Here is a 54,132-nt window from a genome sequence, read left to right as displayed (position 1 = left end):
CAAAACACAATCACATTGCCTCAAGGCCACGCATGCCGCACGCAGATGCGGCACCTTGGCTCAGGCGACGGGCGTCCAGACATCCCCGGTGCGGCAGGCCGATCCGACCTGCTGCGTGGTCCGCCCGCTGCGCGTGACCGTATGGGTGAAGCCACGGCAGTCCTGCGACCCCACGCGATAGAGCTGCGTAGGTACGACCTGCCCGGCATAGCCGCCGCTGCGCCATTCGATCGGCTGCCCGACGGCACCGAACTGCAGCGCCTGATACTCGGCGCGTGCGGCCTCGCCCTGCGCGTCGCCCGTCAGGCCGAGCGCCGACAATTCGCTGCCAAGGCTGCCGTCCGGCACGGCCGGCGCCTGCCTTGAAGCCCCACTCGTGACGCAGCCGCTGAGGACGGCGGTCAGGATGAGAAGGCTGGCAGGACGCAGGACAATCGGCATCGGGTACCTCGACGAGGGACATCTGTTACATGCGGCGGGGCAGGACGTGCCCCGTGACGCTCAAGACATCGTGCCCTCAACGGCCCGTGGCAAGATCATTTCGGCGCGAAGCCCTCCCAAAGGGGCACGTTGCAACAAAAAATCCCCGCGGTATTGCAAAATCGTATCGGCGACGATGGACAGGCCGAGGCCGCTGCCCGGCTTGGCTTCGTCCAGCCGTCGCCCGCGCTTCGTCGCCTCGAGCATCTCCTCGGCCGTCAGGCCCGGGCCATCATCGTCGATCGTCACTCGGATGCGATCGGGACCAGCGTCGGACAGGGTCACGAGGACGCGGCTGCGCGCCCATTTGCCGGCGTTCTCCATCAGATTGCCGAGCATCTCCTCCAGGTCCTCGCGCTCACCGGCAAAGACAGGGTCGTAATCGGACGGGGTCCGCTCCACGGTGACGGACAGATCCGGGTTCAGCCGCGCAATGACCTTGACGATCCGCTCGACCGAGGGTTGCAGCCGGGCCCGAACGATCGTTCCCTCGATGGACGCCGCGCGCCGCGCCCGGTCCAGGTAATGCTGCACCTGGATGCGCATGCGCTCGCTCTGCTCGGCCACGATACGCCCCTGCTCGCCCCCGATAGCGCCGGCCTCGTTGGTCAGGACGGCGATGGGCGTCTTCAGGGAGTGGGCGAGATTGCCGACCTGCGTGCGTGCGCGCTCGACGATGCGGCGGTTGTTGTCGATCAGCGCGTTCAACTCCACGGCCAGGGGCCGGACCTCCCGCGGGAGGCGCTCGTCCAGGCGCTCGCTGCGCCCTGCGCGCACCGCTCCCAGGGCACGGCGGACACGGCCGAGCGGCGACAGGCCGATCAGAATGGCAAGCGCGTTGATCAGGATCGACCCCGCGCCGAAGGCGCCGAGATAGAGCGAGAGCCTGCGGTTGAAGCGGGCGACGTCTGCCCGGACCACGTCGGCATTGCCCATGACGCGAAAGCGGGCGGCATGGTTGTCGGCATCCAGCACCACTTCGGCCTCCTCGACATAGACGGTTTCGCCGTCCAGGCCCGGGGCCTCGTAAGAGCGGCGATACTGCCCGTCGAACGGCACCTCGCCCGTCGACGGCGCCGCGATGCGGCCGGGCCCGAGCGAGAAGGAGGCGAGCCGGCCGGAGGTGTTGTCGCTGGCCGGCAGCACTTCCCAGTACCAGCCCGACAGGGGCTGCGAATAGCTGAGGTCGCCGAGGTCCGGCGAGCCCGAGAGCACGCCGCCGTCCCGCACGGCCACCGTGTTGATGAGGTTGAAAAGCTGCGCGCGCACGACGGCCTGGAATCCAGCCTCGGCCGTATCTTTGTATAGGCTGGAGATCAGGCTGCCGATGACGACGAAGGCCGCGACCGCCCAGAGACTGGACAGGAGGATGACCCGAAGGGTCAGGCTGTCGGTCAGGCGACGCCGGATCCGGCCGATCATCGGGCGGCGCCTATGGCGTCGGCGGCGACAGGCGATAGCCGAGGCCGCGGACGGTTTCGATCATATCGCTGCCGATCTTGCGACGCAGACGGCCGATGAAGACTTCGATCGTATTGGAATCCCGGTCGAAATCCTGGTCGTACATATGCTCGGTCAGGACGGCCCGCGACACGACCTCCCCCTGATGGTGCATCAGGTAGGACAGGAGCCGGTACTCGTGCGAGGTGAGCTTGAGGGGCGTACCGTCGAGCGACGCCCTGGAGGCGCGGGTGTCCAGCCGCAAGGGGCCGCAATGGATATCGGAGGATGCATGCCCCGCCGCCCGGCGGATCAGCGCGCGCACCCGGGCCAGCACCTCTTCCACGTGGAAGGGCTTGGCCACGTAATCATCGGCGCCGGCATCAATCCCCGCGACCTTGTCGCTCCACCGGTCCCGCGCCGTCAGGATGAGCACCGGCATGGTCCGCCCATCACGCCGCCAACGCTCCAACACGCTGATGCCATCCATCCGGGGCAGCCCGACATCCAGGATCACCGCGTCGTAGGGCTCGGTATCGCCCAGGAAATGCCCTTCCTCCCCGTCAGCGGCGCGATCCACCACATAGCCGGCCTGGATGAGCGCTTCAGCTAATTGACGGTTGAGGTCCCGATCGTCCTCGACGACTAGAATGCGCATGCTCGCCGTTCCTACTGCGGTATCGAAACCGTCACGCGCCGCGGCCGATCACCATCGCGACCGGGCACGAGAACGGTGACGACGCAGATCGTACGGCCGCCCTGTTGCGTTACGGAAACGGAAAGAACCTGGCCGCCGGACTGTGCCGCGGCCTGCGAGGCCGCCGCCGAGCAGCTCCCCTGCGCGACAAGCGTTGCACGCTCACGCGCGTGGTGCTCCTGCCGGCCTTCGGGCCCGGCCCCTGTCCACGACATTGCGGCGGCCGGACTGTGCGCGTCCAGCGCCAGGCCCAGAAGGGCAGCAACCAGCATGGCTCTGGTGGTTTTCGGCATTCCCGCTCCGGCGACGGACCTCATTGATCCCGCTTCTAGCCCATGGAGCTTGAACGGGCCATGAACGCCCTGTCAGGCGAGCGGCTGCCGCGTTGCAGAAAAGCGGAGTATGCCGTGATAATCGGTTGCGTCCGGCTCCTGGCGCGCCTTGGCGAATTGCAGCTTCAGCCGCAGGAGGTTGCCATTGTCGAAGGGCAGCAACGCATCGTCCAGAAGGGCCGAAACGCGGTCCATGACCTCGAAGGTCGCTGCCTTGCTGCCGCCGGCACCGTGCACATGCAATGTCAGGACATGTTCCGAACCGTCGGCGCTGCCGCGCGCCCAATCCACCACCTGGGTGTGGCCCAGCGTCAGCCGCGGTGCATCGCCGGGCACACGGTCACGCGCGAAGCGCCGCCCATTGACGAGCAGAGCGGCCCGGGCATCCGCGGATAGGGCGGAGGCAATTGCCGTTTCGAAGTTGCCGCGGTCTTCTGCCATGACTGCACCTCGGTCATCACGCATATTCATATGCCTTAATGTGCCGTGACTTGCGTCGTATGTCTACCATTCCTGTTAAGTCTTTGTTCACCATGCCGAGAGCGGAATGCCGCGCGGTATCGGCATGGTTCACCCCAGAAAAGGCCAGTTGGCGGGATCGGATGGATCACCGCCGGAGAAGCGCCGTCCTGCGGCCATGCTGCCGGGTTGCGGCAGGGCGGTGATGGCGCCGCAATCGCCCATGGCATCGGCGATCGTCCTGTCATCGAGCTGGCAGCGTGGCACGGCCTCGGCACGCGCTTCGTCCGCGCGCAGGAACACGAACCAGGGCGTCTGCAGGAACCACGGCACGCCGGCCGCCCGGGCGGGAACGAAGCGCCCGAGCCCGTCCGGACGCTCGCGCCGGGCGCTGCCGCCCGGCTCGCCGTCATCGCATCGCTCGACCTCATCCCCGATGGTTACGCTCATAACTCACCCTCATCCCAACACGACGACTCTGCGACCAAACATCTATAATATCAATGATGTTTTTTGATACTTTTAAGCGTCAGCGTGCTGCGCTGCGGAACCAGGCCAGGATCTTCATCAGCGCCTCGCCCAGCATGACGCCGCCGAGCACCGCCCCCACAAGGCTGATGATCAACCATCGGGAGAAGCGGCCGATCGTCATGGCCGAGCGGACAAGGTCGATCCCCGCTTGCAGAAGAATGACGTCCTCGCGCCGCAGCCGCATCAGGAAGGCCTGGGTCTCGGGATCGAGCTCGGCAAGCTCGACGCCCGGGCGGGCATCCTCGCTCATGCTCATCGCCCGATCGGGCGCTGGGCGCGCCAGCGTCCATACAGGGTCAGCCCTGCGCCGATGGCAGCGCCCGCCGAGGCGAGCGCCGTCGCGCCGAGTTCGGCGTCGAGCCACCCCGCCCCGAGCCCGAGCAGCGGCGCCAGGCCGGAAATGATCGCCCCCCATGTCACGCGGGACGCATACCAAGGCTCCTTGTTCGCAAGGTGCTGGACGCCGGGCAGAAGACTGTCGGCGACGGCATCAATGAGGCGGGGGACGTCACGCTCGGCCAGGGAATGGTTCGGATCGGCTCCGGCCTGGCTCAAAACGCTCGCTACCGCCTGCCGCATGGGATGGTTCTGCATGTCGTATTTCCTTGTTCTCAGGCTGTCTCGTCAGTGGCCGATGCGGGCGAGGATGGGGCGCAGGTCGCAAAGGCGGCCGCGGCCCCAATCGACCGCGCCGGCTGCATTCGCGGTATAGACGCGCGCCGATCCGCCATGGCCGTAGATGCCCTGCGCAAACAGCCGTTTTTCCAGCCTTCGCCGGGGCAGAATGGCCGGCGGTCGCCGCCAGGCGAGAAACAGTGCCGCGGCACGTTCGAACTGGCCCTTGTTGATGGCGTGCGTCAGCCCGGCCCGGGCGATGGCCCCGGTATTGAAGTGGAAGCTGACCAATGCGTCGAACTGGGTCTGGCTCACCCGCCGCTTCAAGGCGGCCGTCACCTCGGCTTCGTAGCGCGCGATGTCGCGGTGGAACAGCGCGACGAGGTCGTCCAGCGGAACGGGCGCGGACAGGTGCTCCGGGTCCGGCGGCCCCGCCGCCGCCGTATGGCCGATGCCGATCGTCCAGACACCGACGCAGTCTCTGTAGCGGGATGTGACGATTCCCTCGTGACCGGCAATATCCGCCAGTCCTTCAAGGCTGGTTCTCAAGCTTGTATCCCTCCATTCCGATACGTCAGGACGATTGTGGGGAACTCCCGCGACAGCGCCCTCAATGCGCGCCCACCGCATTGAGGTAGCCGCCCAAAGCTGCGTTCATCGCCAGTTCCTGCGCATCGCTCAGAGCGGCCCCGAAATAGGCCGCCGCCATCCGCACCGTGGAATAGGCCGAGCCGGCGGCGGGCTGGCCGGCGAGAAGCCGCGTCGGCGGACGCCGCGAGGACTGGACCATCTGGGGCACGGTCACGCGGGGTAGACCGCGCTGTCGCAGCGTGAAGCTTGCCGCGGCCGCACGGCACGCATGCGTCATTCCCGTGCCGTCCACGCCGGCCACCTCGATGTAGCCGCTGGTGCCAGTGTTGTTGACGCGCGCAGCGAGCGCCGGCGTGGAGGCGGACGCGTTCACGATGAGGTATGTCCGGCTGTCGGTCCGCCCCATCTTCCCGCAGGAAGCGTTCCACCTGTGGCGGGATCGGCCGGCCGCTCATGATCGACAAGGTGCGCACGGAAAAATGCGATGCCATGATCTCCGCCGCGATCCGGATCGTCTCGCGGATCGCGGCATCCAGTGCCCGCCGCCGCTCGTCGATCCGCAGCGTCCCGAAATTGCCCTTGATCCGCTGCGCCGTGGCCGTCTCCGCGCCGGACGAAGCGCCGCGCAGAACGTCCGATATGCCGGTCATCCGGTCCAGCATTTGCGTGACCTTGGTCAAGGCATCGACCTGGTCGTCATATCGCCCTCGGGGGAACGCCAGGAGCTCGGAGACGAGGTCCGCGAGCCAGGGGGCGCCGGCCCGAAAGAAGACCCGGCCGGAGGCCATCTGTCCCTGCAACGACCGGGCCCTTGCCACCTTGTCCGTCGTCGATGCTTCCTGCACCCGGTTGAAGAAGATGCGCCGCTCCGCCATCCGGCGGCGCAGGAACGGGCCGATGCTGCGATGGATCTGGCCGGACTCCTCGGCCCAGGCGCTGGGATCGTACTCAGCGACCAGATCGAGCAGCGGCTCGATCCAGCCATCGGCCTCGCCCTGGCCCCGCCAGAGATCGTGGATGAAGAGCTGCCCCTCCCGGTCCATCGCCACGACGGCATGGACGGTGAAGTCGCCCCCGTCCGAGACGGCATAGTCCGAACCGCCATAGAAGCGGCAGCCTTGCGGCAGGGTCTCGTAGGTGCGGATCCACGGCCGCCGGAAGATATCGCCTTCGTCCGGTGCGGGGCGCTGCTGGAACAGGCTGGCCCAGCTCCGCGGGTTGCGCTCGAACTGCGCCCAATGATCGGGTCCGAACCATTCGGGCCACAGATACGCGCCCCGGCTCCGGCCGAGCGGATCATCGTCCCGCTCCGCCTTGGCCTGCAGGCAGATGACCTGCCACGTCTGTCCGTCGCGGCAGGCAATCGCCCCGCTCTCTCCGGCATAGCCTTGCGGCAGGATGGCGCCGGCCAGGTCGTCCTCGTGCCAGCGGGTCTGGACCAGGATCACCGAACCGCCGGGAAGCAGGCGGGTCATCAGGTCGTCCTGGTAGGCATCCAGCGTCTTGCGGCGGATAACCGGGCTTTCGGCCGCCTCGCGGCCCTTGACCGGATCGTCGATGATCACGAGGTCCGCCCGGTTCCCCGTGATCCCGGACAGGATTCCGCCGGACATGTATTCCGCGCCATTGGACAGGGCCCATTCGTCGGCCGCCGAACTTTCCGCGGAAAGACGCGCACCGAAGATCGGGCCGTAGCCCTTCTGCTTGACGATGGAGCGGCAGCGCCGCCCCAGCTTGCGCGCCAGCTCGCTGGCATAGCTGGCGCAGATGACGCGAAAGCCCGGCTGGCGCCCCATGGCCCAGGCCGGTGTCAGCACGCTGGCATAGGTGCTCTTGGCACTGCCGGGCGGCATGAAGACCATCAGCCGGCCGCCCGGCCGATCGATGCAGGCCTGAAGCTCGGCCATCAGCAGCCGATGATGCTGCGCGATGCCTGTTTCGACCGCAACGAACCGCTCGCAATCGGCACCGTCCTCCACCGGGCGGCCGGGAATGTCGACCGCCTGAGAAAAGCCCAGGAGCCCCTTGCGCGCGGCGCGCCGGCGCAGGAGTTCCATCGCCGCGGTGCCGAGCGGCAACGACGCCGCGCTCATGCGGCCGCATCGTCGTCCGGCACGCCAGCCCGTGCGATGCGCTGCAACTCGGCATCGCTCAGATCGAGGGGCGCCGCTTGGACCTCTCCGGACCGCGCCTCGTCCGGTGTGGCCGTGGATGGCTTGCCGTAGGCCCGGTCCAGAATGGCATTGGCAGCCGATATGCGGGCCGCTTCGCTGCCGCCTTCGCGGGCGATCTCGACCAACGCCGCCAGCGCATCCTGCGCGTGGTCGCGCGCCAGTTCCGCCAACGGCCCCGTCTGTACAGAGTAGGTCGTCCGCGCGCGGCTCCGCCGTGCGCCGGTTCCCTTCAGTCGCGCCATGCCCGCTCCAGATCGTGGTTGAGATAGTGGGATGCGCAAACGAAAAAGGGCCGCCACCGCAGGTGCCAGCCCATCGCATCCATCGTCAGAAACCGGGGTTCAAACCCTCACAGAAATCCGACCGTAGCCAATACCTAACCTTTGACCGCAGCGCTGTCAACAGTCATTTCAACGATGACGTCTTTTCTTTCATAGGATTTTCGCCCGGCCAGGATGCGAGATGGTCTTCATAATCATCCAGCTCGACGCCGATTTCGCTGACCACGCGGCCACGCACCGAGATTCCGGCAGCGTGGACAGTGTCTCGGTCACCGGACAGGAGGTGATGCCACCAGTACAGATCCTGCCCTTCCGCCACGAGCCGGTAGGCGCATGTCGGCGGCAGCCAGCCGATGCTGCGCACGCTTTCGGGCGTCAGCGGCAGGCAGTCCGGAACGGTGGCGAGCCGGTTGGGATAGTCGGAGCAGCCGCATGTATCGCAATCCAGGAGCCGGCAGGCGACATCCGTCCATGCGATCTCGCCGGTGTCCCAATCTTCCAGCTTGTTCAGGCAGCAGCGACCGCATCCGTCGCAGAGCGACTCCCATTCGGCATGGGTAAAATCCTCCAGCGCCCGGCCGCGCCAGAAGCCGCTGTTGCCGAAATCACGCAGCGGCGGATTCAATGCGGAATCTTGCCGGCGCGGCTTGTTGTTTACCGTCAATTTGCTCACCTAGAGTTATAAAGGGCGCCGTGACCGGGTGACGGCTCCGCTCCGTACGCCCCTTTGTAATGTGGTGGTGAGAAGCGTGCAGGAACAGATCCCACCCAAACGCCGCAAGCGGCGTGGGCCAACGCCACTCATCGAGCTGGATGCCTGGCTGGATAGCAGCTTGTGGCGCGTTTTTCACGGCTTTTCCGCGTTTTGGGAAAGCCTGACCATCCTTTCGCGCCGCTTCCGGGCGCGGGGCTTCAACCGCGTCATGGTGGAACTGTCCTGCGAAGGGCTCACGCTTGGCCTGGCGGGCCTGGTGGTGCTTCTGGCCCTGGCGCAGCCTGCCATGCGGCTGACGGCCGGCGGCCTTCCGGTGGAGGCCGAATATTCGGTGGCCTTCCTGGACCGGCACGGCAACGAGATCGGCCGGCGCGGGCAGTTGCGGGCCGATGCGGTGCCGATCGATCAGATGCCGGACCATTTCCTCAAAGCCGTCCTGGCCACGGAGGATCGTCGCTTCTTCGAGCATTGGGGCATCGACTTCGTCGGCCTTGCCCGCGCCATGAGCGAGAATGCGCGCGCCGGCGGCGTCGTCCAGGGCGGATCGACGCTCACGCAGCAGCTTGCCAAGAACATCTTCCTGACCAACGAGCGGTCGATCGACCGCAAGATCAACGAAGCCTTCATCGCGCTTTGGCTGGAAACGCACTTCTCCAAGAACGAGATCCTGTCCATGTATCTCGACCGCGCCTATATGGGCGGCGGCAGCTTCGGGGCCGCGGCGGCGGCGCAGTTCTATTTCGGCAAGGACATACGTGACGTGAGCCTGCCGGAGGCGGCCATGCTGGCCGGCCTGTTCAAGGCACCGGCCGCCTACGCACCGCACATCAACCTTCCGGCGGCGCGGGCCCGCGCCAATGTCGTCCTGTCCGCCATGGTGGATTCGGGCTTCATGTCGGAAGGTCAGGTCGTGGCCGCGCGGCGGCGCCCGGCCACGGCCGTGGACCGGTCCACCACCGTCGCGCCGGACTACTTCCTGGATTTCGCCTATGACGAGGTCCGCAGGATCGCCGGAGCGTTGAAGGTGCGCAACCTCACGGCCCGGGCCACGATCGACATGGGGCTGCAGAAGCTGGCGGATGAATCCATCGACTACCATCTGCGCCAGTTCGGCAAGACCTACGGCGTGGAAGAAAGCGCGATGGTCGTCCTGGACGATGAAGGCGGCATCCGCGCTCTGGTCGGCGGGTGCGATTACGGCGTGTCGCAGTTCAATCGCGCCACGCGGGCGCTGCGCCAGCCGGGCTCCTCCTTCAAGCCCTATATTTACGCCGCGGCCATGGAAGACGGCATGACGCCCAAGGACATGGTCGTCGATGGCCCGGTGCGCGTTGGCAATTGGTCGCCGCAAAATTACGGCAACAGCTTCTCCGGCCGCATGAGCGTGGAAACGGCCCTGGCGCGGTCCATCAACACCGTGGCAGTGAAGCTCAGCCAGCGGGTCGGATCGGGCAATGTCGCCAGGCTGGCGGCGCAGATGGGGGTGGCAACGCCCCTGCGCGGTGACAAGACCATCGCTCTCGGCACCAATGAGGTGACCGTCCTCGACCAGGCGACAGGCTACGCCGTCTTCCCGGCCGGCGGCATGGACTCGCACCGCCATGCGATTCTCGAACTGATCGACGGCAACGGCAAGGTCGTCTGGAACGCCGAGCGGGACCTGCCGCCCCGCAAACGCATCCTGTCGGAGGATGCGGCCCGCAGCATGAACGAGATGCTCGTCCAGATTCCGGAGCGCGGCACCGCGCGCCGGGCCGCGCTGTCCATGACGCGCGCCGCCGGCAAGACAGGAACGACGCAGGGCTACCGCGATGCCTGGTTCGTCGGCTACACGGGCAACTTCACGGCGGCCGTCTGGTATGGCAACGACAGCTTCAAGCCGACCGACAAGCTGACCGGCGGATCGCTCCCGGCCATGACCTGGCAGCGTTTCATGGAAGCGGCGCATCAGGGCATCGATCTGCGGCCGATCCCCTTCATAGAGGATCCCCTGCCCGCACCGGGAAGCGTCCCCGTGGCGGCAAACGGCCCGGATGGCGCGCCGGCGATCAGCCGCCCACCCACCATCAATGCGCAAACCCAGCGTCTCCTCGCGCGGCTGGCGCGCATGATGCGCGATGCCGCACCCCTGTCGCCTGACCGTCTCGCCGCGGCGCAGGACGCGACCGCCCCCACGGCCGAAACGCGCTGACGGCATGGCAGGTCCAAAGCTCGTGGCATTGATGCTTCTTGCGCTCGCAATCGCCTTCGGCGGGGGCGCCTGGTCGGTCGACCACCTCCTGTCCCGCTTCGAGGGGTCCGGATTCCTGACCTCCGGCCCCTGGCACGCCGACCGCCTGGCCGGCTCGCCCACCGCCGATCCCTATTCGCGCGCCCGCACCGCGCGCGAAGGCAACCTCATCCTCGGCCTCGGCGAAGGCGTCGCCTTCCGGGCCGGGACCGATTCCGCCTATCGCCCGCTGCGGGCCGATTGCACCTATCGGATCGAGGGGCAGCTTCCCATCGCACGCCTCTACACGCTGACGACCTTCCGCCCGGACGGCCGCCCCGCCTTTGCCGCAGGCTCCGACCGGCCGGGCACCCTCATCTCGTCGCGGCTCATGCGGGACGATGCCAACGCCGCGCCGATCATCGCGAGCGCCGGCGCGCAACCCGGCAACTGGCTGGCCCTCCCGGCCGAGGGCAGCTTCGTCCTGTCGCTGACGCTCTACGATACGCCGGCCAGCAGTTCGGCGGGCGTCGGCGGGCTGACGCTTCCGTCCATCGAAAGAGTGTCCTGCCGTGGGTAAGCTCATCCTGGCCCTGGCGACCGGGCTGATCGGCGCGGCCATCGTCCATATCGCGGTGATCTTCCTGATGCCGGCCGTGGCGCAGGACAGCGCCTGGAACAAGCTTGCCCGCCTGTCACCACCCGAGGTCACCGTCACAATCGACACCGGGCCGCAGAGCGCCTTCGCGCTGATGGATCCGGCATTTCGTGTCAGCGCCTGCCGGTTCGACCTGACGGACGGCCCCATCCGGGTGGAGGCCGCCGCGCAGCCGGCCTTCTGGTCCGCTTCCGTCTTCAGCCGCGCGGGCGACAACCTCTACAGCATCAACCAGCGCGCCGCGCTGGACGACCGCCTGGACCTCGTCATCGGCACACAGGCGCAGTTCGAGGCGCTGCGGATCGGCGGAGAGTTCGAGGAAGGAGCCTCCATCTTCGTGCCCTTCGATGCGTCCGAAGGCTATGCGCTGCTGCGCGGCCTCGTTGAATCGCCGAGCCTCGCGCCGCTGATGGACAGTTTCGTGCAAACCCTGCGCTGCACCGCCATCCCGCTTCCCGACCCGCAATGACATGGTTAATGCTAGGTTAAGGAATCGCCTCTAATATCGCGTTAGACCTATCCAATCCCGCGCGGGAGATTCCTTCCCAATGGAAGCCGCACCGACCCTGTTCCGCTCGTTGGAAAGACCCGGCGCCGCGCTGTCGATGGAGACCGCCGTCCTGGCCGCGGTCGCAGCCTATACGGCGCTGGCCCGCCCTGCCGGCCAGCAGACGGCCGAGCTGTCCAGCCTGATCCTGTCCACCTGGCCGCAGCTTTCGGGCGCGGCGAAAAAGGATATCGTTCAAGCGCTGCGATCGCATCCGAACCTGCCCCAGGCGGTGATGGAGCTTCTCGCCGACACAACCACCGTGCCCGGCGGCAACGATACGCCGTCGCCCATGCTGGGCCGGGTCCGCAAGACGCTTCTGAGCCTTGCCCCTTCCGCAGACACCACCGGCCTGTCGGACAATCCGCTCCTTGCCGGAGTTGCCGCAGCGGCGCTGCGCGGCGACGTGCCGGCAGCGGAAGCGGCCATCGCCAAGGCCTACGGTCTTTCGGCGGAACGGCGCGCGGCGCTTGCCGCCGATGCCGCGGGGACACTCCTGGCACAGGCCCTCAAGGGGCTCCACGCCACCCCCGGGGATGCGCTCGGCATTCTCATGGCGCTGCGGCCCGATCTTGCCCGCGACATGCCGGCGCTCGACCGCATGGGACGTTACTACCGGGCCCTCGACGAACAGGCCTGCCGCAAGGCTTTAGCCTCCGGCCCTGCCGGGTTCGGGCAGTTGCGCGAGCCTTCGGCCGATGCCACCACGCGCACGCATTTCGGCCGGCGCACGGTCAAGCCGCCCTATCGCGTCAGCTTTCCCTGACGATGTCGAGGTAACGGCCGGGATCGTCGGTTTCCAGTTCCACGATCCAGAAATCGGGGTCGAACCGCGCCTCCCGCTCAAAGCGCCGCGCCAGCGCTGCCTCCTCGAGCGGCGGTTCTTCCATGAAGCGGCGGTCGCCGCCCTCTCCGGCCAGCATCTGGGCAGCCGGAGCGTAGAGCCGGACGGTACCGTCACGCATGCGCACCGTCAGGAAGATCGCCCCCGCAGATTCGGCCCCATGCCGAACCACGGCTGCAAAGCCGCCATCGGCAAAGACACGGCGCAGGATCTGCGCGACGAAGAGCGTGCTGGTCAGCCGCATCGCGCTACCGGACGGCGCCGAGTTCCGTCAGCTTCTTCAGGACTTCGGGTTCGGCTTCGCCGGTCACCGCAAGTCCCTGCTGCGTCTGGAAGGTCCGGATGGCGGCCCGCGTCTGCGCGCCCATGATGCCGTCGGCCTTCAGCTCCGCCACCCGCGCATTGGCAAGACCGGCCTGGATCTGCCGGACGAGTTCACGGTCGGCCTGCTGGGCATTCAGTTCGGCCACGCGCTCCTCCAGGCTGCGATCGTCGCCGCCCGGGGTGGGATTCACCGCGCCGTACTGGCGCACCTGTGCCAGGAGCAGCGGCGTGATGACGCCGTCGATCTGCAAGCCCTGCTTTTCCTGGAAGGCACGGACGGCCAGGTCCGTCGCCTGGCCGGGCCGGCCGTCGATCTCTCCCAGGTAGAAACCGTGCGTCTTGAGCACCTGCTGAACTTCCCGCACCAGCGGCACGGACATGATGCGCGGGTCGTTGACCGGGGTCCACGGCTCCACCACGGCCGGCGCGGGCGCCGCCTGGACCGGCGCCGATGCGGACAGGACCGTTGAGGTCACGTGGGTCCGGGTGGCCATGATGGGATTGACGGCCAGCGGATCCTGGCGGAGCGCATTGGCGCCCACGACCGAGCTCAGGACCACGAAGGCTGCCGTGCCGCCATAGAGAACCGGACGGCGGGCCACCAGCCGGATGGTCGTCACCAGGCCGGCAGCGGCGAGAGCGCCGGTTGCGCGCAAGGCCATGCCGATCCGGCTAGGCGGTGCGGCGGTCCGGCGCTTGCGGGTCGTCGACGGGATGGTTCGGGCTTTTCTTGCGGGCATTGTCCAGGCTTACGATGTTTTCCTTGAGGGTGAAGCATCCGGCGTCTGCGCGCTCTGCGCAATCCACCGGTATGAAGATGTCGACGACCGTCCCGACGCCCGGCTGGCTGGACATGTCCATCCGGCCGAAATGCTGTGTCGACAGGGCGCGCGCAAGCTGCAGCGCGCACGGGGTGACTGTCTGGCCCGACGCATCGGCGACGAGCCCGTCGCTCGTGTCGGACATATGAATGGACAGGCCGTCCGGCCCGGCATCCACGACAAGGTCCACCCCGCCATGCCGCGTCGCATGGACGGCAAAGACCGTCAGGACGGCGATCAGATGGCGCAGCGCCTCGCCATCCGCCAGGACGGCCCCCCGGGCACGAATGTCCGGCGCGAAGGCAAGGCCACGCCGTTGCGCCTCTGCCAGCGCCGGGCCGGCCGCCTTAGTGACGAGCGGTTCCAGCTCCACCGGTTCGGGCCGCAGGGTAAGCGAACCGGCTTCCAGTGCCACCAGATGACAGAGCGCACCGGCCAGGACCGGCGTTGGCAGGCCCGCCGTGCCGGACTGCGCCGTTGCCAGCTCCTGGCCGATAGACGCCAGAAGATTGCGCTTGGCGGCGCATTCGCGCTCATAGGCACGCAACGCACCCTGCACGTGGAGTGGCGCAGCGGCGCCCCCCGTTGGATCGAGGATCGCGAGCACGCCATGCCGCGATCCCGGGCGCGGCATGGCGACCAGCCGCAGCCGTGCCGCAACCGGACCCGTCAGTTCCGCCCCGGCACGCAGGATGAGTTCGCTGCGGCGAGCACCCCGGCGCAGGCTCGTCAAGGCCGACAGGAGCGCCACGCGGTCACGCAGATGCACCGCTTCGGTAATCGACCGTCCCGCTGCGACCGCGCAGCCGGCCTCGCCCGGCCGCACGACGTTCAGGATCACACCCGTATCGTCCAGAAGCAGGACATGATCGCCGGCGGCCTCGGCCAGGATGGCGCGCATGGCATCCGCCGCCGGGCCGGAGCGCGGCAGATTGGCCGAGCGCCACAGGACCGCCAGGCCGCCGGCCGCCACAAAACCCGCCACGAGCAAACCGATGGGCAGAACCGACCAGGACAGGGCAAGGCAGACCGTCGTCGCGCCGGCCAGAAGCAGAAGAAGGGCACCGAGGTATGGGAGCCGCGTCGCAGTGCCCACGGTCAGGACGGCGGCCGCCATGCTGACCGATGCCTGGAACAGGAACTCATGGGCGACCATGCCCCGCGTCCCCTCCACCACGGATGCGACCGCAGCGGTCAGGCCAGCCACCAGAAGGGCACCCAAGGCGCCGCGGCGGAAGCTTCTGTCGGCGCCTTCAATGCCGAGGGGAAGCAGCCCGTCCAGGCCTTCGCGCAGCCAGGACGCAGGCGTGGACCAGGCGGCGCGCATGCGCCGTGCCTCGTTCCTGTCGCGTCCTTTAGCCGTGTGTTCGATCATTCCGGTCGGTGTCTGCCATCATATGTCTGGTTCGCCGATCGTGCCGCCCAACCATTTAAGGAAGCCATAAATCTGATCCGCCGCAGCGGCCGCAATGGGGCGGCAAAGGCCCGGGGCGGGGATTGGCGGGGCAGGATCGTGCCGTATGGTTAACACCCGCCTTCCAAAGAAAAGCCCGAAATAACAGGCAATTGGCTGTGTGGCTTCAGGCGTCGCCACGGCCCGTCCGGGCCGCCATGCGCAATGTGCAAGGGTCCGGAAACCCATTTGCCTGTATGGGTGGCATCCAGCGAAGGAAAAGGCGGTCGCATTTGGTCCGTTTCATTCTCAGAGCGGCGTTCCTGCTCGGACTCATTGCCTTCTTCCTGCCGGGCGGCAGGAACGAGGATGGGCCTTCGCTCAACTATTTCCAGGCTTTTGCCGGCCTGCAGGAGGCCATGTCCGACCTCGGCGGCTTCTGCGACCGGGCGCCGACGGCCTGCAACTCGGCCGGGCAGGTCGCCGGCTTCGTCGCCAACCGGATCGGCGATGGGCTCGAATTCGGGTATCAGGCGCTCACCGGCGCCCGCGGCGCACCGCAACTCCCCGCCGGCCCGCCCGCCACCGTCGACCCGACGCCCGGCGCGCCGTCGGCGGGGCACGCCCCGGCGCCCGCCTCGGCAGCAGCCATGCCCATCGGCGTCCCCTACATCCCGCTGGCCGAGCGGCATACCGCTGCCACGACCGCCGGCAGCGGCGCTGCCGTCCCCGCCCCCTCGCCGCGCCCACCCTCCACACAGGCACTACCGCCATCATCGCCGCACTGATGGCCGGCCGCGGCCTTTTAAAGGGCGGCGTGGGCACCTTATATGCGCCGGACGGAGTCAGTGCCCGTCGACGGGCATTGGCGCCCGGCACACGAGGAACGGTTTTCATGCGCAGCATCGACGACATCATCGCCGACTTCGACCTTCTGGACGACTGGGAAGACCGGTACCGTTACGTGATCGAACTCGGCCGTGAGCTGCCGCCCATGCCGGCCGAAGACATGACCGAGGCGAACAAGGTGCGCGGCTGCGTCAGCCAGGTCTGGCTGACGGCGCGGGTCGAGCCGGGCGCCCCGCCCATCCTGCATTATACGGGTGAGTCCGATGCACATATCGTGCGTGGCCTGGTGGCGATCGCACTGGCGCTCTATTCCGGCAAAACGCCGGGCGATATCCTGGCGACCGACGCCGAAACGCTCTTTGCCCGGCTCGGTCTGCAGGAACATCTGACGCCGCAGCGCTCGAACGGGCTACGATCCATGGTGGCACGCATCAAGGACGATGCCCGTCAGGCGGCGGAACCGGCCTGATCGAGGGCCGGGCATCCGGGCCCATCCAGCCGCGCATCGCGCCGGCCCTGTCGCGGCCTTCGGCGCGCTCATCATAGCCGTAATGGCGCGCCAGCGCCGCCAGGGCAACGCGCAGCAGGAACTTGGCCGATCGTGCCGGCCAGCCATGGTTGCGCTCGACAATTTCCAGACCCAGTTCAAGGCAACACAGATCCACGAGCGGACCAGCCAGTTCGGACCCGACGGCATCCAGCGCAGCATGGACCCTGCGCCGGGCATCCATGGCCATATCGCCGGCGTCTTGCGCGCCGCCGCGGTCCTGCCGTCCGCCCGGCATCGCGTCCAGGCGCATGGTGACGCGTGGCTGCAGTGCCGCCCGCTCGAAATCCCGGCCGAGCCGTTCGCCGGCCTGGATCTGCGCCGGAGTCAGGAAGGCCCCCGCCCCGCCCGATGCCCTGCCGAGGCGCGTCAGCGGCGTGTCGGTCCGCCGGCTCATCGCGCGCCATCCGGGATCAGCGCACGGCAATGTTTGGCCACATGCTCCATGCGCGTGACAAGGGCATCGAAGGCGGGGTCGTCCCTACGGTCCTCGACCCGGCTCAGGGCGTGGGCGATCGTCGTCCGGTCACGCTGGAAGGCTTCCGCAATCACGCGGCGCGGTCTCTGGAAAACGACATGCGCAAGATAAATGGCGATATGGCGTGCATCGCTGGTGGCGGCCCGGCAGCGTGCGCGGCAGGCGATCTCGTCTTCCGGTTGCTCGCAAAAGGCAGAGCTTATGGCCACCGCAAGCGCGCAGGCCGTATCGTCCATCGACCAGCCATCCTTGCCTGCTGTCACCAGGCCGGCGGCTTCGGCCGGCCCCGCATTCATTCGCATCAACATGTCCCCCGACGGTTTGAAAGGCCGGATTCAACAACCGTGCCGGACCATGGGAATACATTCTTATGATATCCTTCGGTTGTTTTTCCCTTTTGCCAATCACTTCAGGGTTTGCGCACCTTCCAGGACCGTCATCCTGGCCGGAATTTGTCCCCACCCGGCTCCGCCCCCTGCACCCTGCACCGCAGCATCGACGTTTGCGGAACGAGGGCAATGAACGAATCGACGACACTGGAAGCCGCGCTTGCGCGGGCGGCACGGCGCTATGTGGAGGCCGCCCGCAAGGCACGCGATGAGGCCGCGGCCGATGCCGAATGCCTCCGTGTTCTATTCCATCTGGGATTTTCCCGTGCGGAACTGACGCCGCTGGTCGGTGGGACGGGTCCGCTCGCGCCCCCGCTCGCCGAACTGGCGGTGGCCAGCCTCCGGCGCGCGATCAGGCGCATGGGCAGGCTGGCACGGTGCGGGAACCCGCGCTACGACATCAATCTGCACATTGCTTACAGCCGCACGCTCCGCAGGCTGGCCGGCCCATCCAGGACGCCCGACATCGAACGCCAGTGTGGCCGGGACTCAAGGCGTCGTCGCCCGAACCTGCATAGAGTTGAAGAGACTGTCCATGGTCAGCCGGCCGATCCGGCCGAGGTCGAAGCCGCATTCATCCTTGAGCCATTCCCCGAACAGGCCGATTAGGATGCAGATATAGGCGTTCGTCGCCGCCTCTGCCGTCCAGCCCTGCCCGAGCGTGCCGTTGCGCACGGCGCGCTCGAAAATGGCTTCGACATTGCGGCGCATCGTCATGCGGTCTTCCCGATGAACGCAAAGCGCCTCCTCCATCTCTCCCACATATTCGCACCGCAGGAGGATGATGGTGAAGACACGGCGTGCCCGCTGGTCGCCCATGAAACGGTCGAAGGTCGCAATGGTGAAGTCACGCAGCGCGCCGATCGGGTCCTCGCTATCCAGAAGCGCACTCGCCTTGAAGAACTCTTCCTGCGGCAGGTGTGCCCGGTCGCACATGGCACGGAACAGGTCGGACTTGTTGCTGAAATGCCAGTAGATCGCGCCGCGGGTCACCCCGGCCGCCGCCGCGATCTGGTTCAGACTCGTCTGGCTGACCCCGCGCTCGAAGAACACCGTCTCCGCTGCGTCGAGGATCGCTTCCCGCGTTTCAGCCGCTTCCTGTTTCGTACGCCGCATATGCCCGCCTATGTTACATTCATATATGAATGTAAAAATGCTGCAATGCAAGGACTTCGGAAGGGTGCGCCGCTGCTTCCACGCCAAGCCCCGCATGGCTGCCATGCAGCAGGCTGGATTGCTCCGATTCGGAGTGGCTCCTACACTTCAGACAACGATAAGGAGCAAAAACATGGTCAATCTCAAGGGCAGCCTTCGACGCCTGATCGCAACCGGTAGCCGCGCTCGTGCGGAAGCCGACTATCTCGACACGGCAACCTCGCTCGTCGACCTGGAACTGCGCCAGCGCGAGATCGCACGCGGCCGTTTCCGTCGCTGACGACCGGTCACTTCAGTTTATAACGATTAAAAACTACGGCTGACCGGCTTGTGTAATGCCATCTTGTCACACATGGCTTGACGTCCGCTGATTTTCGCCAATCCTACTACCCTGAAATCGACTCCGAGCAGTCGAGGGGCGAGGGTTGAATGCTGACTTTTCTTGGTTCCGTCCAGCGTGACGGCAATGCCGCATCCACGGGGTGGGCAGCCGACCAGGCACGGGCGGCCGCCGTGCATGGTACACGCGTCCAGATCCTGTCGCCTGATCTTCCCGCCCTGGGTGAAGGGCAGGCCGAGCCTGACCCGGCGGAAGGCGTCGAGTATCGGCACACGGCAGGTGACGCCGCTGTCGACGATGCCGTCTCCAAAGCCTCGACCACCCTCGTCCTGATCCCCGATATCGATTATGCGCTTCTGATGAAGGCTGCGGGCGCGGCGCGGTCCTCCGGCCAGACTGTCGTGCTCGTCCTGCCGGACATGCCGCAATGGCTCGACATGCCCAAGCTGCACGCCCTGCTCGGGCGGACCGACATCCTCGTCCTGCGACAGGCGGAGCTGGAGCGGGCCGTCGACCTGCTCGGGCGCGACATGCTGGGCGAATCCTCCACCACCATGGAGATGGTCGCCTCCCTCGCCTATTGGGCATCGTTCGGCGTGATCGCAACGGACGGGCGCGAGGGCGCCGTCTATGCGGAGGGCGAGAATGCCCCGACGCGGTATCTGTCGCCCGATGGGCACAGCTTGGCCGACAGCCGGGTCTTCAACATGTTTGCCGGAGCGCTCGCCGCTTCCCTGCCCGAACACGGGTTGCCGGATGCGATCCGGTATGCGCTCGATGCCGTTGGCCAGCGCCTCAGGGCCGACGGTACACCGTCGGCTCCTAAGGCGGCGGACATTGTCCTTCGGAGCTGATCCCTAACGGGGCCCATGGCCGGCCGGCAGGCCGGCCAGGACCTTGTCCAGCGTCATCGGATAGTCCCGCACCCGCACCCCGCAGGCATTGTAGATGGCGTTGGTGATCGCTGCGCCGACACCGCTGATCGCCAGTTCGCCAATGCCCTTGGATGCCAGCGGGCTGGCATAGGGATCCAGCTCCGGCAGGAAGACCACCTCCAGCTGGGGCACGTCGGCATTCACCGGCACATGATATTCGGCAAGGTCGTGGTTGACGATCAGCCCGTTGCGCGCGTCGACAACCAGCTCCTCCGTCAGGGCGGTGCCGATGCCGAAGATCTGGCCCCCGAAGCACTGGGAACGCGCGGTCTTCTCGTTCAGGATGCGGCCTGCCGCCGCCACGGTCAGGAGCCGGCGAACCCGTGTCTCTCCCGTCACCTCGTTCACCCCGACCTCGCAGAAATGCGCGCCATAACTTGCCTGGTGCGTCGACTTGAAGGCCTTACCTGGCTCGAACGTCGCCTCGATGACGAGGTCCTCGCCCTTCAGGAGAGAGGCCAGCGTGACCTGCCGGTTGCCGGCAATGACATTGCCATTTGCCAGGCCGAGCTCGGATCGGTCCGCACCCATGCGTTTGGCAAGCGCCGTGATCGCCTGCTCGCAGGCGGTATAGACAGCCGATCCACTGGAACTGGCGCCCCAGGAACCGCCGGAACCGGGGCCCTGCGGCAAGCGGGAATCGCCCAGCACGACCTCGATGTCTTCGGGCGCCAGCCCCAGCATATCCGCCGCGATCTGGTTGAGGATCGTATAGGTGCCGGTGCCGATGTCGGTCATGTCCGTTTCGATCCGCGCCCCCTTCTCTGCCAGGAGCGTCAGCCGCACGCTGGCCGGCTGGAGCATGTTCTTGCGCGACGCCGCAGCCATGCCGTAGCCGATCAACCATTCGCCATCGCGCAGGTCCCCGGGTCGTTTGGGGCGGCGTTCCCAGCCGAAGCGGCGCGCGCCTTCGTCCATGCAATCCACCAGTCGGCGCGATGAAAAGGGCAGATCGTCCTGGGGATCGCGCTCCGGCTCGTTCCGGCGGCGGAACTCGATGGGATCGATCTTCAGCTTCTCGGCCATTTCGTCCATGGCATTTTCAAGCGCCAGCATACCGACCGCTTCGCCCGGCGCGCGCATGGACGACGCCATGAGAATGTTGGCGTCGGTGCGGCGGTGGGTGATACGTCGGTTTTCGCCGGAATACAGGAACATGGTGGAAATTCCGGCCGGCTCGAAGAACTGGTCCCCCACGCAATTGCTGGTGATGGTCTCGTGGCCGATCGCGGTGATCCTGCCGTCCCGCGTCGCGCCGAGCCGGATCCGCTGCTGCGTCTCCCCGCGGCGGGATGTCATCTGGAAGACCTGCTGTCGCGTGAGGGCGATCTTGACCGGCCGCCCGGTCTCGCGCGCCGCGAGCGCGGCGAAGACGGCCTCCGCGCCGATGCCGAGTTTGCCACCGAAACCGCCGCCGATATAGGGCGCGCGAATGGTGATGCGCTCCTTGGGCATGCCCAGCGCGGCAGCCAGCTGGCCGACATTGGTGGAGATAAGCTGGTAGCAGCCGTCGAGGATCAGATCCTCGCCGTCCCATTCGGCCACGGCGGCATGCGGCTCCATCGCGGCATGGCTCTGGCTCGGCGTCGTATAGATGGCGTCGAACGTCACCTCGGCAGCGGCGAAGCCGGCGCCGAAGTCTCCCTTTGTCACCGTCGACGGCACGGCGCCATCGCCCGGATCGTAGGCCGTGTCCGTCAGCTCCTTCGGATCATAGTCGCCGTCCAGAGGTTCGTAATCCACCTGGACAAGCCTTGCCGCCGCCCGGGCCACTTCGAAGCTGTCGGCCACCACCAGGGTCACCGCCTGCCCGTAATGGACGACCTCATCCTCGATCAAGGCGGGCTTGTTGTCGCTGGGGTCGGCCGAGCCGCGCACGGCGCGTGCATCGCGCACCACATGCCGGACGCCGGGCATGGCCTCCGCGGCGCGGCTGTCCAGGCGAATGATCCGCGCCTTGCCGCGTGTGGACAGGACGAAGTAACCGTACAGCGCATCCTTGCGGTTGCGCGCTGTCTCGTAAGCATAGGCCGCCTGTCCGGTGACCTTGAGCGGCCCCTCGTACCGATCCTGCGGCTTGCCGATGACGGAGTTCATGCTCCGGTCGATCCGCGTTTCCCGGGCGGGGGCGTCCATGCGGTAATGTGCCTTCAGCGTGCTCATGCACCGTCTCCCCGTGTCGCTTCCTGAAGGACAGCCGGCAGGGTCCTCCGGACAAGATCGAATTTGAAGTCGTTGTCGCCATAGCCATGCGCATCGGCGAGCAGGAGATCGCTCGCCTTCGAGAAGAGCGCCGCATCCGGCCGCTGCCCCTTCAGGTGACGCTCCAGCTCGGCCGAGCGCCAGGGAACCGTACCTATCCCGCCGAAGGCCAGACGCACGTCGGCCATGCGCCCGTCTTCCATGTCGACCACGGCGGCGATGGACAGAAGCGCGAAGGCATAGGACGCCCTGTCCCGGACCTTGCGATAGATATGCCTGCCCGCAAGCGGCTTTGGCAGAGTCACGGCCGTGATCAGCTCGTCCGGGCGAAGCGATGATTCGATATGCGGCGTATCCCCCGGCTGGCGGTGGAACTCGGCAATCGGAATGCGCCGTTCCTGCCCTTTCGCATCGACGGTTTCGATCACGGCATCGAGCAGCCGCATCGCCACCGCCATGTCGGACGGGTGTGTGGCGATGCAATGCTGCGACGTTCCCAGTATGGCGAGGATGCGGTTGAAGCCCTTCATCCCATCGCAGCCGGCGCCGGGCTCCCGCTTGTTGCAGGCCGATGCCGGCTCGTAGAAATAGCCGCAGCGCGTACGCTGCAGAAGGTTGCCCGCCGTCGTGGCCTTGTTGCGCAACTGGCCCGACGCCCCGGCCAGGAGGGCCCGGGACAGGACGGCATAGTCGCGGCGGATGCGTGGATCGGCCGCAAGGTCGCTGTTGGGCACCAGGGCGCCGATGCGCAAAGCCCCATCGCCCGTCTCCGCAATGTCGCGGAGCGGCAGCCGGCTGATATCCACCAGCCGCTCCGGCGTTTCCACCTGCAGCTTCATGAGGTCCAGAAGATTGGTCCCCCCGGCGATGAAGCGGGCGCCTGCGACCTCGCCCACTTTCCCCGCGGCTGCGACGGCGTCATCCGCCCGTACGTAATCGAAGGTCTTCATGGCCGCACCTTCCCGGCCGCGTCCCGAATGGCGTCCACGATGTTGGGGTAGCAGGAGCAACGGCAGATGTTGCCACTCATGCGTTCCGAAATTTCAGCATCGGTCAGCTCCTGCGCACCGTCCAGCGCCTGCGACGCATGGCTCGGCCAACCGGCGCGGTGTTCCTCGAGCATCCCAACGGCCGACGTGATCTGCCCGGGTGTGCAATAGCCGCATTGGAACCCGTCATGTTCCAGGAAGCTCTGCTGCATCGGATGGAGGTTGCCGGGCTGGCCCAGCCCCTCGATGGTGACGATCTCGTCATCCTCGTGCATCACCGCCAATGTCAGGCAGGAATTGATGCGCCGGCCGTTCACCAGCACGGTGCATGCCCCGCACTGCCCGTGATCGCAGCCCTTCTTGCTCCCGGTCAGACCTAGATGATCCCGCAGCGCGTCCAGGAGCGACGTGCGGATATCGACATCCAGCGCATGGGCGCTGCCATTCACCTTGAGTTGCATGGCCAAGCCGACCCTTCCTTGTAATCATTCCACGAGACAACGCGGAACCATGCGGATGGGTGCATCGGCAGCCGAAATTTCGTCGCCTTGCTTAGCGTTGTTCCTCCCCCGCCGGGTGGACGACCCCGCCGACAAGCGGCGCGGCCACGCCCGTCGTCAGCGGAAAGCTGATCGGCAGGCCACGCCGGCGGCGCAGCGCCAGGAGGGCGAAGCACTCGGCCTCAACCCCATCGCCGCGCAGGCCGAGCGCATCGGCATCGACCGCTTCCACCCCGCACCGTTCCGCGATTTGCCGCATCAGATAGGGGTTTTTGCGCCCGCCCCCGCAGACGACGAGCCGCCGGATGCGGGCCGGCAGAAGGGCCAGCCCGCGCGCCACCGCCCCGGCCGAAAAGCTCGCCAGGAGCGCCGCGCCGTCCTCGAGCCCGCACCCTTCCGCCATTTGCGCGGTAAAGGCGTTGCGGTCGAGCGACTTGGGATAGGCCGCTGAAAAGAACGGCGCGTCGAGAAGGGCCGCAAGCTTTGCCTCGTCCACCCGGCCGCCGGCAGCGATACGCCCGTCCCGGTCCATCGCCTCGCCCGTATGACGGGCGATCCAGTCGTCCAGCGGGGCATTGGCGGGGCCGGTATCGAAAGCGTGCAGCGTTCCGTCCGCCGCCGCCCAGCTGATATTGGCGACCCCGCCGAGGTTCAGCATGGCCGTATCCTCACCGGCTCCGATCCGCCGCAGCAGCGCGCGGTGGTAGATCGGGGCGAGCGGCGCGCCCTGCCCGCCGGCCGCCACATCCGCGCTGCGGAAATCGTTCACCGTTCGGATGCCGGTCAGCTGCGCCATGAGCGCGCCCGAACCGAGCTGGCGCGTCGCGCCACGGCGGTTTGCGGTCGCCGGCCGGTGCAGCACGGTCTGGCCATGGAAGCCGATGGCCGCGATGCGGCCGCGGTCGATCCCGTGCCTGTCCAGCACATTGAGGACCGCAGCCGCCTGCGCCCGCGTCAGCGCGTCCTCGGCAGGCGCGAAGGCGGCAGGCTCCGGACCCTCGAAGCCCCATCGCGCCGCTGCATCGACCGCTTCCAGGAGCAGCGGCCGGACCTGCGGCGGGTATGGCTCCAGGCTGATGGGGCCGAATTCCAGCACGGTCTCGCCGTCCGAACGGATCAGGCCGACATCGACATTCCCGTCCAGGGCCGTCCCCGTCATCAAACCGACTGCCCAATCGCCCATGCAACGCCATCCCCGCCATCTCCGTGGCGCCGACGCTATGCGCCTTGCCTTGAGCGAGCCCGGTGGGCTAACCCTCCGAGCCAGGAGCCGCCCGCCAAAGAGTGGCCGAAGTGCAGCCTCGGGAGGAGAATCCACGCTTATGCAAGGCCAAGCCAAGCCCGATGTCCCGGTGCGTGCGGGGACGTGGGGCAGCCACCTGCGTGCGACCCTTGTCCTAGGCCTGCCCCTGGTGGGTGCACAACTGGCGCAGGTGGCCGTCAACGTCACCAATACGGTCATGCTGGGCTGGCTCGGCTCCTTCGAACTGGCGGCCGCCGTCCTGAGCTGGCAGCTCTTTTACGTCGTGTGGATGTTCGGATCCGGCTTCGGCTACGCCGTCATGCCGCTTGCAGCGGGCGCGGTCGGCGCGGGCGATCCGCGTGCCGTGCGGCGCTCCGTGCGCATGGGCCTGTGGGTGGTTCTCGCCTATTCGGCCGCCATGATGATCCCGCTATGGCATGTGCAGGCAGTCCTCCTCTGGCTCGGGCAGGAGCCGGCCGTCGCGGCGCTCGCTCAGGATTACATGCGTTGGCTGCAATGGTCGCTCGCGCCGCAACTCGTCATCATCGTCCTGCGCTCCTTCCTAAGCTCGATCGACCGGCCGCAGGTCGTGCTCGCCGCCCTGTGCGTCGGCGTGGCGGCGAACGCCCTCCTCAATTATGGGCTCGTCTTCGGCCATTTCGGACTGCCGGCCCTGGGAATGGCAGGGTCGGGCATTGCCACGACCATCTCGATCAGCGCCGTCGCCCTGGCGCTGCTGGCCTATTGCAGCCGCCACCGCGCCCTGCGCGTCTATGAGATCCTGGTACGCTTCCACCGGCCGGACTGGGTGGCGCTGGCCGATGTCTCGCGCCTGGGCTGGCCCATCGGCGCGACCATCGTCGCCGAGGTCGGCCTGTTCAGCGCCACATCGATCATGATGGGCTGGATCAGCCCCTTGCAACTGGCCGCGCACGGAATCGCACTGCAACTGTCGGGCACCGCCTTCATGGTCCCGCTCGGCCTGGCGGGAGCCGCCACGATTCGCGTTGGGCGCGCCTATGGTGCCCGCAATGCGGCAGCCATCTCCCGCGCGGCGAGGGCCTGCCTCGGCGTCGGCGTGGGGTTTGCCTGCAGCGCCGCGCTCCTGTTCTGGGCGGCGCCGCACGCGCTGGTGGGCCTGTATCTGGACCCGGGCGATCCGCAATCGCTGCAGGTGCTCGCCTATGCCGTGCCCTTCCTCGCCGTCGCCGCAGCCTTCCAGCTCGTCGATACGATCCAGGTCCTGTCGAGCGGCGTGCTGCGCGGCCTGAAGGATACGCGCCTGCCCATGATCATCGCGATCTTCAGCTACTGGTGCATCGGGATGCCGACCAGTTATGTCCTGGCCTTTCCCTTGGGCTGGGGCGGGCTCGGTGTCTGGATCGGCCTGGCTTTCGGCCTGGCGACTTCTGCCGTTTTGATGACGGCGCGCTTCCTGCGCCGCGAAGCAAGGGGCGCCCTGCTGCAGGGCGCCTGAAGTTGCCCGCCGCCGTCAGGCGTAGCGGGCCACCACGGCGCCTGCGCCCGTGTCCAGGAGGCGGGCGAGATGCGCCGTCACCGTCTGCACGAAATTCGGATCCGCCGGCAGATCCTCGCCGAATATGCCGAGGCCGAGCAGCACCTGCGCCACCTCATCGGCGCTCGCGAGCCCATCGAGCCGGCGTGCGATCTCTTCGGCCAGCGGGTCGCGCACGTCGATCGGCTGCCCCGCCTCGTCCCTCCCCATTACGTAGCGCATCCACGCCGCGACACCGAGCGCCAGCCGGTCATAGGCGGCCCCCGCGGCGATCCGCGCCCGGATGGTGTTGAGCAGGCGCTGGGGGATTTTCTGCGTTCCGTCCATGGCGATCTGCCATGTGCGGTGCTTCAAGGCGGGATTGCGGAAGCGCTGCCGTAGCTCGCCGGCATAGGCTGTGAGGTCGAAGCCGGGAAGCGCAGGCAGCGTCGGCGCCGCCTCCTCTTCCATCAACCCCTTCAGCAACGGCTCGAAGCCCGGCGCGGCCATGGCCGCGTCCACCGTCTGGTGCCCGGCGAGATAGCCGAGATAGGCTAGCGTGGAATGGCTCCCGTTGAGAAGCCGAAGCTTCATCAGTTCGAAAGGCTCCACATCCTCCACAAAGGTCACGCCGGCCGTCTCCAGGGCGGGGCGTCCATTGGCGAAGCGGTCCTCGACCACCCATTGGGTAAAGGGTTCGGTGGCGATCGGCCACGCATCCTGAAGGCCGAGCCGCTCCGAAACGGCGGCCCTGTCACCATCCGTCGTCGCGGGGACGATGCGGTCCACCATGGTGGAGGGGAAGGCGACCGCGCCGTCGATATAGCGGGCAAGCTCTGCATCCTGCAGCTCGGCGAAGCGCCGGACCACACGGGCGAGCGTCGCGCCATTGTTCGGCAGGTTGTCGCACGACAGGACGGTGAAGGGCGCAAGCCCGGCCTGCCGCCGGCGGCGTATGGCATGAACGAGATAGCCGATCGCGCTGCGCGGGCTGTCGGGATGCGCCAGATCGTGCAGGATGTCGGCATTCTCTTCATCGAGCTCGCCGCTCGCGGGCCGATGGCAATAGCCCTTCTCGGTGATCGTCAGGCTGACGATCCGTGTCCGCGGGTCTGCGAGCGCGTCCTGCACCGCGGCCGGCTCCTCCGGGGCGACCAGAAGGCGGGTGATGGCGCCGACGACCTGCAGCGTCTCGCCCCCTGCATCGCGCACCGACAGGGCATAGAGCCCATCCTGCGGCGCGAGCGCGTCGCGCGTATCGGGCGAGCGGAGCGACACGCCGACAATGCCCCAGCCCGTATCGCCCCCGTTCAGAACGGCTTCCACATAGGCGGCCTGATGCGCGCGATGAAAGGCGCCGACGCCCAGATGGACGATCCCCGGCGTCACGGCCGCCCGGTCATAGGCCGGGCGCGCCACCGTGCCGGGCAGCGTGTGGAGAGTCCGGTTGTCGAGGCGCGCAGTCATGGTCGTCTTTCGCTGAAAAACAGGCGCTGATGTCGGGCGCCCAGGTCGGGCACTGGTCTCGGGTTCCTGCGGCCTTCGGCCACCCCGTCAGGACGCGGTCAGTATCACCTTCACACTCTGCGAACGGTCGAGCGCCAGCCGGAACGCCGGAACGACCTCTTCCAGCGGACGGCGGGCGGTGATCAGGCGCGTCACGTCGATGGTGCCGTCGGCAATCAGCCCCACCGCCTCGTGAAAGATGTTGCCGAAGCGGAACGAGCCTTTCAGGTCGATTTCCTTGGACATGATCGAATTGGCCAGGATGGGGAGTTCCCCGGCGGCAAGGTTGCCGATCTGCACCACGGTGCCACCGCGCCGCACGGCCCGGATGGCGGCATTCAGGCCGGCCGGGCTGCCCGTCGCCTCGAAGACGACATCCGGAGGCGTACCGAGCGCCGTCGAAAGATCCTCCTTCGACACGTCGATGACCGGATCGCAGCCGACCTGCGCCGCAAAGGCCAGCGGCCCCGCCGCGATATCGGCCAGGGCGACGCGCGCCGCGCCGCGATGCCGGGCGACCATGGCCGTCAACAACCCGATGGGCCCGCCGCCCATGACCAGCACCTGCCGGCCGCTCATATCGCCCCCGCGGGCGACGGCATGCATGCAAACCGACAAAGGCTCGGCCAAGGCGGCAGCCTCCATGGCCACGCCATCCGGTATGACCACGCATTGCGCCGGCACGGCATCGAAATAGGAGGCGAAGCCACCGGCCATATGCGGCGTCTTCGAAGCCGATCCCATGAAATAGATGTTCTCGCACAGGTTCTCACGGCCTTCGCGGCACGGCCCGCAGGTGCCGCACCAGCGCGAAGGGTTCACCGCGACGCGGTCCCCGACCGCCAGGCCGGACACGCCCGCACCCAGTTCGGCGATGGTCCCTGCAACCTCGTGACCGAGCGTCAGCGGCGAGGTCACGACGAAGTCGCCCGTGCGCGCATGCCGGAAGTAGTGCATGTCCGAACCGCAAATGCCGCCGGCGCCGAAGGCGATCCGGACCATGCCGGGCGCCACGTCGTCCAGCCGCTCGTCGACCAGGCGCAGATCCTCAGGCGCAAAGATTTTTGCGGCACGTGCGTCGATGCTCATATCTTCCCCCCGGACGTCGTGACCATAATTGGCCTGACCAAATCGAGGATCGTGTGTCGCCCATCGTGCCTGCCAAGTCAATGCTGGCGCTTCCCTTCCCGCGGCCCGTGCTTTAAGGCGCGCAACTGAAGACCGCCGACAAAGAGGACCGTCCATGACCGAGCTACCGGACCGCCTGTCCAACGACCCGTCCAGCCCCTTCTACGACGAGGCGCTTCTGCAACAGGGCATCGGGATCAAGTTCAAGGGCGTCGAAAAGACGAATGTCGAGGAATATTGCGTCAGCGAGGGATGGGTGCGCGTCAGCGTGGGCAAGTCGCTGGACCGCCGCGGCAAGCCGCTGACGCTGAAGCTGAAGGGCCCTGTCGAGCCCTATCTGCGGACCGACGATCAGAAGTGACGCGAGACGCTTGACAGCGTCCCGGCGCTTTCCCTATATCGCGCCACTGCCTGCGGCCCGCCGCAGCAGACGGCGGCCCTCACGGGCCTGCCCGGGGCGGAGTAGCTCAGTTGGTTAGAGCAGCGGAATCATAATCCGCGTGTCGGGGGTTCGAGTCCCTCCTCCGCTACCACTCAATTTCCATTGCCATAAGATTTTCGTTCGGTTCGACTTTTCGGCCTTTCCAGTGGAGCATCCTTCGCTCCGTCCGCATATGCGTTCGGCACTGCGTCCTTTGCCAAGGCGTGCAAGGCGCCTTGAGCGATCAGTGGAAGCTCAGGGTCCCTTCTCGTTCGCCCTCGCTGTTTCCCCACAAAGCGATGTAGTTATAGCGCCGTCGGTGCCAGGATAAGCCCGACGCCCACACGACCCCGCCTTGCTGCTGTCGATTGCCCTTCAACACGTCAGGCTAACCGCCGCAGACTCGTGCGAACCCCAAGCTGCACGCCTCACTCACACTGTTGTAAAAACGATTTTACAGATGTAGCCTGTTCCTTGCTTCGGTGCTGATGGAGGTCGCCCGAGGTCGGAGGGCGCAAGTTTGCGCTGGAGGAACGGGAGACATCTCATGAAGAAATTCGCGCTCGCATTGGCGGGAGCCGCTGCGTTGATGCTGCCATTGTCAGCTGGCGCTCAGGACGCGCCGGGCACTGTCAAGAAGGACAGCTACCGCTTCCTGATCGTGCCGAAGGTGGTTCACCCCTGGTTCGACAAGGTAAACGAGGGCGCCCAGATGGCGGCGGCCGCTCTGAAGGCGCAGACCGGCGCCGACGTGGAGATCGTCTATTCGGCGCCGCAGACGGCCGACGTCGTCCAGCAGGTGCAGATCGTGGAAAGCGCCATCTCGACGCGCCCCGATGGCATCGCCATCGATCTTCTGGATCCGGCCGGCAACCGCGCTTCACTGGAAGCGGCTCAAAGCCAGGATATCCCGCTGGCGATTTTCGATTCCGTGGCCCCGGAAGGCATGAAGATCCCCACCATCGGCATGGACTTCTGCGAGCAGGCCAAGATCGCATCGCGTCGGCTGGTCGAAATTCTCGGCGGTGAAGGCGAGGTCGCCATCATGATGGGCGTGCCCACCGCCCCCAACCATTCGATCCGTGCCCAGTGCCACCGCGATGTCTTCGCCGAGCATCCCGGTATCAAGGTCGTGGCCGAAGGTATCGACAACGACAGCATCGAGACCGCCCAGCAGCAGGCGGCCGCGATCATGCAGGCCAATCCGAACCTCAAGGGCTGGGTGGCATCGGACGCGGCCGGCCCGATCGGCATTGGCCAGGCGATCGTCGAAGCCGGTAAGCAGGATCAGGTCAAGCTGGTCGGCCTGGACAATCTCGCCGAGATGCTGGACCTCATCCGCTCCGGCGTGGCCGACAGCTCATCCGCCTCTCTGCCGGAGATGCAGGGTTACTGGTCCGTCATGCTGCTCTGGGCCCAGGTCACCGGCGCGCCTGTCCCCGACTATGTCGACACGGGCAGCGCCTTCCTGACCAAGGACAATATCGGCGGCTGATCGATCGAGAGCGTGGGAAGGCGGCAGCCGCCTTCCCAAACCCGCATCGCCAGGGCCAAAGGGGAGGATCCATGGCCTATCTCGAGACGCGCGGATTGACGCGCGAGTTTCCGGGCGTCACGGCGCTGTCGGGCGTCGACCTGTCGATCGAGCTTGGACGTTGCCACATCCTGGCCGGCGAGAACGGCGCCGGAAAGTCCACCCTGGTCAAGATTCTGACAGGATCGGACCGGGCGACAAGCGGCACCGTCATGATCGACGGCCGGGATCCGCTCGAACATGCGGAGCTGTTCCGCAATATCGCCTACGTTCCGCAGGAGCTGTCCCTGTTTCCCGACATGAGCGTCGCGGAGAACCTATTCATGCCCTTCGACCGGACGGGGCATGGCGGGCTGGTCAACAAGCGGCGCATGCGCGCGGAAGCGCAGACCTATCTCGACCGCTTCGGCATCGAAGCCCATCCGGGCGAACTGGTCCGCAACATTTCCGTGCCCGACCAGCAGCTTCTCCAGATTGCGCGGGCATCCACCAACGCGCAGATGAAGGTCCTGATCCTGGACGAGCCGACATCCGCCCTCACCGCGCGGGAAGTCGAGCGCGTCTTCAAGGTCATTCGCGGATTTCTCGACCGCGACCACGCCATCGTCTTCATTTCGCACAAGATGGAGGAGGTCTTCGCCATCGGCGACGACTACACCGTCCTGCGCAACGGCGAGAAGGTAGAGGCGGGTCGCATCGCCGACATCGACGAGCCCCGCCTGATCCGCGCCATGTCCGGCCGCGAGATCGCCATGGACGACCATTTCCGGCCGGCCTGTGCGGTCGGCGCGCCGATCATGGACGTTGCCCACCTGTCAGGGCACATGTTCGAAGACGTTTCCTTCACGCTGCGGCGTGGTGAGATTCTGGGCTTTGCAGGCCTCGTCGGCGCGGGACGCTCCGAACTGATGCAGACGATCTTCGGCTTTCGAAACGCCACCGCCGGATCGGTCAGCGTGGAGGGAAAGCCGTGGCGCCTCGGCGACACGGCCGCCTCCGTCGCGAACGGGATGCTCTACCTGTCCGAGGAGCGCAAGCACCACGGCATATTCCCGCTCCTCTCGCTGCGCGAAAATATCGGCATCTCCGTTCTGTCGCTGACAAGCGGCGCGGCAGGGATCGATTTCCGCAAAGAGCGCAGCCTGGTCGCGCGGGTCATCGACGATTACGGCATTCGCACCGCGGGCATGGGCAAACGCATATCCCAGCTTTCGGGCGGCAATCAGCAGAAGGCCATCATCGGGCGCGCCATGGCGACGACGCCGCACATCCTGATCTTCGACGAGCCCACCAAGGGCATCGACATCCGAACCAAGGCCGAGATCTACCGCATCATGAAGACGCTTGCGGAAGAGGGCGTGGGAATCATCCTCATCTCGTCCGAAATGAATGAATTGCGCCGCTGCGCGAGCCGCATCGTGACCATGCATTCCGGCCGCGTCACCGGCGATTTCGACGCAGCGACCACCGATACGGAAACACTCGTCGGCGCCATCTTCGCGACCGGCCCCGCAACGACCGGAGAGACCCCATTGGAGGCTCGTCATGTCGACTGAAGCTGCAGCAGCCAAGGATGATGGTACCAAGCCCGCCGGCCTCATCTCGCTCCTCATACGCAACCCGCTTGCCGGCGTCTTCGTCGCCTTGCTCGTCATCTTTGCCGCGTCGGCGCTGATCTCGCCCTACTTCCTGTCGGGCTACAACATGTCGGTGATCGCGCGCGGGCTTGCCTTCGTCGGGCTCATCACCATCGCCCAGTCGTCGCTGATGATTCTCGGCGAACTCGACCTGTCGCTCGGCGTGATCGGCGGCCTGTGCGGGATCGTCTCGGGCATGCTGATGGTCCAGGCCGGGCTGTCGCCACTGGTGGCGCTGCCGCTGGCGCTCCTCCTCGGCATGGCGCTCGGCTTTCTGAACGGCCTTCTGGTCACGACGCTCGGGCTGCACTCGCTGGTCCTGACCATCGGCACGGCCGGCATCTATGGCGGGGCAATCCTTGTCCTGACCAAGGGCGTGGCCATCACCGGCATTCCGGCCGATATCCAGTTTCTGGGGCGCGGCGACTGGCTGACGCTTCCCGTCCCCTTCGTGATAATGCTGGTGGTGCTGCTGCTCGCCCTCTTTCTGACGGTCAAGACGCCGATGGGGCGATACATGTATGCCATAGGCAACAACCCCGCCGCCGCGCGCATGCTCGGCATCCGCGTCGATCGGATCCGTCTCCTGGTCTTTACCCTGGCCGGACTCCTGTCGGCGCTGGCCGGCCTCCTGATGGTCGCGCGGCTTGGCACGGCCCAACCGTCGATCGGCCAGACCTGGGTCCTGGCACCCATCGCCGCGGCGGTCATCGGTGGCGTCGCGACGACGGGTGGCATCGGCTCGCCGCTCGGCGCCATCTTCGGCGCCTGCATCATCGCCATTATCGAAAACATCATCGTCCTCTTCGGCGTCTCGCCCTACTGGCAAGGCGTCGTATCGGGCGCCATCGTGGTCGTGGCCATTTCCTTCGATGCGCTGTCCCGCCGCTATCTTCGCCGCGACGCGGCCTGAACTTGCCGAAAGAGCGTCCCGTGACCAAGACCAAGAAACTCATCAACGCACCCGAAACGATCATCGACGAAATGATCGGCGGACTAACCGCCGCCCACTGCGACCTCCTGCGCGTCGAAGGCCAGACCGGCCGTGCCGTGGTGGCGCGCGACGGTCCGCGAGACGGCAAGGTCGGCATCGTGATCGGCGGCGGCTCGGGCCATGAGCCGGCCTTTGCGGGTTATGTCGGCAGAGGCCTCGCAGATGCCGCCGCCCTCGGAAACATCTTCGCTTCGCCGTCGCCGGAACAGATCCTGGATGCCGCCCGCGCCGCCGATGGCGGCGCCGGCGTCGTCCTGCTCTACGGCAACTACACCGGCGACGTCCTGAACTTCACCATGGCCGCCGAGGAGCTGGAAGCCTCGGGCGTGGCCGTGCGCCAGGTGGCAGTGGCCGACGACGTGGCCTCCGCGTCCGTCGACAAGCGCGCCGAACGGCGTGGCATCGCCGGGGACTTCTTCGTCTTCAAGATTGCGGGTGCTGCCGCAGACCGCGGCGAACCGCTGGCACGCGTGGAGGCGCTGGCCCGCAAGGCCAACGATGCCACGCTGTCGATGGGTGTGGCGCTCGGCGCCTGCTCGCTGCCGCAAACCGGCAAGCCGAACTTCGAGATCGGCGATGACGAGATGGAAATCGGCATGGGCCTGCACGGGGAGCCGGGCGTGCGTCGCCAGACCCTCGCCCCGGCCAACGCCGTTGCCGACGAACTCCTGGGCACCATCCTTGCCGAGATGAATCCTCCCGAAGGCGCGCGCGTTGCTGTGCTGGTCAACGGGCTCGGCTCGACCTCCTATGTCGAACTCTACATCCTGTTCAACCGGGTGAAGCAGATCCTCGACTCGCGCGGCGTGTCCATCCACCACTCCTGGGTGGGCGAATATGCGACATCGCTCGAAATGGCGGGCGCTTCGATCACGCTGGTCCTTCTGGATGACGAGTTGACCACGCTCCTCGACCATCCCTGTCGGACGGTTGCACTGACGGTGGGCTCGGCCCCGGTCGGTGCGCATGCCGCGTCGCGCAGCACCCAAACGACCCAGAGGCGCACGCCGGCAGCAGCTGTTGCGGACGCTGCCAGCCCGCGGAACCTGCGGCAGGAGGGGACCGTCACGCCTGCGATCTTCCGCGACATGATGCGGCGGGTGGGCGACGACATCATCGCGCAGAAAGCCTGGCTGTCCGAACTCGACGGGGTGATCGGCGACGGCGATCATGGGATCACCATGGAAATCGGCTGGAAGGCGGTGCAGACCGCGCTCGCCGCGAATGGCGAGGACGATACGATCGAGGCCATCTGCAAACGCATGGCCAAGGCCTTCCTGGATGCCGTCGGCGCTTCGTCGGGGCCGCTCTATGCAACGGCCTTCCTGCGTGCGGGCGCGGCTGTGAGCGATCGCCTCAACCTCGACGGCGCGGGCATCGCGATCTGGTTGGCAGCGGCGCTGCAGGGGATACAGGATCGTGGCCGCGCCGAGCCCGGCGACAAGACGATGATCGATGCATGGGTGCCGGCGGTGGCGGCCGCGCGCGAACGTGCGCAGGCCGGCGGCTCGGAGCTTGCCGTGTTGCAGGCCGCGCGCGATGGGGCCGAGGTCGGCATGAAGGCAACCGCTGAGCTGGAATCACGGCGTGGACGCTCCGCCAAGCTCGGCGTGCGGTCGAAAGGCCATATCGATCCGGGGGCAGCGTCCTCCTTCGTCATCCTGCGCGCCATGGCAGAGGCCCTGCAGGATGCGGGCACCGGGTTGAAGGTTGCATGATCCGGTGTCGCCCGGCCCTAATCATGGACCCTCTGTCGTTCAGCGCGGCCCCATGAGCAGGGCCCGCGCGACGCTCTCATTGGTAACGAGGCGGTTCACGTAGCCGCCCCGCAGGATGGCGCGGATGATCTGGATCTTGTCCGTGCCCCCCGAGACGAGGATCGAATAGGGTTTCAGCTTGAGCTTGTCCGGGTTCAGGGCGATCACCGATTCGTTGAGGAAATGGTCGATCGGCCGACCGTCCATGTCGAGGAAGCAGCCCATCAGCTCGCCCACGGCCCCGAGCCGCAATATGTCGTCCAGGTGGTCCTTCACGGCCCGGATATGGGTCAGCGTCGTGTCCTGCGCGAGCGATCCGCAGGACGTCATGGCAAAGTCGGCGATCTCCGTGCGGGCAAGGACATCGGTCAGCTCGTCATTCAAAAGAAGGGCCTCACGGCTTTCGGCCGTGGCGCAGTAGATCGGCGCCGTCAGATAGTGGCATTCGACGCTGAGCCGGCGCGCGAAGCTGGTGGCGACCTCGAATGTGTTGGTGCCGGAAGACCGCGTGACACCGCCCGTCAGCCCCACGACCCAGGATCTTGGATGCGGCTTGGCCGGGATCGTCCGGACGGCGAAGCTCAAAGTGCGTCCGCTCGCAATGCCGATGCCGAAATCCTGCCCGGCGATCAGCGCCGCAGCCATTGAACCCGCCGCTTCGCCGATGACGCGCTTCTGCTCCATGTAGTCGTCTATATCAGGCACCACGACGACATCGACGAGACCGTAGCGCTCCCCCACCTCCTCCGCGAGCGAAACGCAATCGAGGAGCGGCAACCGCACATCGATCTGCACGAGGCCGTCGGCCTGAACCTGGCCGATGATCTTGTTGACCTTCAGCCGCGTGAGGCCGAGGCGCGAGGCAATCTCCTGCTGTGTCAGCCCACCGGTAAAGTAGAGCCACGCAACACGGGCTCGTTCCAGCTCTTCCGTCAGTGCTTCGTATCCTGCGCGCATGATCTGGCTGAATAGCATATGCCGCGATGGCCGGCTCTAGGCAAAACCCTGATGCCGGTGCCAATGCACGTTAAATCGTCGGATGCCCTTTCATCGAGGCTGCGAATCCATGAGGCTGCCGCCGCCGATCCGTGCGATAATGGCGCGTAACCCTCGAGAGGAGCGGACCCATGGGCGAGAAACGACGCGGCGGAAAAGAAGAGCGCAAGCCGAAGAAGGTGCAGGAGAAGGTCATCGCGGCGGCACCCAGCCTCAAGGGTGGCATCTCTTCGACGACGCCATCCAAGAAAAAGTAGACGCGACGCGCGCGGCAGGGACGAAGGCGCCCCTGCCGCCGTTGAGGGTCGAAGCCCCCCGCCCGCGGCGCGGCAACCTGATCTTAAAGGCTTCATGTCCAGCATGAGGCATGGCGAGACGTCCGGGCAAAGCTTCGCGTACCATTAAGCTCCGTGCCGAAGCAGGGGCCACCCGCCGCGGTGAGCGACCGATCGAGCACGATCCGCGGCAGGGATCGCTTCACTTCGATCCCATGCCGGACCGCATCGATCCCTGCCTAGCGCTCCTGACATCCACCGTCCCGACGGGGCCGGAATGGAGCTTCGAGGTCAAATGGGACGGCTATCGCCTGGCCGTGCATATCGATCTGTCCGCCGTGCGGATCCTGACCCGCAACGGCCATGACTGGACGCACCGTTTCCCGTTCCTTGCAAAGGCCGCGCGGGCACTCAAAAGCAGCACGCTGATCCTTGACGGTGAAGTCGTCGTTCTCGACGCGCAGGGCAGATCGGATTTTTCCGAACTGCAGAAGGCCCTCGGCGGACGCGGCGGCAAGGCGATCACCGGCACGCAGATCGTCTTCTATGCCTTCGATCTCCTCTACATCGATGGGCACGACCTGACAGGCATGGTGCTGGAGGAGCGCCGGCAGATCCTCGGCGATCTTCTCGACGGGCATACGGGCGCCATCCGCATGTCGGAGGATATCAATGCCGATGGCAATGAGCTCCTCCGCTTGTCCTGCGAACTCGGGCTGGAAGGGATCATCGCCAAGCACCGCGATAAGCCCTACCGGTCGGGGCGCCACGGCGAATGGTTGAAGATCAAGTGCATCATGAGCGAAACATTCGCCATCCTGGGGTACGAGCCGTCGACCAAACTGCCAGGCGCCGTCGGCAGCCTTATGCTCGGAGCGCTCCGTCAGGGCGAGCTTGTGCCCGTCGGTGCGGTGGGCACCGGCTTCTCGAATGCAGAGGCAAGAGCGCTTCGCAAACGTCTCGATGAACTGGGGCGCGTGAGCCCTCCCGATCGTGTGGCCCGTAAGAGTGCGGTTTATGTCGAACCGGTCCTGAATGCCGAGATCGAGTTCCGGGCCTGGACGGCTGATGGAAGCCTGCGGCATGCGTCCTACAAGGGCCTGCGGGATGCGGCCGACGCGGACGCGATTTATGTGCTTGCGCCTCCCGGTCGTTGAGCCGCGAACGGTGCTTCGCGATACCCTATCAAGATTGAGTTCGGGGAGCTCTGTGCTGGCGGCGTCGGCGCCCGTCCCTGCGTTTCCTTCAGGCATTTCTGTTAGAAAGACCCGCCGAATTCACGCCCAGCCACGAAACCAAACCGTCGCTTAAAGCTTATAGCTTCGGCGCCCGATCTGGCGGCGTCGTAGTTTTGGAGCGATCAGCCATGGATAAGAACCGAGTCGAAGGCGCCGCGCGGGAATTCGGCGGCAAGGTGCAGAGCGCTTTCGGCGATGCCGTGGGTTCGGACCGCCATTCCGCTGAAGGCCGTGCACGCGAGGCCGCGGGCACTGCCGAGAACCTTTACGGGCAGGGCCGCGATGCCCTTCGCGAAGCGGCGGGCGAAGCCTCGCGCTACGCGTCGGACCTGTATGAGAATGCAGGCGCCTATGCTCAGCAGGGAAGCAAGGTTGTGCGCCGGAAGGTCAATGACAGCCCCCTCTCCGCCTTGCTGGTGGCCGGCGTGGTCGGCTTCGTCCTCGGCTTCAGCCTCCGCGATCGCGATCGGTAAGGGTGATTCTTGACATGCAGGCAAAGGCAGCCTATATGGCTGTCAGTGCAGCGCGTCCCCCGAGAGGTTGATGCGCTCAGGCTTTGAATGTTCGCCCGATCACGGATGTACTGGCGCGCTGAATGATCGAAGTCGCACTTCTCTGCAGAGAGCGCCGGAGCCGTTGGGTGAGATCCCCAGCGGCTTTTTCGTGTGCGCTGCCTGGTTCAGTCCTCAATCCCGCGCGGCGTCGTCACCCGCTCCGCGATCGATCTGCCCTTCCGCCGCCTTGTGGCGGAACTGGCTGGCGACCAGCCAGCCCTTGAGCGGGCGCAGCGGCAATATGCAGGAGATCAGCAGCGCCGGAAGGGAGGTGAAGATGTGCACCCAGAAGGGCGGCTCGAAACTCACCTCGATCCAGACCGCCAGGAACATAGCCGGCAGACAGGCAAAGCAGAGAACGAAGAAGGCCGGCCCATCCGCCGGATCCGCAAAGTCGAAATCCAGCCCGCAATGATCGCAGCGATCCGCAATGGTGAGGAAGCCTTTGAACAAATGCCCTTCGCCGCACCGTGGACAGCGTCCGCGCAGGCCCACCTTCCAGGGCGTGAGGTCGGGCTGGCCGGAAAGATCGCTCATTACATAGCTTCCTGCTGACATTGCGACCGACGGCGGTGCCGGGCGGTCGATCCTGCAGGGTCTATAACACAGGCTGACGGCAATGGGCTCGGCCTTGCACCAGCGGAAGGCATAGGGGCCCATCGATGCTGCCCTGCGACGCCCTCCGAGCCCTGGCTGCCCTAATGCAGAAAGCGAATGGCGAGAAAGCCGCCGAGAACGGCAACGACGCCCAGGGTGAAGACGAGTGTCAGCCGCTTTTCGATAAAGTCCCGCACCGGGGGGCCGAACCAGTACAGAAGCGCCGCCACCGTATAGAAGCGCGAGCTGCGCGCCACGATGGCGGCGGCAAGAAAGACCCAGATGTTCATGCCTGTGGCGCCGCTGGCCAGCGTCACGACCTTGAAAGGCAGCGGCGTCAGCCCGCCGGCAATCAGGACGATCCAGGCGCCCCATTCATTATAGGCCTCTGCAAAGGCCTCGAACTCGTCGGCATAGCCATAGACGGACAGGATCGGCAGGGCCAGTTCCTCGAAGACGAAGGCGCCGATCGCGTAGCCGAGCATGGCCCCGAGCACCGAGGCGGCCGTGCAGATGAAGGCCAGGCGCCAGGCACGCCGGCGCTCCGCGATGACCATGGGGATGAGCAGCACATCCGGCGGAATGGGGAAGAAGGAGCTTTCCGCAAAGGAGACCGTTCCCAGCGCATAGGCCGCGCGTGGGCGTGCGGCAAGCCGCATGGTCCAGTCGTAGAGTGCTCTGATCATGCCTGTCCCTTCTCTTCGCGCCGGCCCATGGCAAGGCAAGCGTGACGATGGGCGCCCTTAGACCACGGGTCGTTGCGCATGACCATGGCGAGTGTCGCGGTGCACGAATTGTCGCGGGGGAGAACCCTATTGAACACAAGGGCGTTATGTGGCCGGGCAATCATGCCTGGAGAAGACGGTCCATGTTGAAGAAACTTCTGCTTGCGTCGGCCCTGACGGTCGCGGTTGCATCGGTGTCCCATGCGCAGGACGCGCCACCACTGCCCGCGCCGGCCGGCCCCGCTGCCATGCCAGGTGACGCGCCGCCGCCTCCCCCGCCGCCGCCCGGCGGACCGGACGGTCCCGGCATGCGGCCCGACCGCGGTCCGGATGGGCCGGGTGGCCCAGGCCGTCACGGCCCGCCGCCGCCTCCCGGCAAGGGTTTCGAGGTCAAGCTCGGGCGCGGAGTCGCGGTCGAGGTGAAGTGCGGGGACGAGCCGATCAAGGCCTGCATCGACGCTGCCAAGCCGCTTCTGGACAAGCTTCCGGCCATGGGCGGCGACGGGCCGCCGCCCCCGCCGCGCGACTGACGCCGCGACCTGACCCAATGCAAAAGGCCGGCCGCCTCACGGCGACCGGCCCCAACTTCGATCAGACATAGCGGCCGATCAGTCCTCGTCAGACGCCATCTGCGACAGGACCTCTCCGCGGCCCCGCGCCCGCATGATCATCGGCACGACCAGCGCCAGCACCGCCAGGGTCAGGAGGATGATCGCCAACGGCGAATGGACGAGCACCATCGGATCCCCCTGGCTGATGGCGAGGGCCCGGCGCAACTGTTGCTCTGCCATCGGTCCGAGGATCAGGCCCACGACGACCGGGGCGATCGGGTAGCCGAACCGCCGCAGCATGTAGCCGACGAGGCCGAAGGCCAGAAGCATGCCGAGTTCCGTCGACGAGTTGTTGGCGCCAATGCAGCCGAGCGTTGCGAAAACGAGGATGCCGGCATAGAGCCATGGCTTCGGAATCGTCAGAAGCCGGACCCAAAGACCGATCAGCGGCAGGTTCAGGACAACCAGCATCAGATTGGCGATCAGAAGGCTGGCGATCAGCCCCCAGACGAGCTGCGGCGATGTCATGAACAGGAGCGGCCCGGGCTGCAGTCCGAACTGCTGGAACGCAGCCAGCATGATCGCCGCCGTGGCGGAGGTCGGCAGGCCGAGGGTCAGCAGCGGAACCAGCGTGCCGGCAGCCGAGGCGTTGTTGGCCGCTTCGGGCCCGGCGACGCCTTCGATGGCGCCGTGGCCGAACTCTTCCTTATGCTTGGAGAGGCTCTTTTCTGTCGTATAGGAGAGGAAGGTGCCGATCTCCGCGCCGCCGGCAGGCATCGCGCCGATCGGGAAGCCGATGACGGTGCCGCGCAGCCAGGGCTTCCACGAACGCTTCCAGTCCTCCCGGCTCATCCAGACGGAGCCTTTGACGGCCACCACCTGCCCGTCGTCGCGGGACGATCCGCCGGCAATGACCAGCGCTTCGCCGATGGCAAACAGCGCGACGGCCAGTGTCGTCACCTCGATCCCGTCCAGGAGCTCCGGAATGCCGAAGGCCAGGCGCGCCTGGCCGGTCTGCAGGTCGATCCCCACGAGCCCGAGCGTCAGGCCGAGCGCCAGCGCCGTCAGACCACGCAGGGCGGAATCGCCGAAGGCGGCCGAGACGGTCACGAAGGCCAGGATCATCAGGGCGAAATATTCTGCCGGTCCGAAGGACAGGGCAAAGCGCACGATATAGGGGGCAATGAAGGCCAGGCCGAGCGTGGCGATCAGCCCTGCCACGAAGGAGCCGATCGCGGCCGTGGCCAATGCCGGGCCGCCGCGCCCTTTCCGGGCCATTTTGTTGCCTTCGAGCGCGGTGATGATCGAGGCGCTTTCCCCCGGCGTGTTCAAAAGGATCGACGTCGTCGATCCGCCATACATGCCGCCATAGTAGATGCCGGCGAACATGATGAGGGAGCCCGTCGCGTCGAGCTGGTAGGTCACGGGCAGGAGCAGCGCCACCGTGAGCGCGGGTCCGATGCCGGGCAGAACACCGACCGCCGTTCCCAGAGTAACGCCGATCAGCGCGTAAAGGAGATAGATGGGCTGGGCGGCCGTGATCAGGCCCTGGCCCAGAAGCGCGAGCGTGTCCATGTTTTTAGCGCTCCGCCATGGTCAGATGAAAAGGGATTCCAGCGGCCCGGCCGGAAGGCGCAGACGCAGGAGACCGAAGAACACACCCCAGACTGCGAGCGACAGGAGGATGCCGATGGGGATCGTCTTCCACAATTGCCGTTTGCCGAAGGCACGCGCCGTCGCGGCAAAGAGCAGGCCCGTCGCGATCGAGAAGCCGGCCGCATGCAGCAGCAGCGCCTGCGCCGCGAGCCCGCCGACGATCCAGGCGATGGGATCGATCTTGTCCACGTCCCGCGCCGGAAAATCACCGCGCCAGGCTTCGACCATGGTCCAGGCCGCCAGGACCAGAAGTGCGGCGGCGATGGCATAGGGAAAGGCCGTCGGGCCGATCTGGGCGTAAGCGCCCCCGCTGAGCTGGCTGGCGTCGATGCCGACGACAAGGCCGAGCACGCCGAGCGCGATGCCGATGGCAAACGCCGCCCGGTCGGGGCGGCGCTGTCCGGCTTGTTCCTGCCGAAGATCGGTCATCCCTTGACGAGCCCGATCTTGGTCAGGATCGCACGGGTGTTCTCGATATCGGTCTGAAGCTGCGTCTTGAACGCATCACCGGCCAGGAACGCATCCTGCCAGTTGTTGCGCTCCAGAACCGCCTTCCACTCCTCGCTCTGCACCATCTTCTCGATGTTGGCGGTAATGGCGGCGGTCTCTTCGGCCGTGATGCCGGGCGCGGCCGACACCATGCGCCAGTTCTCCAGCGACACGTCGTAGCCCGCTTCCTTCAGCGTCGGCGCGTCGACGCCCTCGATCCGATCGTCGGTCGTCACCGCCAGGATCCGCAAGGTGCCGGCCTGGATCTGGGACTCGAATTCCCCGTAGCCGGAAATACCCGCAGCGACCTGCGCCCCCAGGATCGCCGCCAGCGCTTCGCCGCCGCCGGAAAAGGCGATGTAGTTGATTTTGGTTGGGTCGACGCCTGCGGCATCGGCAAAAAGGCCGGCCGCGATATGGTCCGTTCCGCCCGCCGAGCCGCCGGCAATGGCAACGGCGCCGGGGTTTTCCTTCAGCGCGGCAGCCAGGTCGTCGATGGTCTGGAACGGCGAGGATGCCGGCACGACGATGGCCTCGGCCTCGCCCGTCAACCGCGCGATCGGGGTCACCTCGGCCAGGGTCACCGGTGAATTGTTGGTCAGGATCGCGCCGACCATCACATAACCGCCGACGATCAAGGCGCTCGGATCGCCTTCCTTGCCGCGGACGAATTGCGCGAGCCCGATGGTGCCGCCGGCGCCGGGAACGTTCACGACCTGCACGTCGCTGGCAATGCCGGTCTCCTGGAGCACGGTCTGCATGGCGCGGGCCGTCTGGTCCCAGCCGCCGCCCGGCGATGCCGGCGCCATGATTTCGTAGGATGCAGCCTGCGCGAAGGCGCCGCTGGACATACCCGCCGCCAGCATGGCAGCAGCGATGAAACGCTTCATGTCTTCCTCCCAGATGCGCGTTTGAGCGCAATTCCTTCAACCTGCGGCTCCGCTCCAACCGGACGACCGCATGCTTGGAACAAGTCTAGGCGAAGCGACCTGTCGTTATCCTGTCATGGGCCGACGATCTCGAGCCAGGTTTCCAGAAAGCGGGCCCGGCGCTGCCCGTCCAGGGCGACCAGCAGCCCCGGCCCGAGCCCGATCGGCTGCACGGTACCGCGCCCCATCATGGCGATCGTGTCGGATGTGTGGGCGCCGACCGTTCCGGGCATCACGGCGCCGAGCGCGATGGGCCCGGCCAGGATGGCCTGCCCTTCGGCAGACAGGACGAAGTCGACGAAACGGCGCGCCAGTTCCGGCTGCCGTGCCCCTTGCGGGATCAGCATGGTGCGCGTCAGCACGAGCACGTAATCGTCCGGCACTACGACGCCGATCTCCTGCCCGGCCGCCTGGCGTGCCAGAGCATAGGAGCCGAGCACGTTGTAGCCGAGCGCCAGCTCCCCACTCTCGATCCGATCCAGTATGTCCGGGCTGCTGCCCGACAGGATCGCATCCACATGCCCGAACGCATTGGCCAGCCGCCAGAAGTAGGAGGAGATCGCCTGATCCTGCGCCGCGAGCAGGTAGCCGACCCCACTCGTGGCGATATCGTAGGTCGCGACCTTGCCGGCAAAGCGGGCCGGATCGCGCTCCAGGAGCTCGGCCAGCGCGATGCGCGTGCGCGGCACCTCCTGCGGCTGGACGAGCCGCCGGTTGTAGACGATGACGGCCGGCTCGAAGGTGAAGCCGAAGACCTCGCGCCGCCACTGTGCCCAACGCGGCAGACTGGCAAGCGCAGGCGCCTCATAGGCCTGGGCGAGCCCGTCATTGGCAAGCTTGACCTGCAGATCGGCCGCCGAACTGATGATGAGGTCCGGCGCCGGATCGGCCGTCCCGGCCACCACCTCCTCATAGATCGGCAGGGTCTCCCCTTCCTCGTAGCGCACGGAAATGTCGGGATTGACCCGCTGGAACCCTTCGATGAGCGGATCGAACAGCGGCGTGTCCGTGGTGCCGAGGATTGTCAGCGTCTGATCGGTCCGGCCGGACGGGGCGGTCTTGATGCCGCCTGCGTGCCCCTGCTCCGGCAGCACCAGGAGCGCGGCCAGAAGCATTGCCGAGCCGACCGCAGCCAACCCCCGGGAATTCTGTCGCGCCGGGGAACCGGTCCGCCGTGCGGGCAAGCGCACGCGCGCGGTCAGCCCGCCGCCCGGCGTATCGTCGAGTTGCAGGCTTCCGCCGGATGCCGCCACCACGCGCGCCACGATGGCGAGGCCCAGGCCCGAGCCGCTGGTGCCCTGGCTGGCGCTGCCGCGCCGGAAACGCTGCGTCACGGCCTGCCGCTCGGCCGCGGCGATGCCGGGCCCATGATCGATCACCGACAGGACGGCAGCGCCCTCCACGGCCACCACCTCGACCAGCACCGGCCCCGGCGCATAGGTCAGCGCATTGTCGATCAGATTGCGGAGCATCTCCCGCAGGACAACCCTGTCCGCATCGATGGCAAGGCTGCGGGCCGCGCTGGGAAGATCGACATCCAGACGTTCGGAGAGATCGGGTGATAGCCGTCCAACCACCTCGTTCACCAGGTCGCCCACCAGCACCGGATCGACGCGCCGTGCCTCGAGCCGGTGCGCGACGGTGGCGTCCATCAGGAGCTGGCTGACGAGGTGGCTGGCCTGTACGGCCCCTTGATGGATGCGCTCCACGCGCCGGCGCAGCGCCGCCGGATCGTTCTCCGCCAGGGCGACCTCAGCCTGGGCGCGCAGCGACGCCAGGGGGGTGCGCACCTCGTGCGCGGCCTCGGCCACCAGCGCGCCGAGCCGTTCGGTGGCCAAAGCGAGCCGGCCGATGAAGTCGTTCAGCGCGCCGACCAGTCGCCGCACCTCTGTCGGTACCGCCTCCTCGACCGGCGAAAGATCGTCGGGGGAGCGTCGGTTCAGGTTGCGCTCCAGGAGTGTCAGGGGCCGGAAGGCACGGCCAATCGCAAACCACACCAGGCCGATGGCCAGAAGCGTCATGGCGACGATCGGCAACAGCGCATTGCTCAGGATTTCCCGGGCCAGGACCGCGCGCTCGCCCTTCGTTTCGGCCACGCGGATGGTGACCCACCCGGTGCCGGAGGCTGTAGAAACGAGCCGCCCCACCGTCGCGATCCGGACCGTCTCACCCTTGAACTCCACATCGGCGTAATGCGGCCCCGCATCGGATGCGACGGGCAGGCCGGCGCCCAGCTCGCGATAGCCCGTCACGAAGCCCCCGTCCGGCCCGGTGATGGCATAGAAGACGCGGTCGTCATCGGCAAACATGGCGAAGGATGCGAGCGGCAGCTCCACAGTCACGTCCCCGGCTTCCGCCTGCACAGCGCCGGCAATGGTGAAGGCCGAGGCCGACAACAGCCTGTCATAGGCCGTATCGGAAGCCCGGCGCGCATAATCCTGGACGAAGACGATCAACGCCAGTCCGGCGCCGACAAGCAGCGCGATGGCCAGCCACAGGATGCGGCGGCGGATCGAGAAGCCGTCACTCGCCATCATCGGCGAGCCGCGCGACATAGCCGACCCCGCGGATCGTAACGATTTCCAGTGCCGCGCCGTCGAGCTTACGCCGCAGGCGCGAGACATAGAGCTCCAGCGCGTTGATGGAGACCATCTCGTCGAAGCTGAAGAGCTGAGCCATCAGGCGCTCTTTCGGCACCACCGATCCCATGCGCGCCAGAAGGATTTCCAACAGCCGGAACTCGCGTCGGGACAGTTCCACCGGGTGGCGATCGATGGCGACGCTGTGACCGGCCAGATCGACGGTGAGATCGCCATAGGTCACCAGGCTCGTCATACGGCCGGCGGGCCGGCGCAGAATGGCGCGCAGGCGCGCATCGAGCTCCCGCAGGTCGAAGGGCTTGACCAGATAGTCGTCGGCACCCCGGTCGAGAAGGCTGACCTTATCGTCGATCTCCGCCCGTGCCGTCACCACCAGGATGGGGATGGCGTTGCGCGCCCGGCGCAGTTCCTCGATGATGGATATGCCGTCCCGTCCCGGCAGCATCAGATCCAGGATAAGCGCATCGTAGGGCTCGGCACGGACGGCGTCGAGGACGGCATCGCCGCGCTGGGCCCACTCCACCGAGTGGCCCGCATTCTTCAGGTGCCGATAGACGGCGTCCCCGAGATCCTCGTTGTCTTCTGCCAGAAGCAGCCGCATGGTCGATCCGCTCCGGCTCTTTTGCGGGAAGGCCACCATAGCGCGCCCAGCCGGCCGCGTCATGCGGGGCCCACAGGCCGGATCTTGGCACGGCCCAAATTATTTTCAATTTTATGCATCCAAACGGACTCAAGGCCGTTTTTGTGTATGCCCGTTTCGGGGAAAGGGGGTTTTTAGGCAGGCATTTGTTTCAAGTCACGCGCGTTCGGGTTGTGCCGCCGGCTTCGGCCGGGATGGTACGGCCCGTTTGGTCGCGACTCCGTCCATCCGGTGGGTCGCGCGCCAATCTTAAGACGATCGACGCCCGATGCGCCGATCGGCATGCGCACCGGATGGGGCGGATCATCAGGAGTTATTGCATGAAACAGGCAGCCAAACTGCTCCAGGCTTTGCGCTGCGTTCCATCGCGTCCCATTTGCCTGGACCTGTTTCGGGACGATGAGTTCAAGCTTCTGGGCGACCTTCTGGCCAGCGGCCGGATCAAGCTCCTGGGTTCGGGGGACGGGCCGACATTCGTCGTGCTTGCCGAACACGTCACGACACACGCTCAGCGCCGTCTCGTCCAGAACGTATCCCACAGCGTCAGCCGGCCGAGGGGCAGCCTGATCTGACCTAGCGCCAGAAGGCCTTGGTGTCGGACAGGTCCGAATGCGCCGCTTCCGCGGCGTCCAGCATGGCTTTGCGCCGCTCCGGATCCGGGGCCAGATCCGCCGGCGGCGCAATGCCGATCCCCTCCAGCGTCGACGGCAGGTTCGCCATGTCGTTCAAGGCGCCCAGATGATCCTGAAACTGCTCGATGGCTGCAAAGAAGGCGCCGCGCCGACGCCGCCCGCGCTTGTCGTCGAAGAGCGGTGCGAAGAACTCCGCCGTGTAGCGCAGCTTCTTGGCCGTCTTGCGCACGGTGTGACGGTCCTCGTCGCTCAACTCCGTCAGATTGCGTCCTGCCTTGCGCACTTTCTTGCGCAGGCGGCTCAAAATGGCCGCAGAAGAGTCGCGCACGGGCTCCTGTCGCAAGGTGGCCGTCTCCGGGCGCGTCAACCAGGCGCCGGTCGACAGCCATTCCGACAAATCAAGAAGAAGACGCCGCGTCCGGTCCGATGCCAGTTCTACGCGCACCGTGTCATAGGCCGCGCTCCGCGCCTGCGCCAAGGCCGCGTCATCCAGATGGCGCGCCACGACATCGAGGTCGCGGGCATGGCCGAGCACCCCTGCCAGCCACGCCAGGTCGGCAGAGATGGCAGCAAAACGCTCATCCGCCAGCATGGCCTTGTGCACCTTCATGGCCGAGCGCAGGCGCCGAAGGCCGATCCGCGCCTGATGGAGCGCGTCGGGAAAGGTCGGGTCGATAAGGGCCTCGTTCAGGCCGAACTGGCGTATGCAGGCCGCGGCAATGCGCTGGAACGCGACGGCGCTCGTCATGTCGGGAGACAGGTCCGGCTTCTCGGATCGGGTCACCTCCCGCGCGGGGCCCAGCAGGCGGAAGCCGCGTTCGGCCTTGGTCAGCAGCCCCGGGCGCACGGGCGCGATCGCATCGATCCGGCGGGCAAGGTCGAAGAGGCTGCGCGCCGGCCCGCTGCGCAGTTCGAGCTCGAATTCGCACACCGGTGTGGATCGATCGCCGGCGATCACCGAGCCGCAATCCAGCACCAGCTCACAGGTCGCCTCGCCCTCCTCGATCAGCCAGGTCCGCCGCTCGACGCGCACCTCGAACACGGGCGCCAGGGCGCTCAGCCGCGCGCCCAGAAAGATTTTCAAAGGCGTCGTGTCATCGATCATCGGCGCCGGCCCCGGCACGGTCTGCTCCCATTCCGGCCGGGCGAACAGCCCCGCAGTCTGGCTGCCGGCCGCCTTGACCGTCTGCTTGAAGGCCCCGCCAGCGGCCCGAACCCGAAGAATGAAGCCGGCGGCACGCAGGTCGGCGTCAACCGTATCGTAGTAGATGGTGCGAATGCTCTGCCGGTCCTGCGGCGTCGCAAGCAGTTCGGCGGCCAGGAAGCGTTCCGCGCTTCCCCCGTCCACCAGCAGCTTCAGCTCAACCTCGCGTCCCGGGGCCGGCAAGGGCACGGGTGCCGAACTGTTGTCGTCCATCATAGAGCTCCGTAGGACCCACCGCATAATGGCTTTGCGCGCAGGCGATAGCATGAACCTGCGATTTGTCGTCGCAAAGACATTTCAACCAAGCGCATGTGACGGCTCCACCGGCAGCATGCGCCCCTGCGCATCCGAAACGAAGGCAAGGTCCAACAGCTTCTGGACCTCTGCCGCATGCCGGAAATCCGGCTGCCCGTTCTCTCCCGACATCAGGGCGAGCGCGAAGCGATGCTCGTTGCGGGGGGTCTGCGGACAGTCGACCATACGCCAGCTTGCCGTATCGATATCGGCTCCCGTGCAGGCGCTCAGCCGCGAGTCCTGATGGTTGGCCCAGATTTTCAGCGCGCCCATCGTGCCATGGATGACAAGGTTCAGATCGTTGAGGTTCCCGGTCGCGTAACGGGACATGTGGACGACCCCGAGCGCACCATTGTCCATTTCCACCGTCATGGCGACACTGTCGTTCACATCCAGGCGGTAATCCCCGATCCGTCCGCCATCGGCCTTGTCGAAGGTGCGCATGCGCGCATGCAGGGCGGCCACATCGAGCCCCGTGCCAAAGGTCAGAAAGTCCAGGATGTGGATGCCGATATCCCCCAACACGCCCTTCGAGCCGTGGGCGGAGGATAGCCGCCACAGCCAGCGCTCGTCGGTGCGCCAATCCCCCCAATGCCGGCCGGTCAGCCAGCTCTGCAAATAGCTCGCCTCCACATGCCGGACGTCGCCGATTTCCCCGGCCAGGACCATGCGGCGCGCCATCTGGATCGCATGCGCGTTGCGATAGGTCAGGTTGACCATGTTGATGAGACCGGCACGCTCGGCGCTTTCGGTCATCTCCAGCGCATCGCCATGGTTGAGCGCCAACGGCTTTTCGCAGAAGACCGGCTTGCCGGCGGCGATCAGCGAAAGCGTGGTGGAATGATGCGCGGCGTCGGGCGTGGCGTTGACCGCAGCATCGAAAGCGCCCCATTCGAGTGCATCGTCGAGCGACCCGAAGGACGCCTCCACCCCGTGCAGCGCGGCAAAAGCCCGCGCCCGCTCGCGATTGGTGTCGATGGCGCCGGCCAGGACGATGCCGGGGATGGCGCCGAACACCTCCGCATGACGATGGGCGATCGCTCCCGTTCCGAGGATGATCAGGCGTTGGCTCAACGGTATCCCGCCTCGCCATACTTGTGCAGCGCGGGCCCCTTGGGCGTCAGCTTTTCCCGGGCCTGGTCATAGGGCCGGTTCGGCGCCTCGGAAACGTCCTTCCAAGGCTCTGCCGGGTTGTAGGCCCAGCGCACCGCATTGCGCAGAACGCGGCGAATATCGGCATTGTGGAAGATCGGGTAGGTTTCGTGGCCGGGCTCGAAGTAGAAGATGCGCCCTGCGCCGCGCTGATAGGTCAGGCCGGAACGGAAGACTTCGCCGCCCTCGTACCAGGTGATAAAGACAGTCTCCATCGGTTCGGGCACCAGGAAGGGCTCGCCATACATCTCCGAATGCTGCAGCTCAATGGCCGTATCCACCCCTCGCGCAATGGGGTGGTTGCGATTGATCACCCAGAGCCGCGCCCGCTCACCTGCCTCGCGCCAGCGCAGCGAGCAGGGGGTGCCCATCAGCCGCCGGAAGATTTTCGAGAAATGGCCCGAATGCAGGACGATGAGGCCCATTCCTTCGGCGACACGCTGCTGGACCCGATCCACCACCGCATCGTCCACCGCGCCATGCGCTTTGTGACCCCACCAGATCAGGACATCGGTCTTGTCCAGACGCTCCTGTGTCAGCCCATGTTCTGGCTCCTGCAGCGTGGCGGTCTCGGCGACGATACCGTCCTCCTCGGTCAGGGCCTGCGCGATCGCCTGGTGTATGCCCGTCGGGTAGATCCCCCGGACGATGTCGTTTTCCTGCTCGTGGATGAATTCGTTCCAGACCAAGGCGCGGATCGTCATCATGCTCCCCCTATACTCTGCCAGGCTGCGATAGAGCCTGAAACGCGTTCCAGTTGCAAACTCCCCGTCACCAGCAAACGTTGCGTCTACGCAGTTGCAACGGGCATTCACCGCACGCAAAGGGCCCCGCGCAATGCTATGCGGCGGGGCCCCTCGATGGTCGAAAGGAACGACTGAGTCAGAGAATGCCAAGCAGGCGTGCGGCAGGTTCCGGCTCCGCCGCCTTGCGGTGCGAGCCGCCGACCGCCGGTGCGGAAACATAGGCCGCGACGCTCATCGCCTCACCCCAGCCTTCGTGCCAGGCGGCGAACTCCGGGGTCCCCGCTTCGTAGGCGCAGGCGGATTGCGGCAGGCCCCGACCATGATCTCTCTTGCCTTCTTCGAATGCGATGCCGGTCATCTCAGCCTCCGTTCTCCAGCGACGTATCGCTTCTTCGTAGGATGGCACAGACGCCACCAAATACCAGTACCGTCACATAAGATTCATCGAGCCTTCGGGACCCTCGCCCGCCGGCCGCACCTTGCGCTCCCCTTTCCCTGGCTTTACCTCAGCCGGGCTGCGGCCGCGTGCGGTCGCGCAAGCGCAGAAGGAGCGTGGAGCCGATGAGCAAGGTCGCGGTGGTGGGGTGCGGACAGTGGGGGCGGAACCATGTTCGCACATTGGCGAGCCTCGGCGCCCTCTGCGCGATCAGCGATACGGACGAAGCGCGCGCTGCCAGCCTGTCCGCCGAATATGGCGTTCCGGCCATGCCGCTCGACGCGCTTCTTGAACCTGGCGGCCCGGGCGCCCTCGTTCTGGCGCTGCCGCCACGCCTGCATGCGCCCATCGGTCAGCGCGCGCTCGCCGCCGGAAAAGACCTGTTGATCGAAAAGCCCATCGCCCTCAACGCGCGGGACGCGGAGCGAAGTGTCGCTCTGGCGCGGGAGCACAAACGCATTCTCATGGTCGGCCATGTCCTGCGCTTCCACCCCGTCTTCGAGGAAATGGGGCGTCAGATCGCGGCCGGTCGAATCGGGGCGCTGCGCCATATCGTGGCGACCCGGCTGGGCCTCGGCCGCTTTCTCGGCATGGATGTCGTCTGGGATCTCGCCCCGCACGATCTGTCTCTGGTCCTCGACCTGGCGGGCAGCCACGATGTCCGTATGGAAACGATGCGCCAGACGGTCCTGTCCGACGAAACCGATGTTGCGGATATGCGCCTGCGCTTTGCCAACGGCATCAGCGCCGAGATACACCTGTCACGCATATCGCCCTTCCGCGACCGCCGGCTGAGCGCCATCGGCACGCAAGGCATGCTCACCTTCGACGATCTGCAGCCGGAAGGCCGCAAGCTCGCCTTCTACGCCCATCGGGTCTGGCCGCAGGATGGCGTCTACGCCTTCGAGGATGCGGCCGTGGAATACCTGTCCGCACCGGGCGGCATGCCGTTGGAGGCCGAAGCCCGTCATTTCCTGGACTGCATCGCCACCCGCGCCGAACCGCGCACGGGGCCGGACGAGGCGGCCCTCGTCGTCAAGCTTCTGGAAGCGGCCTCGCCCCGTGCCTAGCTGGCAAGCGCGGTGCGGTTTGCATCGACAGTGTGGCCGGGCTCTGCCGCCCGTTCCGCGCGGGCAATGACACCGCCGCCCAGAACGGCGCAGCCGGCACCATCTCCGGCATAGAAGGCACAGGCCTGGCCGGGCGATACGCCCTCTTCCCCATGCGTCAGTTCCACGAACGGCCCTTCATCGTCCAGGCCGAGCCGCGCCGGCGTGGGTGCCCGGGTCGAGCGCACCTTCACGAACAGCTCCGTCTGCGCCGCTGCTGCCGCATCGAAGGTGCCGGCGCCCAGCCAGTTGACCGCCCGCAGCCGCAGGCGGCCCGTTGCCAGCGCCGTGCGCGGCCCCACGGTCACGACGCGGCGCTGCGCATCGATCGACACGACATAGAGCGGCTCGCCGGCCGCCACGCCGATGCCCTTGCGCTGTCCGACGGTAAAGCCGACCACGCCGTCATGCCGGCCCAGCACACGCCCGTCCAGATGCCGGATCTCCCCGGGCTCCCCGGCATCGGGGCGCAGCTTCTGGATCACGTCCGTGTAACGACCATTCGCCACGAAGCAGATATCCTGGCTGTCGGGCTTGGCCGCGACACCCAGGCCATGGCGCTCTGCGATGGCGCGGGTCTCCGGCTTGGTCAGTCCGCCCAGCGGAAAGCGCAGGAAATCCACCTGCTCCTGCGTGGTGGCATACAGAAAGTAGCTCTGGTCCCGGGCAAGATCGACCGGCCGGTACAGGCGCCGATGCGCCCCGTCCTGCCGGCTCTCGATATAATGACCCGTGGCCAGCACATCCGCGCCCAGATCCCGGGCGGTCGACAGGAGGTCCTTGAACTTGACCGTCTGGTTGCAGGCGACGCAGGGGATCGGCGTCTCGCCGGCCATGTAGCTGGCCGCGAACGGGTTGATGACCTGCTCGCGGAACTTGTCCTCATAATCCAGGACATAATGCGGAATATCCAGGATTTCGGCCGTCCGCCGCGCATCGTGAATATCCTGCCCTGCGCAGCAGGCGCCCGCCCGGCGGGCGGATGCGCCACCGTCATAGAGCTGCAGGGTAATGCCGATGACCTCATAGCCCTCGGACTTCAGAATCGCCGCGACGACCGATGAGTCGACGCCGCCGGACATAGCCACGACCACGCGCGTCTGCGCGGGCGGCTTTGAAATGTCGAGACTGTTGCGCATCGCCGTTTAACGGGTTCCCGGTTCTTGGACACGACCGCAATGTCAAAGGATGGCCGCGCCATATGGCTTGCGCGGACATATAGCCTATCTGCCGCCGCATGGCGATGCCGGCCAGCTGACGAGATCGGTTAAGACTCGTTATCGATTTGTTACGAGGGGGTTAGCGATTTTTTTAAAGGCGTTGGTCTAGCGTGTCTCTGCGATTGGGTCCTTGCAATGTGTAGAGAGTACAATGACCGATCAGGTTAGACCGAGAGTGAAATACGTCATCGGGCCGGATGGTAGCCCGCTGACGGTGGCGGACCTACCGCCATCCAACACGCGCCGATGGGTCATTCGACGCAAGGCGGAAGTCGTCGCTGCCGTACGCGGCGGGCTTCTCAGCCTTGACGAGGCTTGCTCCAAATATACGCTGACGGTGGAAGAGTTCCTGTCCTGGCAGGCATCCATCGACCGGCACGGTCTTGCGGGACTGCGGACCACGCAGCTCCAGGAATATCGCAAGAAGACCGAGCTGCGCCACTAGCGCAGCCTGCCACCTACGAAAATGGAGCAAGGCGCCCTCGTGGCGCCTTTTCTTTTGCGCCTTCCCTGCCCTTCGGCCAGCAACGAAACCCGGTGCAAAACGCAAAAGAGGCCCCCGGTTTCCCGGGAGCCCCTTTCAGACTGTCGCCAGTCCTTCGTGCTTCTTAGTTGAAGCGGAAGGAAGCCTTGGCCCACACGGTGTGGAAGTCGAGGTCCGAGGACGACGAGGTCGAGAACGTCGTCGGGCCTGCCGGCGTGCCGGCAACCGGGGTGTAGTCGACGTTCAGGTTCGAGTCGCCGAGGTCGGTGTAGAGGTACTCGACGCCGAGCGAGAAGTTCTGCGTCACGAGGTACTCGACGCCAGCGCCGACCGTGTAGCCGACGTCGTCCGTGTCTTCGGAGACGGAAACGTCGTAGGTCGTGCCGCCGATCGTG

Annotated in this window: 59 protein-coding genes and 1 tRNA gene; 22 read left to right on the top strand and 38 right to left on the bottom strand. The window is 66.5% G+C overall.

The window, feature by feature from the left end; all coding sequences use genetic code 11:
• Window positions 1-60: 60 nt before the first annotated feature.
• From AUL30_RS16375 to AUL30_RS16320, 12 genes are all read right to left on the bottom strand, one after another.
• Window positions 61-441, bottom strand: coding sequence for a hypothetical protein (locus AUL30_RS16375; protein ID WP_062228978.1), 381 nt, complete (start codon window positions 439-441; stop codon window positions 61-63).
• 60 nt (window positions 442-501) lie between these two features.
• On the bottom strand, window positions 502-1,902 hold the full coding sequence (locus AUL30_RS16370; protein ID WP_062228977.1) for an ATP-binding protein: 1,401 nt from the start codon (window positions 1,900-1,902) through the stop codon (window positions 502-504).
• A gap of 10 nt (window positions 1,903-1,912) precedes the next feature.
• The gene (locus AUL30_RS16365; RefSeq protein WP_062228976.1) at window positions 1,913-2,578 is read right to left on the bottom strand and encodes a response regulator; all 666 of its coding nucleotides are present in this window, start codon (window positions 2,576-2,578) and stop codon (window positions 1,913-1,915) included.
• Window positions 2,579-2,589: 11 nt separating this feature from the next.
• Window positions 2,590-2,910 (bottom strand): hypothetical protein, encoded by a 321-nt coding sequence (locus AUL30_RS16360; protein WP_157070251.1) that lies wholly within the window; start codon window positions 2,908-2,910, stop codon window positions 2,590-2,592.
• Window positions 2,911-2,982: 72 nt separating this feature from the next.
• Entirely contained in the window at window positions 2,983-3,390 is a 408-nt protein-coding gene (locus AUL30_RS16355; protein WP_083508006.1) for a DUF3168 domain-containing protein, read from the bottom strand.
• A 129-nt stretch (window positions 3,391-3,519) separates the two neighbouring features.
• Entirely contained in the window at window positions 3,520-3,858 is a 339-nt protein-coding gene (locus AUL30_RS16350; RefSeq protein WP_062228973.1) for a hypothetical protein, read from the bottom strand.
• Window positions 3,859-3,937: 79 nt separating this feature from the next.
• Window positions 3,938-4,189, bottom strand: a complete 252-nt coding sequence (locus AUL30_RS16345; RefSeq protein ID WP_062228972.1) for a hypothetical protein — start codon at window positions 4,187-4,189, stop codon at window positions 3,938-3,940.
• A gap of 2 nt (window positions 4,190-4,191) precedes the next feature.
• Entirely contained in the window at window positions 4,192-4,533 is a 342-nt protein-coding gene (locus AUL30_RS16340) for a hypothetical protein (protein WP_062228971.1), read from the bottom strand.
• Between the two features lie 30 nt (window positions 4,534-4,563).
• Window positions 4,564-5,103, bottom strand: a complete 540-nt coding sequence (locus AUL30_RS16335) for a lysozyme (protein ID WP_062228970.1) — start codon at window positions 5,101-5,103, stop codon at window positions 4,564-4,566.
• The gene (terL, locus tag AUL30_RS16330; RefSeq protein WP_062228969.1) at window positions 5,100-7,238 is read right to left on the bottom strand and encodes a phage terminase large subunit; all 2,139 of its coding nucleotides are present in this window, start codon (window positions 7,236-7,238) and stop codon (window positions 5,100-5,102) included. The genes AUL30_RS16335 and terL overlap by 4 nt, the downstream gene beginning before the upstream one ends.
• Window positions 7,235-7,561 (bottom strand): hypothetical protein, encoded by a 327-nt coding sequence (locus AUL30_RS19850; protein WP_062228968.1) that lies wholly within the window; start codon window positions 7,559-7,561, stop codon window positions 7,235-7,237. The genes terL and AUL30_RS19850 overlap by 4 nt, the downstream gene beginning before the upstream one ends.
• A gap of 163 nt (window positions 7,562-7,724) precedes the next feature.
• Entirely contained in the window at window positions 7,725-8,225 is a 501-nt protein-coding gene (locus AUL30_RS16320; RefSeq protein ID WP_244490872.1) for a YcgN family cysteine cluster protein, read from the bottom strand.
• Window positions 8,226-8,340: 115 nt separating this feature from the next.
• On the opposite strand from AUL30_RS16320, the gene AUL30_RS16315 reads away from it, so the two are divergent.
• From AUL30_RS16315 to AUL30_RS16300, 4 genes are all read left to right on the top strand, one after another.
• A complete protein-coding gene (locus tag AUL30_RS16315) occupies window positions 8,341-10,506 on the top strand; it encodes a transglycosylase domain-containing protein (protein ID WP_083508022.1) in 2,166 nt (721 codons plus the stop codon).
• A gap of 31 nt (window positions 10,507-10,537) precedes the next feature.
• Window positions 10,538-11,104, top strand: a complete 567-nt coding sequence (locus tag AUL30_RS16310) for a DUF1214 domain-containing protein (RefSeq protein WP_244490880.1) — start codon at window positions 10,538-10,540, stop codon at window positions 11,102-11,104.
• Window positions 11,097-11,651, top strand: coding sequence for a DUF1254 domain-containing protein (locus tag AUL30_RS16305; RefSeq protein WP_062228965.1), 555 nt, complete (start codon window positions 11,097-11,099; stop codon window positions 11,649-11,651). The genes AUL30_RS16310 and AUL30_RS16305 overlap by 8 nt, the downstream gene beginning before the upstream one ends.
• A gap of 79 nt (window positions 11,652-11,730) precedes the next feature.
• On the top strand, window positions 11,731-12,495 hold the full coding sequence (locus AUL30_RS16300; RefSeq protein ID WP_062228964.1) for a hypothetical protein: 765 nt from the start codon (window positions 11,731-11,733) through the stop codon (window positions 12,493-12,495).
• Here AUL30_RS16300 and AUL30_RS16295 read toward each other — a convergent pair.
• The 3 genes from AUL30_RS16295 to AUL30_RS16285 are packed head-to-tail and all read right to left on the bottom strand — an operon-like array spanning window position 12,482 to window position 15,045.
• Window positions 12,482-12,817 (bottom strand): DUF1491 family protein, encoded by a 336-nt coding sequence (locus AUL30_RS16295; RefSeq protein ID WP_062228963.1) that lies wholly within the window; start codon window positions 12,815-12,817, stop codon window positions 12,482-12,484. The two genes, AUL30_RS16300 and AUL30_RS16295, sit on opposite strands and share 14 nt — an antisense overlap.
• Window positions 12,818-12,821: 4 nt before the next feature.
• Complete coding sequence (locus tag AUL30_RS16290; protein ID WP_062228962.1) at window positions 12,822-13,559, bottom strand: peptidoglycan-binding domain-containing protein; 738 nt, start codon at window positions 13,557-13,559, stop codon at window positions 12,822-12,824.
• Between the two features lie 10 nt (window positions 13,560-13,569).
• On the bottom strand, window positions 13,570-15,045 hold the full coding sequence (locus AUL30_RS16285; RefSeq protein WP_062228961.1) for a sensor histidine kinase: 1,476 nt from the start codon (window positions 15,043-15,045) through the stop codon (window positions 13,570-13,572).
• Between the two features lie 359 nt (window positions 15,046-15,404).
• On the opposite strand from AUL30_RS16285, the gene AUL30_RS16280 reads away from it, so the two are divergent.
• Both AUL30_RS16280 and AUL30_RS16275 read left to right on the top strand, forming a co-directional pair.
• Window positions 15,405-15,899 carry a DUF5330 domain-containing protein gene (locus tag AUL30_RS16280; protein WP_062228960.1) on the top strand — a complete coding sequence of 165 codons (495 nt, stop codon included), beginning with the start codon at window positions 15,405-15,407 and terminating at the stop codon, window positions 15,897-15,899.
• 107 nt (window positions 15,900-16,006) lie between these two features.
• Window positions 16,007-16,429: a SufE family protein gene (locus tag AUL30_RS16275; protein ID WP_062228959.1), complete on the top strand. Its 423-nt coding sequence runs from the start codon at window positions 16,007-16,009 to the stop codon at window positions 16,427-16,429.
• Here AUL30_RS16275 and AUL30_RS16270 read toward each other — a convergent pair.
• The 3 genes from AUL30_RS16270 to AUL30_RS16260 all read right to left on the bottom strand — a co-directional run bounded on the left by AUL30_RS16270 (window position 16,392) and on the right by AUL30_RS16260 (window position 18,490).
• The gene (locus AUL30_RS16270) at window positions 16,392-16,904 is read right to left on the bottom strand and encodes a DUF6456 domain-containing protein (protein WP_062228958.1); all 513 of its coding nucleotides are present in this window, start codon (window positions 16,902-16,904) and stop codon (window positions 16,392-16,394) included. The genes AUL30_RS16275 and AUL30_RS16270 overlap by 38 nt on opposite strands.
• A complete protein-coding gene (locus AUL30_RS16265) occupies window positions 16,901-17,287 on the bottom strand; it encodes a helix-turn-helix domain-containing protein (protein WP_192843080.1) in 387 nt (128 codons plus the stop codon). The genes AUL30_RS16270 and AUL30_RS16265 overlap by 4 nt, the downstream gene beginning before the upstream one ends.
• 576 nt (window positions 17,288-17,863) lie before the next feature.
• Window positions 17,864-18,490: a TetR family transcriptional regulator gene (locus AUL30_RS16260; RefSeq protein WP_062228956.1), complete on the bottom strand. Its 627-nt coding sequence runs from the start codon at window positions 18,488-18,490 to the stop codon at window positions 17,864-17,866.
• A gap of 172 nt (window positions 18,491-18,662) precedes the next feature.
• Here AUL30_RS16260 and AUL30_RS19845 point away from each other — a divergent pair, with 172 nt between their 5' ends.
• Entirely contained in the window at window positions 18,663-18,809 is a 147-nt protein-coding gene (locus AUL30_RS19845) for a DUF3563 domain-containing protein (protein WP_157070249.1), read from the top strand.
• Between the two features lie 149 nt (window positions 18,810-18,958).
• Window positions 18,959-19,723 carry a carbohydrate kinase family protein gene (locus tag AUL30_RS16255; protein WP_062228955.1) on the top strand — a complete coding sequence of 255 codons (765 nt, stop codon included), beginning with the start codon at window positions 18,959-18,961 and terminating at the stop codon, window positions 19,721-19,723.
• A 3-nt stretch (window positions 19,724-19,726) separates the two neighbouring features.
• Here AUL30_RS16255 and AUL30_RS16250 read toward each other — a convergent pair whose 3' ends face one another.
• The 4 genes from AUL30_RS16250 to AUL30_RS16235 form a co-directional block, all read right to left on the bottom strand.
• Window positions 19,727-21,967 (bottom strand): xanthine dehydrogenase family protein molybdopterin-binding subunit, encoded by a 2,241-nt coding sequence (locus AUL30_RS16250; protein ID WP_062228954.1) that lies wholly within the window; start codon window positions 21,965-21,967, stop codon window positions 19,727-19,729.
• Complete coding sequence (locus tag AUL30_RS16245) at window positions 21,964-22,956, bottom strand: FAD binding domain-containing protein (RefSeq protein WP_062228953.1); 993 nt, start codon at window positions 22,954-22,956, stop codon at window positions 21,964-21,966. The genes AUL30_RS16250 and AUL30_RS16245 overlap by 4 nt, the downstream gene beginning before the upstream one ends.
• Complete coding sequence (locus AUL30_RS16240) at window positions 22,953-23,456, bottom strand: 2Fe-2S iron-sulfur cluster-binding protein (RefSeq protein ID WP_083508001.1); 504 nt, start codon at window positions 23,454-23,456, stop codon at window positions 22,953-22,955. Before AUL30_RS16240 ends, AUL30_RS16245 begins: the two co-directional genes overlap by 4 nt.
• A gap of 91 nt (window positions 23,457-23,547) precedes the next feature.
• Complete coding sequence (locus tag AUL30_RS16235) at window positions 23,548-24,678, bottom strand: anhydro-N-acetylmuramic acid kinase (protein ID WP_062228952.1); 1,131 nt, start codon at window positions 24,676-24,678, stop codon at window positions 23,548-23,550.
• A gap of 139 nt (window positions 24,679-24,817) precedes the next feature.
• Here AUL30_RS16235 and AUL30_RS16230 point away from each other — a divergent pair, with 139 nt between their 5' ends.
• Window positions 24,818-26,215, top strand: a complete 1,398-nt coding sequence (locus AUL30_RS16230; RefSeq protein ID WP_062228951.1) for an MATE family efflux transporter — start codon at window positions 24,818-24,820, stop codon at window positions 26,213-26,215.
• A gap of 15 nt (window positions 26,216-26,230) precedes the next feature.
• Here AUL30_RS16230 and AUL30_RS16225 read toward each other — a convergent pair whose 3' ends face one another.
• Together AUL30_RS16225 and AUL30_RS16220 are read right to left on the bottom strand one after the other, a co-directional pair.
• The gene (locus AUL30_RS16225; protein ID WP_062228950.1) at window positions 26,231-27,700 is read right to left on the bottom strand and encodes a mannitol dehydrogenase family protein; all 1,470 of its coding nucleotides are present in this window, start codon (window positions 27,698-27,700) and stop codon (window positions 26,231-26,233) included.
• Window positions 27,701-27,787: 87 nt separating this feature from the next.
• On the bottom strand, window positions 27,788-28,828 hold the full coding sequence (locus AUL30_RS16220; RefSeq protein ID WP_062228949.1) for an L-idonate 5-dehydrogenase: 1,041 nt from the start codon (window positions 28,826-28,828) through the stop codon (window positions 27,788-27,790).
• A gap of 154 nt (window positions 28,829-28,982) precedes the next feature.
• Between AUL30_RS16220 and AUL30_RS16215 the strand changes: the two genes are divergently transcribed.
• The 6 genes from AUL30_RS16215 to dhaL all read left to right on the top strand — a co-directional run bounded on the left by AUL30_RS16215 (window position 28,983) and on the right by dhaL (window position 35,171).
• The gene (locus tag AUL30_RS16215; RefSeq protein WP_062228948.1) at window positions 28,983-29,228 is read left to right on the top strand and encodes a DUF3297 family protein; all 246 of its coding nucleotides are present in this window, start codon (window positions 28,983-28,985) and stop codon (window positions 29,226-29,228) included.
• A 95-nt stretch (window positions 29,229-29,323) separates the two neighbouring features.
• Window positions 29,324-29,400, top strand: a tRNA-Met gene (locus tag AUL30_RS16210).
• Between the two features lie 435 nt (window positions 29,401-29,835).
• A complete protein-coding gene (locus tag AUL30_RS16205; RefSeq protein ID WP_062228947.1) occupies window positions 29,836-30,783 on the top strand; it encodes a substrate-binding domain-containing protein in 948 nt (315 codons plus the stop codon).
• A gap of 71 nt (window positions 30,784-30,854) precedes the next feature.
• Window positions 30,855-32,378 carry a sugar ABC transporter ATP-binding protein gene (locus AUL30_RS16200; protein WP_062228946.1) on the top strand — a complete coding sequence of 508 codons (1,524 nt, stop codon included), beginning with the start codon at window positions 30,855-30,857 and terminating at the stop codon, window positions 32,376-32,378.
• The gene (locus tag AUL30_RS16195) at window positions 32,368-33,372 is read left to right on the top strand and encodes an ABC transporter permease (protein ID WP_062228945.1); all 1,005 of its coding nucleotides are present in this window, start codon (window positions 32,368-32,370) and stop codon (window positions 33,370-33,372) included. The genes AUL30_RS16200 and AUL30_RS16195 overlap by 11 nt, the downstream gene beginning before the upstream one ends.
• 20 nt (window positions 33,373-33,392) lie before the next feature.
• Window positions 33,393-35,171 carry a dihydroxyacetone kinase subunit DhaL gene (gene dhaL, locus AUL30_RS16190; RefSeq protein ID WP_083508000.1) on the top strand — a complete coding sequence of 593 codons (1,779 nt, stop codon included), beginning with the start codon at window positions 33,393-33,395 and terminating at the stop codon, window positions 35,169-35,171.
• A 39-nt stretch (window positions 35,172-35,210) separates the two neighbouring features.
• Here the strand turns inward: dhaL and AUL30_RS16185 are convergent, their stop codons facing one another.
• The gene (locus tag AUL30_RS16185) at window positions 35,211-36,185 is read right to left on the bottom strand and encodes a sugar-binding transcriptional regulator (RefSeq protein ID WP_244490871.1); all 975 of its coding nucleotides are present in this window, start codon (window positions 36,183-36,185) and stop codon (window positions 35,211-35,213) included.
• Between the two features lie 152 nt (window positions 36,186-36,337).
• Between AUL30_RS16185 and AUL30_RS20220 the strand changes: the two genes are divergently transcribed.
• From AUL30_RS20220 to AUL30_RS16175, 3 genes are all read left to right on the top strand, one after another.
• The gene (locus AUL30_RS20220) at window positions 36,338-36,463 is read left to right on the top strand and encodes a hypothetical protein (protein ID WP_280137399.1); all 126 of its coding nucleotides are present in this window, start codon (window positions 36,338-36,340) and stop codon (window positions 36,461-36,463) included.
• A gap of 233 nt (window positions 36,464-36,696) precedes the next feature.
• Window positions 36,697-37,638 carry a non-homologous end-joining DNA ligase gene (gene ligD / locus AUL30_RS16180; RefSeq protein WP_244490870.1) on the top strand — a complete coding sequence of 314 codons (942 nt, stop codon included), beginning with the start codon at window positions 36,697-36,699 and terminating at the stop codon, window positions 37,636-37,638.
• A gap of 209 nt (window positions 37,639-37,847) precedes the next feature.
• Window positions 37,848-38,192: a CsbD family protein gene (locus AUL30_RS16175; protein ID WP_062228943.1), complete on the top strand. Its 345-nt coding sequence runs from the start codon at window positions 37,848-37,850 to the stop codon at window positions 38,190-38,192.
• A 213-nt stretch (window positions 38,193-38,405) separates the two neighbouring features.
• Here AUL30_RS16175 and AUL30_RS16170 read toward each other — a convergent pair whose 3' ends face one another.
• Both AUL30_RS16170 and AUL30_RS16165 read right to left on the bottom strand, forming a co-directional pair.
• On the bottom strand, window positions 38,406-38,810 hold the full coding sequence (locus AUL30_RS16170) for a DUF983 domain-containing protein (RefSeq protein ID WP_062228942.1): 405 nt from the start codon (window positions 38,808-38,810) through the stop codon (window positions 38,406-38,408).
• Window positions 38,811-38,971: 161 nt separating this feature from the next.
• A complete protein-coding gene (locus AUL30_RS16165) occupies window positions 38,972-39,556 on the bottom strand; it encodes a YqaA family protein (RefSeq protein ID WP_062228941.1) in 585 nt (194 codons plus the stop codon).
• A gap of 182 nt (window positions 39,557-39,738) precedes the next feature.
• Here AUL30_RS16165 and AUL30_RS16160 point away from each other — a divergent pair, with 182 nt between their 5' ends.
• Complete coding sequence (locus AUL30_RS16160; RefSeq protein ID WP_062228940.1) at window positions 39,739-40,125, top strand: hypothetical protein; 387 nt, start codon at window positions 39,739-39,741, stop codon at window positions 40,123-40,125.
• Between the two features lie 78 nt (window positions 40,126-40,203).
• Here AUL30_RS16160 and AUL30_RS16155 read toward each other — a convergent pair whose 3' ends face one another.
• From AUL30_RS16155 to AUL30_RS16135, 5 genes are all read right to left on the bottom strand, one after another.
• A complete protein-coding gene (locus tag AUL30_RS16155; protein WP_062228939.1) occupies window positions 40,204-41,721 on the bottom strand; it encodes a tripartite tricarboxylate transporter permease in 1,518 nt (505 codons plus the stop codon).
• Window positions 41,722-41,742: 21 nt separating this feature from the next.
• Window positions 41,743-42,231: a tripartite tricarboxylate transporter TctB family protein gene (locus tag AUL30_RS16150; protein ID WP_062228938.1), complete on the bottom strand. Its 489-nt coding sequence runs from the start codon at window positions 42,229-42,231 to the stop codon at window positions 41,743-41,745.
• Complete coding sequence (locus tag AUL30_RS16145) at window positions 42,228-43,181, bottom strand: Bug family tripartite tricarboxylate transporter substrate binding protein (protein ID WP_062228937.1); 954 nt, start codon at window positions 43,179-43,181, stop codon at window positions 42,228-42,230. The genes AUL30_RS16150 and AUL30_RS16145 overlap by 4 nt, the downstream gene beginning before the upstream one ends.
• A 113-nt stretch (window positions 43,182-43,294) precedes the next feature.
• On the bottom strand, window positions 43,295-45,757 hold the full coding sequence (locus AUL30_RS16140; protein WP_062229106.1) for a sensor histidine kinase: 2,463 nt from the start codon (window positions 45,755-45,757) through the stop codon (window positions 43,295-43,297).
• Entirely contained in the window at window positions 45,744-46,484 is a 741-nt protein-coding gene (locus AUL30_RS16135; RefSeq protein WP_306302740.1) for a response regulator transcription factor, read from the bottom strand. Before AUL30_RS16135 ends, AUL30_RS16140 begins: the two co-directional genes overlap by 14 nt.
• 296 nt (window positions 46,485-46,780) lie before the next feature.
• Here AUL30_RS16135 and AUL30_RS16130 point away from each other — a divergent pair, with 296 nt between their 5' ends.
• Entirely contained in the window at window positions 46,781-47,032 is a 252-nt protein-coding gene (locus AUL30_RS16130; protein WP_157070247.1) for a hypothetical protein, read from the top strand.
• A gap of 1 nt (window position 47,033) precedes the next feature.
• On the opposite strand, the gene AUL30_RS16125 is transcribed toward AUL30_RS16130, so the two are convergent.
• The 4 genes from AUL30_RS16125 to AUL30_RS16110 all read right to left on the bottom strand — a co-directional run bounded on the left by AUL30_RS16125 (window position 47,034) and on the right by AUL30_RS16110 (window position 50,846).
• Window positions 47,034-48,512: a CYTH and CHAD domain-containing protein gene (locus tag AUL30_RS16125; RefSeq protein WP_062228935.1), complete on the bottom strand. Its 1,479-nt coding sequence runs from the start codon at window positions 48,510-48,512 to the stop codon at window positions 47,034-47,036.
• Between the two features lie 81 nt (window positions 48,513-48,593).
• A complete protein-coding gene (locus AUL30_RS16120) occupies window positions 48,594-49,664 on the bottom strand; it encodes a Gfo/Idh/MocA family protein (protein WP_062228934.1) in 1,071 nt (356 codons plus the stop codon).
• On the bottom strand, window positions 49,661-50,446 hold the full coding sequence (locus AUL30_RS16115; protein WP_062229105.1) for a ThuA domain-containing protein: 786 nt from the start codon (window positions 50,444-50,446) through the stop codon (window positions 49,661-49,663). The genes AUL30_RS16120 and AUL30_RS16115 overlap by 4 nt, the downstream gene beginning before the upstream one ends.
• A gap of 178 nt (window positions 50,447-50,624) precedes the next feature.
• Window positions 50,625-50,846 (bottom strand): hypothetical protein, encoded by a 222-nt coding sequence (locus AUL30_RS16110; RefSeq protein ID WP_062228933.1) that lies wholly within the window; start codon window positions 50,844-50,846, stop codon window positions 50,625-50,627.
• 203 nt (window positions 50,847-51,049) lie between these two features.
• Here AUL30_RS16110 and AUL30_RS16105 point away from each other — a divergent pair, with 203 nt between their 5' ends.
• Complete coding sequence (locus AUL30_RS16105; protein ID WP_062228932.1) at window positions 51,050-51,994, top strand: Gfo/Idh/MocA family protein; 945 nt, start codon at window positions 51,050-51,052, stop codon at window positions 51,992-51,994.
• Here the strand turns inward: AUL30_RS16105 and mnmA are convergent.
• Window positions 51,991-53,172, bottom strand: coding sequence for a tRNA 2-thiouridine(34) synthase MnmA (gene mnmA / locus AUL30_RS16100; RefSeq protein WP_062228931.1), 1,182 nt, complete (start codon window positions 53,170-53,172; stop codon window positions 51,991-51,993). The two genes, AUL30_RS16105 and mnmA, sit on opposite strands and share 4 nt — an antisense overlap.
• Window positions 53,173-53,404: 232 nt before the next feature.
• Between mnmA and sciP the strand changes: the two genes are divergently transcribed.
• Window positions 53,405-53,698, top strand: a complete 294-nt coding sequence (gene sciP / locus AUL30_RS16095; protein WP_062228930.1) for a CtrA inhibitor SciP — start codon at window positions 53,405-53,407, stop codon at window positions 53,696-53,698.
• Window positions 53,699-53,861: 163 nt separating this feature from the next.
• Here the strand turns inward: sciP and AUL30_RS16090 are convergent.
• Window positions 53,862-54,132: outer membrane protein (locus tag AUL30_RS16090; RefSeq protein ID WP_157070244.1), on the bottom strand; the 271-nt coding region annotated here is incomplete at its 5' end.

The organism is Aureimonas frigidaquae (assembly GCF_001463905.1).
GTDB lineage: Bacteria > Pseudomonadota > Alphaproteobacteria > Rhizobiales > Rhizobiaceae > Aureimonas > Aureimonas frigidaquae.
Note: the sequence above shows the minus strand (reverse complement) of the source record. Positions and strands in the feature narration are given on the sequence as shown.

What these genes read in the sequence shown, in the direction of transcription:
- AUL30_RS16130 (WP_157070247.1), top strand. Translation starts at nt 46,781, where the DNA reads ATGAAACAGGCAGCCAAACTGCTCCAGGCTTTGCGCTGCGTTCCATCG.
- AUL30_RS16215 (WP_062228948.1), top strand. Translation starts at nt 28,983, where the DNA reads ATGACCGAGCTACCGGACCGCCTGTCCAACGACCCGTCCAGCCCCTTC.
- AUL30_RS16365 (WP_062228976.1), bottom strand. Translation starts at nt 2,578, where the DNA reads ATGCGCATTCTAGTCGTCGAGGACGATCGGGACCTCAACCGTCAATTA.
- terL (WP_062228969.1), bottom strand. Translation starts at nt 7,238, where the DNA reads ATGAGCGCGGCGTCGTTGCCGCTCGGCACCGCGGCGATGGAACTCCTG.
- AUL30_RS16245 (WP_062228953.1), bottom strand. Translation starts at nt 22,956, where the DNA reads ATGAAGACCTTCGATTACGTACGGGCGGATGACGCCGTCGCAGCCGCG.
- AUL30_RS16165 (WP_062228941.1), bottom strand. Translation starts at nt 39,556, where the DNA reads ATGATCAGAGCACTCTACGACTGGACCATGCGGCTTGCCGCACGCCCA.
- AUL30_RS16300 (WP_062228964.1), top strand. Translation starts at nt 11,731, where the DNA reads ATGGAAGCCGCACCGACCCTGTTCCGCTCGTTGGAAAGACCCGGCGCC.
- AUL30_RS16360 (WP_157070251.1), bottom strand. Translation starts at nt 2,910, where the DNA reads ATGCCGAAAACCACCAGAGCCATGCTGGTTGCTGCCCTTCTGGGCCTG.
- AUL30_RS20220 (WP_280137399.1), top strand. Translation starts at nt 36,338, where the DNA reads ATGGGCGAGAAACGACGCGGCGGAAAAGAAGAGCGCAAGCCGAAGAAG.
- AUL30_RS16270 (WP_062228958.1), bottom strand. Translation starts at nt 16,904, where the DNA reads ATGAGCCGGCGGACCGACACGCCGCTGACGCGCCTCGGCAGGGCATCG.
- AUL30_RS16125 (WP_062228935.1), bottom strand. Translation starts at nt 48,512, where the DNA reads ATGATGGACGACAACAGTTCGGCACCCGTGCCCTTGCCGGCCCCGGGA.
- ligD (WP_244490870.1), top strand. Translation starts at nt 36,697, where the DNA reads ATGCCGGACCGCATCGATCCCTGCCTAGCGCTCCTGACATCCACCGTC.
- AUL30_RS16250 (WP_062228954.1), bottom strand. Translation starts at nt 21,967, where the DNA reads ATGAGCACGCTGAAGGCACATTACCGCATGGACGCCCCCGCCCGGGAA.
- mnmA (WP_062228931.1), bottom strand. Translation starts at nt 53,172, where the DNA reads ATGCGCAACAGTCTCGACATTTCAAAGCCGCCCGCGCAGACGCGCGTG.
- AUL30_RS16175 (WP_062228943.1), top strand. Translation starts at nt 37,848, where the DNA reads ATGGATAAGAACCGAGTCGAAGGCGCCGCGCGGGAATTCGGCGGCAAG.
- AUL30_RS16200 (WP_062228946.1), top strand. Translation starts at nt 30,855, where the DNA reads ATGGCCTATCTCGAGACGCGCGGATTGACGCGCGAGTTTCCGGGCGTC.
- AUL30_RS16225 (WP_062228950.1), bottom strand. Translation starts at nt 27,700, where the DNA reads ATGACTGCGCGCCTCGACAACCGGACTCTCCACACGCTGCCCGGCACG.
- AUL30_RS16220 (WP_062228949.1), bottom strand. Translation starts at nt 28,828, where the DNA reads ATGAGCATCGACGCACGTGCCGCAAAAATCTTTGCGCCTGAGGATCTG.
- AUL30_RS16185 (WP_244490871.1), bottom strand. Translation starts at nt 36,185, where the DNA reads ATGCTATTCAGCCAGATCATGCGCGCAGGATACGAAGCACTGACGGAA.
- AUL30_RS16275 (WP_062228959.1), top strand. Translation starts at nt 16,007, where the DNA reads ATGCGCAGCATCGACGACATCATCGCCGACTTCGACCTTCTGGACGAC.
- AUL30_RS16255 (WP_062228955.1), top strand. Translation starts at nt 18,959, where the DNA reads ATGCTGACTTTTCTTGGTTCCGTCCAGCGTGACGGCAATGCCGCATCC.
- AUL30_RS16105 (WP_062228932.1), top strand. Translation starts at nt 51,050, where the DNA reads ATGAGCAAGGTCGCGGTGGTGGGGTGCGGACAGTGGGGGCGGAACCAT.
- AUL30_RS16375 (WP_062228978.1), bottom strand. Translation starts at nt 441, where the DNA reads ATGCCGATTGTCCTGCGTCCTGCCAGCCTTCTCATCCTGACCGCCGTC.
- AUL30_RS16295 (WP_062228963.1), bottom strand. Translation starts at nt 12,817, where the DNA reads ATGCGGCTGACCAGCACGCTCTTCGTCGCGCAGATCCTGCGCCGTGTC.
- AUL30_RS16235 (WP_062228952.1), bottom strand. Translation starts at nt 24,678, where the DNA reads ATGGGCGATTGGGCAGTCGGTTTGATGACGGGGACGGCCCTGGACGGG.
- AUL30_RS16265 (WP_192843080.1), bottom strand. Translation starts at nt 17,287, where the DNA reads ATGCGAATGAATGCGGGGCCGGCCGAAGCCGCCGGCCTGGTGACAGCA.
- AUL30_RS16340 (WP_062228971.1), bottom strand. Translation starts at nt 4,533, where the DNA reads ATGCAGAACCATCCCATGCGGCAGGCGGTAGCGAGCGTTTTGAGCCAG.
- AUL30_RS16350 (WP_062228973.1), bottom strand. Translation starts at nt 3,858, where the DNA reads ATGAGCGTAACCATCGGGGATGAGGTCGAGCGATGCGATGACGGCGAG.
- AUL30_RS19850 (WP_062228968.1), bottom strand. Translation starts at nt 7,561, where the DNA reads ATGGCGCGACTGAAGGGAACCGGCGCACGGCGGAGCCGCGCGCGGACG.
- sciP (WP_062228930.1), top strand. Translation starts at nt 53,405, where the DNA reads ATGACCGATCAGGTTAGACCGAGAGTGAAATACGTCATCGGGCCGGAT.
- AUL30_RS16290 (WP_062228962.1), bottom strand. Translation starts at nt 13,559, where the DNA reads ATGGCCTTGCGCGCAACCGGCGCTCTCGCCGCTGCCGGCCTGGTGACG.
- AUL30_RS16260 (WP_062228956.1), bottom strand. Translation starts at nt 18,490, where the DNA reads ATGCGGCGTACGAAACAGGAAGCGGCTGAAACGCGGGAAGCGATCCTC.
- AUL30_RS16150 (WP_062228938.1), bottom strand. Translation starts at nt 42,231, where the DNA reads ATGACCGATCTTCGGCAGGAACAAGCCGGACAGCGCCGCCCCGACCGG.
- AUL30_RS16155 (WP_062228939.1), bottom strand. Translation starts at nt 41,721, where the DNA reads ATGGACACGCTCGCGCTTCTGGGCCAGGGCCTGATCACGGCCGCCCAG.
- AUL30_RS16110 (WP_062228933.1), bottom strand. Translation starts at nt 50,846, where the DNA reads ATGACCGGCATCGCATTCGAAGAAGGCAAGAGAGATCATGGTCGGGGC.
- AUL30_RS16145 (WP_062228937.1), bottom strand. Translation starts at nt 43,181, where the DNA reads ATGAAGCGTTTCATCGCTGCTGCCATGCTGGCGGCGGGTATGTCCAGC.
- AUL30_RS16285 (WP_062228961.1), bottom strand. Translation starts at nt 15,045, where the DNA reads ATGCGCGCCGCCTGGTCCACGCCTGCGTCCTGGCTGCGCGAAGGCCTG.
- AUL30_RS16140 (WP_062229106.1), bottom strand. Translation starts at nt 45,757, where the DNA reads ATGATGGCGAGTGACGGCTTCTCGATCCGCCGCCGCATCCTGTGGCTG.
- AUL30_RS16135 (WP_306302740.1), bottom strand. Translation starts at nt 46,484, where the DNA reads ATGACGCGGCCGGCTGGGCGCGCTATGGTGGCCTTCCCGCAAAAGAGC.
- AUL30_RS16310 (WP_244490880.1), top strand. Translation starts at nt 10,538, where the DNA reads ATGCTTCTTGCGCTCGCAATCGCCTTCGGCGGGGGCGCCTGGTCGGTC.
- AUL30_RS16115 (WP_062229105.1), bottom strand. Translation starts at nt 50,446, where the DNA reads ATGACGATCCGCGCCTTGGTCTGGAACGAATTCATCCACGAGCAGGAA.
- AUL30_RS16370 (WP_062228977.1), bottom strand. Translation starts at nt 1,902, where the DNA reads ATGATCGGCCGGATCCGGCGTCGCCTGACCGACAGCCTGACCCTTCGG.
- AUL30_RS16355 (WP_083508006.1), bottom strand. Translation starts at nt 3,390, where the DNA reads ATGGCAGAAGACCGCGGCAACTTCGAAACGGCAATTGCCTCCGCCCTA.
- AUL30_RS16230 (WP_062228951.1), top strand. Translation starts at nt 24,818, where the DNA reads ATGCAAGGCCAAGCCAAGCCCGATGTCCCGGTGCGTGCGGGGACGTGG.
- AUL30_RS16240 (WP_083508001.1), bottom strand. Translation starts at nt 23,456, where the DNA reads ATGCAACTCAAGGTGAATGGCAGCGCCCATGCGCTGGATGTCGATATC.
- AUL30_RS16205 (WP_062228947.1), top strand. Translation starts at nt 29,836, where the DNA reads ATGAAGAAATTCGCGCTCGCATTGGCGGGAGCCGCTGCGTTGATGCTG.
- AUL30_RS16160 (WP_062228940.1), top strand. Translation starts at nt 39,739, where the DNA reads ATGTTGAAGAAACTTCTGCTTGCGTCGGCCCTGACGGTCGCGGTTGCA.
- AUL30_RS16195 (WP_062228945.1), top strand. Translation starts at nt 32,368, where the DNA reads ATGTCGACTGAAGCTGCAGCAGCCAAGGATGATGGTACCAAGCCCGCC.
- AUL30_RS16170 (WP_062228942.1), bottom strand. Translation starts at nt 38,810, where the DNA reads ATGAGCGATCTTTCCGGCCAGCCCGACCTCACGCCCTGGAAGGTGGGC.
- AUL30_RS19845 (WP_157070249.1), top strand. Translation starts at nt 18,663, where the DNA reads ATGGTCAATCTCAAGGGCAGCCTTCGACGCCTGATCGCAACCGGTAGC.
- AUL30_RS16345 (WP_062228972.1), bottom strand. Translation starts at nt 4,189, where the DNA reads ATGAGCGAGGATGCCCGCCCGGGCGTCGAGCTTGCCGAGCTCGATCCC.